This window comes from Mesorhizobium sp. LSJC280B00 (assembly GCF_000502835.1).
Classification (GTDB): Bacteria; Pseudomonadota; Alphaproteobacteria; order Rhizobiales; family Rhizobiaceae; genus Mesorhizobium.
In genome coordinates this window covers 1-57671 of the sequence record NZ_AYVL01000021.1, presented here as the reverse complement: position 1 = coordinate 57671, position 57671 = coordinate 1, and the positions used below count along the sequence as shown (strand labels likewise).

At 61.5% G+C, this 57671-nt stretch carries 53 protein-coding genes and 2 pseudogenes (1 of these 55 running past the window's edge); 23 read left to right on the top strand and 32 right to left on the bottom strand.

The window, feature by feature from the left end; translation table 11 throughout:
- Window positions 1-842, top strand: partial view of a pyrroloquinoline quinone biosynthesis protein PqqE gene (pqqE, locus tag X773_RS64210; RefSeq protein WP_023678819.1) — the 3' portion only. Its footprint begins 280 nt before the window's first position; only the last 842 of its 1122 coding nucleotides appear in the window; the start codon falls outside the window, past its left edge; its stop codon occupies window positions 840-842.
- Window positions 843-862: 20 nt separating this feature from the next.
- Here pqqE and fghA read toward each other — a convergent pair whose 3' ends face one another.
- The 6 genes from fghA to X773_RS64175 all read right to left on the bottom strand — a co-directional run bounded on the left by fghA (window position 863) and on the right by X773_RS64175 (window position 7574).
- A complete protein-coding gene (gene fghA, locus X773_RS64205) occupies window positions 863-1714 on the bottom strand; it encodes an S-formylglutathione hydrolase (protein WP_023678818.1) in 852 nt (283 codons plus the stop codon).
- Window positions 1715-2134: 420 nt separating this feature from the next.
- The gene (locus tag X773_RS64195; RefSeq protein WP_023678816.1) at window positions 2135-2353 is read right to left on the bottom strand and encodes a hypothetical protein; all 219 of its coding nucleotides are present in this window, start codon (window positions 2351-2353) and stop codon (window positions 2135-2137) included.
- Between the two features lie 286 nt (window positions 2354-2639).
- Window positions 2640-4094 carry an aldehyde dehydrogenase family protein gene (locus X773_RS64190; RefSeq protein WP_023678815.1) on the bottom strand — a complete coding sequence of 485 codons (1455 nt, stop codon included), beginning with the start codon at window positions 4092-4094 and terminating at the stop codon, window positions 2640-2642.
- Entirely contained in the window at window positions 4091-5365 is a 1275-nt protein-coding gene (locus tag X773_RS64185; protein ID WP_023678814.1) for an FAD-binding oxidoreductase, read from the bottom strand. Before X773_RS64185 ends, X773_RS64190 begins: the two co-directional genes overlap by 4 nt.
- A 56-nt stretch (window positions 5366-5421) precedes the next feature.
- Window positions 5422-6600, bottom strand: coding sequence for an alanine racemase (locus X773_RS64180; protein ID WP_051406192.1), 1179 nt, complete (start codon window positions 6598-6600; stop codon window positions 5422-5424).
- A gap of 11 nt (window positions 6601-6611) precedes the next feature.
- Window positions 6612-7574, bottom strand: a complete 963-nt coding sequence (locus X773_RS64175) for a GNAT family N-acetyltransferase (protein WP_245274769.1) — start codon at window positions 7572-7574, stop codon at window positions 6612-6614.
- A 129-nt stretch (window positions 7575-7703) separates the two neighbouring features.
- On the opposite strand from X773_RS64175, the gene X773_RS64170 reads away from it, so the two are divergent.
- Complete coding sequence (locus X773_RS64170; protein WP_023678811.1) at window positions 7704-8642, top strand: ornithine cyclodeaminase family protein; 939 nt, start codon at window positions 7704-7706, stop codon at window positions 8640-8642.
- A gap of 146 nt (window positions 8643-8788) precedes the next feature.
- Here the strand turns inward: X773_RS64170 and X773_RS64165 are convergent, their stop codons facing one another.
- From X773_RS64165 to X773_RS64140, 6 genes are all read right to left on the bottom strand, one after another.
- Window positions 8789-10099, bottom strand: coding sequence for an FAD-binding oxidoreductase (locus X773_RS64165; RefSeq protein WP_023678810.1), 1311 nt, complete (start codon window positions 10097-10099; stop codon window positions 8789-8791).
- 50 nt (window positions 10100-10149) lie between these two features.
- Window positions 10150-11028 carry an ABC transporter permease gene (locus tag X773_RS64160; protein ID WP_023678809.1) on the bottom strand — a complete coding sequence of 293 codons (879 nt, stop codon included), beginning with the start codon at window positions 11026-11028 and terminating at the stop codon, window positions 10150-10152.
- A gap of 32 nt (window positions 11029-11060) precedes the next feature.
- Window positions 11061-12011 carry an ABC transporter permease gene (locus tag X773_RS64155; protein WP_023678808.1) on the bottom strand — a complete coding sequence of 317 codons (951 nt, stop codon included), beginning with the start codon at window positions 12009-12011 and terminating at the stop codon, window positions 11061-11063.
- An 84-nt stretch (window positions 12012-12095) separates the two neighbouring features.
- A complete protein-coding gene (locus tag X773_RS64150; RefSeq protein WP_023678807.1) occupies window positions 12096-13766 on the bottom strand; it encodes a peptide ABC transporter substrate-binding protein in 1671 nt (556 codons plus the stop codon).
- 23 nt (window positions 13767-13789) lie between these two features.
- Window positions 13790-15454, bottom strand: a complete 1665-nt coding sequence (locus X773_RS64145) for an ABC transporter ATP-binding protein (RefSeq protein WP_023678806.1) — start codon at window positions 15452-15454, stop codon at window positions 13790-13792.
- 432 nt (window positions 15455-15886) lie between these two features.
- Window positions 15887-16072 (bottom strand): hypothetical protein, encoded by a 186-nt coding sequence (locus X773_RS64140; RefSeq protein ID WP_023678805.1) that lies wholly within the window; start codon window positions 16070-16072, stop codon window positions 15887-15889.
- Window positions 16073-16228: 156 nt separating this feature from the next.
- Here X773_RS64140 and X773_RS64135 point away from each other — a divergent pair, with 156 nt between their 5' ends.
- The 5 genes from X773_RS64135 (at window position 16229) to X773_RS77505 (ending at window position 20351) form a co-directional block, all read left to right on the top strand.
- Window positions 16229-17554, top strand: coding sequence for an FAD-binding oxidoreductase (locus X773_RS64135; protein ID WP_023678804.1), 1326 nt, complete (start codon window positions 16229-16231; stop codon window positions 17552-17554).
- Between the two features lie 84 nt (window positions 17555-17638).
- The gene (locus tag X773_RS64130) at window positions 17639-18712 is read left to right on the top strand and encodes a tartrate dehydrogenase (RefSeq protein WP_023678803.1); all 1074 of its coding nucleotides are present in this window, start codon (window positions 17639-17641) and stop codon (window positions 18710-18712) included.
- Window positions 18713-18722: 10 nt separating this feature from the next.
- Complete coding sequence (locus X773_RS64125; RefSeq protein WP_023678802.1) at window positions 18723-19199, top strand: Lrp/AsnC family transcriptional regulator; 477 nt, start codon at window positions 18723-18725, stop codon at window positions 19197-19199.
- A 311-nt stretch (window positions 19200-19510) separates the two neighbouring features.
- Entirely contained in the window at window positions 19511-19831 is a 321-nt protein-coding gene (locus tag X773_RS64120) for a nucleotidyltransferase domain-containing protein (RefSeq protein WP_023678801.1), read from the top strand.
- Window positions 19818-20351: a hypothetical protein gene (locus tag X773_RS77505; RefSeq protein WP_023678800.1), complete on the top strand. Its 534-nt coding sequence runs from the start codon at window positions 19818-19820 to the stop codon at window positions 20349-20351. Before X773_RS64120 ends, X773_RS77505 begins: the two co-directional genes overlap by 14 nt.
- A gap of 680 nt (window positions 20352-21031) precedes the next feature.
- Here X773_RS77505 and X773_RS64115 read toward each other — a convergent pair.
- Complete coding sequence (locus tag X773_RS64115) at window positions 21032-22408, bottom strand: aspartate aminotransferase family protein (RefSeq protein WP_023678799.1); 1377 nt, start codon at window positions 22406-22408, stop codon at window positions 21032-21034.
- 427 nt (window positions 22409-22835) lie between these two features.
- On the opposite strand from X773_RS64115, the gene X773_RS64110 reads away from it, so the two are divergent.
- From X773_RS64110 to X773_RS64100, 3 genes are all read left to right on the top strand, one after another.
- Entirely contained in the window at window positions 22836-23525 is a 690-nt protein-coding gene (locus tag X773_RS64110) for a haloacid dehalogenase type II (RefSeq protein ID WP_023678797.1), read from the top strand.
- 211 nt (window positions 23526-23736) lie between these two features.
- Window positions 23737-23919, top strand: a complete 183-nt coding sequence (locus X773_RS64105) for a hypothetical protein (RefSeq protein WP_023678796.1) — start codon at window positions 23737-23739, stop codon at window positions 23917-23919.
- A 34-nt stretch (window positions 23920-23953) separates the two neighbouring features.
- Complete coding sequence (locus X773_RS64100; RefSeq protein WP_198023613.1) at window positions 23954-24952, top strand: LuxR family transcriptional regulator; 999 nt, start codon at window positions 23954-23956, stop codon at window positions 24950-24952.
- Between the two features lie 254 nt (window positions 24953-25206).
- On the opposite strand, the pseudogene X773_RS64095 reads toward X773_RS64100, so the two are convergent.
- The 5 genes and pseudogenes from X773_RS64095 to argE form a co-directional block, all read right to left on the bottom strand.
- Window positions 25207-26677, bottom strand: a pseudogene (locus tag X773_RS64095) (NAD-dependent succinate-semialdehyde dehydrogenase).
- A 27-nt stretch (window positions 26678-26704) separates the two neighbouring features.
- Window positions 26705-27748, bottom strand: a complete 1044-nt coding sequence (locus X773_RS64090) for a tartrate dehydrogenase (protein ID WP_023678794.1) — start codon at window positions 27746-27748, stop codon at window positions 26705-26707.
- Between the two features lie 171 nt (window positions 27749-27919).
- Window positions 27920-28276, bottom strand: coding sequence for a cupin domain-containing protein (locus X773_RS64085; RefSeq protein ID WP_023678793.1), 357 nt, complete (start codon window positions 28274-28276; stop codon window positions 27920-27922).
- A 14-nt stretch (window positions 28277-28290) separates the two neighbouring features.
- On the bottom strand, window positions 28291-29214 hold the full coding sequence (locus X773_RS64080) for a glyoxylate/hydroxypyruvate reductase A (protein WP_023678792.1): 924 nt from the start codon (window positions 29212-29214) through the stop codon (window positions 28291-28293).
- A 16-nt stretch (window positions 29215-29230) separates the two neighbouring features.
- Window positions 29231-30355 (bottom strand): acetylornithine deacetylase, encoded by a 1125-nt coding sequence (gene argE / locus X773_RS64075; RefSeq protein ID WP_023678791.1) that lies wholly within the window; start codon window positions 30353-30355, stop codon window positions 29231-29233.
- Between the two features lie 242 nt (window positions 30356-30597).
- Here argE and X773_RS64070 point away from each other — a divergent pair, with 242 nt between their 5' ends.
- Window positions 30598-31476: a GNAT family N-acetyltransferase gene (locus X773_RS64070; RefSeq protein ID WP_023678790.1), complete on the top strand. Its 879-nt coding sequence runs from the start codon at window positions 30598-30600 to the stop codon at window positions 31474-31476.
- Between the two features lie 88 nt (window positions 31477-31564).
- Here X773_RS64070 and X773_RS64065 read toward each other — a convergent pair whose 3' ends face one another.
- The 3 genes from X773_RS64065 to X773_RS64055 are packed head-to-tail and all read right to left on the bottom strand — an operon-like array spanning window position 31565 to window position 34571.
- Window positions 31565-32404 (bottom strand): ABC transporter ATP-binding protein, encoded by an 840-nt coding sequence (locus X773_RS64065; RefSeq protein WP_023678789.1) that lies wholly within the window; start codon window positions 32402-32404, stop codon window positions 31565-31567.
- A complete protein-coding gene (locus X773_RS64060; protein WP_023678788.1) occupies window positions 32398-33426 on the bottom strand; it encodes an iron ABC transporter permease in 1029 nt (342 codons plus the stop codon). The genes X773_RS64065 and X773_RS64060 overlap by 7 nt, the downstream gene beginning before the upstream one ends.
- A 35-nt stretch (window positions 33427-33461) precedes the next feature.
- A complete protein-coding gene (locus X773_RS64055; RefSeq protein WP_051406191.1) occupies window positions 33462-34571 on the bottom strand; it encodes an ABC transporter substrate-binding protein in 1110 nt (369 codons plus the stop codon).
- Between the two features lie 143 nt (window positions 34572-34714).
- On the opposite strand from X773_RS64055, the gene X773_RS64050 reads away from it, so the two are divergent.
- The gene (locus tag X773_RS64050) at window positions 34715-35506 is read left to right on the top strand and encodes a class I SAM-dependent methyltransferase (protein ID WP_023678786.1); all 792 of its coding nucleotides are present in this window, start codon (window positions 34715-34717) and stop codon (window positions 35504-35506) included.
- Window positions 35507-35665: 159 nt separating this feature from the next.
- On the opposite strand, the gene X773_RS64045 is transcribed toward X773_RS64050, so the two are convergent.
- A complete protein-coding gene (locus X773_RS64045; protein WP_023678785.1) occupies window positions 35666-36064 on the bottom strand; it encodes a type II toxin-antitoxin system VapC family toxin in 399 nt (132 codons plus the stop codon).
- On the bottom strand, window positions 36061-36327 hold the full coding sequence (locus X773_RS64040) for an AbrB/MazE/SpoVT family DNA-binding domain-containing protein (RefSeq protein WP_023678784.1): 267 nt from the start codon (window positions 36325-36327) through the stop codon (window positions 36061-36063). The genes X773_RS64045 and X773_RS64040 overlap by 4 nt, the downstream gene beginning before the upstream one ends.
- Window positions 36328-36761: 434 nt before the next feature.
- Between X773_RS64040 and X773_RS64035 the strand changes: the two genes are divergently transcribed.
- The 10 genes from X773_RS64035 (at window position 36762) to X773_RS63990 (ending at window position 49261) form a co-directional block, all read left to right on the top strand.
- Entirely contained in the window at window positions 36762-37601 is an 840-nt protein-coding gene (locus X773_RS64035; protein WP_023678783.1) for a hypothetical protein, read from the top strand.
- A gap of 657 nt (window positions 37602-38258) precedes the next feature.
- Window positions 38259-39305, top strand: coding sequence for an NAD(P)-dependent alcohol dehydrogenase (locus tag X773_RS64030; RefSeq protein WP_023678781.1), 1047 nt, complete (start codon window positions 38259-38261; stop codon window positions 39303-39305).
- 342 nt (window positions 39306-39647) lie between these two features.
- Window positions 39648-40559: a sugar ABC transporter permease gene (locus X773_RS64025; RefSeq protein WP_023678780.1), complete on the top strand. Its 912-nt coding sequence runs from the start codon at window positions 39648-39650 to the stop codon at window positions 40557-40559.
- A complete protein-coding gene (locus tag X773_RS64020; protein ID WP_031212286.1) occupies window positions 40559-41458 on the top strand; it encodes a carbohydrate ABC transporter permease in 900 nt (299 codons plus the stop codon). The genes X773_RS64025 and X773_RS64020 overlap by 1 nt, the downstream gene beginning before the upstream one ends.
- A 46-nt stretch (window positions 41459-41504) precedes the next feature.
- Window positions 41505-43034, top strand: a complete 1530-nt coding sequence (locus X773_RS64015) for an extracellular solute-binding protein (RefSeq protein ID WP_023678778.1) — start codon at window positions 41505-41507, stop codon at window positions 43032-43034.
- A gap of 64 nt (window positions 43035-43098) precedes the next feature.
- Complete coding sequence (locus X773_RS64010; RefSeq protein ID WP_023678777.1) at window positions 43099-44628, top strand: FGGY-family carbohydrate kinase; 1530 nt, start codon at window positions 43099-43101, stop codon at window positions 44626-44628.
- Window positions 44621-45946, top strand: a complete 1326-nt coding sequence (locus X773_RS64005) for an iron-containing alcohol dehydrogenase (protein ID WP_023678776.1) — start codon at window positions 44621-44623, stop codon at window positions 45944-45946. Before X773_RS64010 ends, X773_RS64005 begins: the two co-directional genes overlap by 8 nt.
- Before the next feature lie 77 nt (window positions 45947-46023).
- Entirely contained in the window at window positions 46024-47106 is a 1083-nt protein-coding gene (gene ugpC / locus X773_RS64000) for a sn-glycerol-3-phosphate ABC transporter ATP-binding protein UgpC (RefSeq protein ID WP_023678775.1), read from the top strand.
- A complete protein-coding gene (locus X773_RS63995; RefSeq protein ID WP_023678774.1) occupies window positions 47107-48165 on the top strand; it encodes a hypothetical protein in 1059 nt (352 codons plus the stop codon).
- Between the two features lie 97 nt (window positions 48166-48262).
- The gene (locus tag X773_RS63990; RefSeq protein WP_198023607.1) at window positions 48263-49261 is read left to right on the top strand and encodes a sugar-binding transcriptional regulator; all 999 of its coding nucleotides are present in this window, start codon (window positions 48263-48265) and stop codon (window positions 49259-49261) included.
- Between the two features lie 52 nt (window positions 49262-49313).
- Here X773_RS63990 and X773_RS63985 read toward each other — a convergent pair whose 3' ends face one another.
- From X773_RS63985 to X773_RS77500, 6 genes are all read right to left on the bottom strand, one after another.
- Window positions 49314-50045, bottom strand: coding sequence for an ATP-binding cassette domain-containing protein (locus X773_RS63985; RefSeq protein ID WP_023678772.1), 732 nt, complete (start codon window positions 50043-50045; stop codon window positions 49314-49316).
- A 2-nt stretch (window positions 50046-50047) separates the two neighbouring features.
- Window positions 50048-51028, bottom strand: coding sequence for an ABC transporter permease (locus X773_RS63980; protein WP_023678771.1), 981 nt, complete (start codon window positions 51026-51028; stop codon window positions 50048-50050).
- 197 nt (window positions 51029-51225) lie between these two features.
- Window positions 51226-52209 carry a sugar ABC transporter substrate-binding protein gene (locus X773_RS63975; RefSeq protein WP_023678770.1) on the bottom strand — a complete coding sequence of 328 codons (984 nt, stop codon included), beginning with the start codon at window positions 52207-52209 and terminating at the stop codon, window positions 51226-51228.
- 39 nt (window positions 52210-52248) lie between these two features.
- Window positions 52249-53454: a mandelate racemase/muconate lactonizing enzyme family protein gene (locus X773_RS63970; protein WP_023678769.1), complete on the bottom strand. Its 1206-nt coding sequence runs from the start codon at window positions 53452-53454 to the stop codon at window positions 52249-52251.
- Between the two features lie 14 nt (window positions 53455-53468).
- Window positions 53469-54188, bottom strand: a complete 720-nt coding sequence (locus X773_RS63965) for a FadR/GntR family transcriptional regulator (RefSeq protein ID WP_023678768.1) — start codon at window positions 54186-54188, stop codon at window positions 53469-53471.
- A gap of 57 nt (window positions 54189-54245) precedes the next feature.
- Entirely contained in the window at window positions 54246-54593 is a 348-nt protein-coding gene (locus tag X773_RS77500; protein WP_198023615.1) for a hypothetical protein, read from the bottom strand.
- On the opposite strand from X773_RS77500, the gene X773_RS63955 reads away from it, so the two are divergent.
- Window positions 54532-55521 (top strand): Tim44 domain-containing protein, encoded by a 990-nt coding sequence (locus X773_RS63955; protein ID WP_023678766.1) that lies wholly within the window; start codon window positions 54532-54534, stop codon window positions 55519-55521. The genes X773_RS77500 and X773_RS63955 overlap by 62 nt on opposite strands.
- 285 nt (window positions 55522-55806) lie before the next feature.
- On the opposite strand, the gene X773_RS63950 is transcribed toward X773_RS63955, so the two are convergent.
- The 3 genes and pseudogenes from X773_RS63950 to X773_RS78340 form a co-directional block, all read right to left on the bottom strand.
- Window positions 55807-56922, bottom strand: a complete 1116-nt coding sequence (locus tag X773_RS63950) for a Fic family protein (protein WP_023678765.1) — start codon at window positions 56920-56922, stop codon at window positions 55807-55809.
- A 107-nt stretch (window positions 56923-57029) separates the two neighbouring features.
- On the bottom strand, window positions 57030-57167 hold the full coding sequence (locus tag X773_RS77495) for a hypothetical protein (protein WP_198023606.1): 138 nt from the start codon (window positions 57165-57167) through the stop codon (window positions 57030-57032).
- Window positions 57168-57191: 24 nt separating this feature from the next.
- Window positions 57192-57487: pseudogene (locus tag X773_RS78340) on the bottom strand (MarR family transcriptional regulator); the annotation flags it as partial.
- Window positions 57488-57671 lie beyond the last annotated feature (184 nt).

Sequence of the window (57671 nt, the reverse complement as noted above, 5' to 3'; positions counted from 1 at the left end):
GCATTGCGGATGGCCGCATCGAGGCATTTGCCCAAGCCGGGCTGGACCATCTGCAACTGAGCTTTCAAGGCGCACGGCCGGCGACCACCGAGCGCATCGGCAATCACAGGGGCAGCCACGAAAAGAAGCTGGAAACGGCACGCCGCACTCGCGCGGCCGGCTTGCCGCTTACCATCAACGCGCCGATCCATCGCCACAATATCGAGGAGGTACCGGAATTCATCGATCTGGCCCTTTCGCTGGGTGCGGAGCGTCTCGAGATCGCCAACGTACAGTACGCCGGCTGGGCGCTGACCAATCGCGATCAACTGATGCCCGAGCGTGCTGCCGTCGACCGCCAGGCGGAGATCGTCGCGGCGGCGCGCGAACGGCTCACCGGCATCATGAACATCGATTTCGTCACGCCGGATTATTTCGCCATCTATCCCAAGCCGTGCATGGGCGGCTGGGCGCGCGACGCCTTCATGGTGACGCCGGACGGCACCGTACTGCCATGCCATGCCGCCCAGACCATCCCGTCGCTCGGCTTCGAGCGTTTTGGAACACGCAGCCTGGCCGCGATCTGGACCGATTCCCCGGCATTTAATGCCTTTCGAGGCACGGACTGGATGCAGGAGCCCTGCCGCAACTGTGAGCGGCGCGAGATCGACTGGGGCGGCTGTCGCTGCCAGGCGATGGCAATCGCCGGCGATGCCGCCGCGACGGACCCGGCTTGCGCGAAATCGCCGATTCATGCGCGCATGGCAATGCTGATCGACGAGGCCCAGCGCGCTGCGACGGTTCCTTCGAAGGACGAACCATTCGTCTACCGGCGCATCGGCGTCGTCACCGAGCCCGCCTGACTGCCGACTATTCCTACGGCCTACCCTCGTGAAAGCCGTTCGGCATGCCACGTCATATGGTCATGCATGAATGTCGAAATGAAAAAATAGGAGTGATCGTATTCGTCCTGCATGCGCAATTTCAACGGAATGCCTGCCTTGGAGCAGGCGTCTTCGAGCAGCCAAGGCCTGAGGCCCTCCTGGAGGAAACCGTCTGACGTTCCCTGATCGACCAGGAATTCCGGGAAACGGTGTCCATCCTCGATGAGCGAAGTGGCATCGTAGCGCCGCCACGAGGCCTCATCCAGGCCGAGATATTTTTCGAAAGCCGGCTTCGACCAGCCGGCTGTGCTTGGCTGCACGATCGGCGCAAAGGCCGAGCAACTTCTGAAACGCGCGGGATTGTTCAGTGCGATCGTCAGCGCGCCATGCCCGCCCATCGAATGGCCGAAGATCGACTGGCGCGCCATATCGGCGGGAAATTCGCGCCCGATCACGGCTGGCAGCTCCTCGACGATATAGGAATACATGCGATAGTTCTTGGCATACGGCTCTTGCGTCGCGTCGAGGTAGAAACCGGCGCCGCTGCCGAACTGCCAATTGTCCTTTTCATCCGGAATGTCGGCACCACGCGGGCTGGTGTCGGGACAGACAACGATCACGCCAAGTTCGGCGGCAATACGTCTGTATTCGCCTTTTTCCATTACATTCGCATGGGTGCAGCTGAGTCCGGAGAGGTACCACACCACGGGGCAACGGCTTTCCCGTGCCTGCGGAGGCACGAAAATGGCAAACGTCATTTCGCACGAGCAGCTCGTCGAAAGATGAGAGTAAACATGCTGGGCGCCGCCATGCGACTTGGCAGTCGAGACGAGTTTCGGGTGCTCTGCCATATATTCTTCTCCACCAATTTTAACCGCCGACCGTAGGCTCTACGACATCACGGGTGATCGCGGCAACCTTGGTGGGCCGGCTGGCGCGCGTAGCTCTTGATCGGAGCCGGGATGGCCTGCCTCGCCGACCGTCTTGGCGCAGCAAGGCGCGAGAGGCCACTCGCTGGCGCAGCGTTGCCCAGCAAGCCATACGGGCCAGGCTGGGCGATTGTTGGCGATGCTGGCTATAACAAGGACGCAGTCACTGCGCAGGCATCGGCGATGCTTCCGGGACGCCGAACTCTGCGCAAATGCACTTGCCATGGCTTTCAGTGGCGACAGCCGCTTCGACGCGGCTATGGCGGACGAGCACGCACGCGTCATCGCGTGGGCTCGCAGCAAGCGCGCCAGGGTACCGAGCAAGAACTTGTGAGCCGACGGCTATTCCCGACCGTCGAAAGCCACGGACAGGCCCAGGGCAGTTGCTGCCTCGACGATCGCCTCGGTAAGCTCTTCGTCGGATGCGACCAGATAAGGGGCGGCTTGCCGTGCTGCGTTTAATGTCGCTGTGATCGAGATGGTGTCACCACGATCCTCCCTATTGAGGACTGCGGCGATTGCTTGCTCTACTACCGGACTGACCCTTTTCACCTTACTCATCCACCCTCCCCATACGCGGCCCAGGGCGATGGTAATCTATCCACGGTTGTGTTCAATTCGATTTACGAAACGTACAGACTCGACCGGCTGGACCGCTACGGCCGGACATCTCTAATTTCGACGGCATTCTAGATCGACCAAGCCTCGCTACCGGGCCTCGACCAGGTTTCTCAGCAGATCGCCCGCCCTGCGGAGCCATGGCAAATTGTCAGGTTCGTATGTGAGCGCAGTCCAGGAGCTCGGCGCGGCCCACGGGCGCGCGCTCTGCGCTTGGCGAAGATGTCGCCTAGAAATAGCCGAGGATGGATTTTACCTCGAGATACTCCAACATGCCCTCGATCCCATATTCGCGTCCGTTTCCGGACTGCTTGAAACCGCCAAACGGGGCGTGCGGATCCCAGGTCGGGTAGTTGAGATGCACCTGACCGGAGCGGATCCGCGAGGCCACGTCCCTGACGGCGTCCACATCCTGGCCCTGCACATGGGCCCCCAGACCGTAGACCGTGTCGTTGGCGATGGTGACGGCCTCCTCGATTGTGTCGTAGGGGATGATGCAGAGAACTGGCCCGAAGACCTCTTCCTGGGCAATGCGCATGGTCGTGCGCACGTCGGAAAAGATGGTCGGCCTCACATAGAACCCGACGTTCAGATCGTGCGCACGACCCGGTCCGCCGGCGAGGAGCCGGGCGCCCTCAGAAATGCCGACGCCGATCATGGTTTGGATGCGGTCGAACTGGGCACGGTTTGCGATTGCACCATGAGTTGTGGTTTCCGAAAGAGGATCGCCAATGACGATCTGGGCTGCGGCCCTTTTGGCGATTGCCTCGATCTCGGAGAGCAGCGCGCGTGGCGCGATCATGCGCGTCGGGGCGCTGCATGACTGGCCGAGATTGCGGAAGGCGGCGGCTACGCCCAGAGAAACGGCACGATCGAGATCTGCGTCTGGCAGGATCACGTTCGGCGACTTGCCGCCCAGCTCCTGCGCGACACGCTTGACCGTGGTCGCCGCCGCCTGGGCCACCGCAATGCCCGCGCGGGTGGACCCGGTAATGGAGATCATGTCGACATCCGGATGGGAGGCGAGACCCATACCCACGCCTGGACCATCACCTTGCAAGACGTTGAAAACCCCAGCAGGGAAGCCGGCTTCCTCGATTGCCTCGGCGAATAGCAGGGCGTCCAAGGGAGAAAGCTCACTCGGCTTCAGCACGATCGTGCAGCCTGCAGCGAGCGCCGGCGAAACCTTGGCGGTGATCTGGTAAAGTGGCCAGTTCCACGGAGTGATCAAGGCGCAGACACCGATCGGTTCGTGGGTGACGGCGGTTTGCCCCCGTTGCTTGACGAAGCGAAAGTCTGTCAGCACATCGCGAGCGACCTTAACATGCGTGATCGCCAGCGGCACGTGGGCGCTGCGCGCATAGCCGATCGCCGCGCCCATTTCTATGCTCAGGCATTGAGCCAGCAGTTCGCCGCGCGCCTCGAGCAGCGCTTGCAGGCGATCGAGCAGACCCGCGCGGTCTTCTGGCGTGGTCCGACTCCAGGTGGCGAATGCCCGGCGAGCCGCTGCAACGGCCGCGTCAACGTCCTCGCCATTTCCAAGCGGAAACTGGCTCACAACCTCTTCTGTGGCGGGATTGACGACGACGCCCGTCGCGGTGCCGCTCGGCTCAACCCATTGACCGTCGATGAAGAACTTGTCCAGGTGGCCGTTGCGGGCCAGGCGTTCGAGGGGCGTCATCACCCTACAAGGTCCTTCATGCGGTAATAGGCGCCGAGAATCGGCAGGAACCAGGGGCGCCCGAAATAACCGGGGATCGCTGGCCAGTCGAAATCCTTCCAGGGATTGAGCTCGGGGTGCCCGTCCATGACGTCGGCCATGATGGTGCCCATCAACGTCGACATTTGGGTCCCGTGTCCGCTATAGCCCATCGAGTAATAGATGCCATCGCGCTCTCCGGCGCGCGGCAGGCGATCGCGGGTCATATCGACCATGCCGCCCCAGCAGTAGTCGATGCGGGTGCCGGCCAGTTCCGGAAAGACCTCGACCATCGCCGCCTTGAGTATCCGGCCGCTTTTTTCGTCGGATTGAGGGTTGGACACGGCAAAGCGCGCCCTCCCGCCGAACAAAAGGCGATTGTCCGGCGTGAGCCGCCAGTAGACAACGAGATTGCGCGTGTCGACGACCATGCGCCCAGTCGGCATGAGACGCCTAAGGTGGTCGGGCGACAGCGGCTCGGTCACGATCAGAAATGCGCCGACCGGGATCATGCGCCGGCGGATCCAGCCGAGCGGGCCAACCTGGGAAATGCCGCTTGCCAACAGGACCTGCCGCGCGACGATCTTGCCCTTTGGCGTCGTTACCTCATGCCCGCCTGAAACCTTGCGCATCGCCATGACGGGCGAGCGTTCATGGACCTCTGCGCCACGCCGGGCAGCGGCGGTCGCGAGGCCCCGGACGAACCGGCCGACATGCATGCCCGCGCTCTTGGGAAAGAGCAGCCCGCCATGGTAGCGGTTGGTGCCGACTTCGGTTCGCAGGTCCTCGCGCGCGATCATCCTGGTGTCGGGATCGACATTGGCAGCCAGTAGTTCCTGGCTGCGCGCCAGCATGTCGTAGTGCTCGGGCTTGGCGGCAAGCTTGAGCTTGCCGACGCGGGAGAAGCTGCAGTCGATCTTCTCTTCCTGCACCAGCCGCTCGACCATATCGACGCCGGCGTCAAAAGCCTTGTAGAGCGCATTTGCGGCCGGCTTGCCGTGCTTGCCAGCCATGATTGCATAGTTCTGGGCAAAGCCGTTGTTGCACATGCCGCCATTGCGGCCGGACGCGGCATTGCCGATCGTTTCGGCCTCCAAAAGGGCAACCCGGGCGCCCTTTTTGGCAAGGGCCAGCGCTGCGGAGGAGCCCGTCAAGCCGCCGCCCACAATCGCCACGTCGTAGTGGCCTTCGAGCGGTTTGGACGACCCTTCATTGAACGGCTGAGACGTATCCAGCCAGTAAGAGGTAAACTTCATTTTCTTGACCACCAGTGTTGATTTGAGTGGGGCGACATCCGAGCGTAGTCGCGCGCCTACCAGCCGCGCATCCGCTCCCAACGCGCTTCAATCTTGGGGCTGTCCCCGTTGACGACGCTGTAGAAATCATGCTGGGCGGCCATCGCACACGCATGGTTGGGCAGAATCCGGACCCGAGTCCCGAGCGGCAACTCGGGCATGGACTTTCCAGAGCCGGCACGAATGGCGAGGATACCGTGTTCCTGGCTGGCCTGGGCCACGATCACATCTTCAAGCACCCGCCCCTTTTCGTCGCAGACCACGCCGTAACCCTGGTCGATCTGCTGGTTTGCGGTTCCCCGGTCGCGCGAAAGCGCCATCCATCCAGCGTCGACCAGCACCCATCCCTTTTCCGGCTTGGACCCGATCACCGTGGCCACTACGGAAATCGCGATGTCGTCGAGTTCGCACACCCCAACGCCGTGCTGGACCAGGTCGAAGAACATGTAGACCCCGGCGCGCAGCTCCGTGACCCGCTCAAGATTGCTGGCGAAATGCGCTGTCGGCGTTGAGCCGACGCTGACGATCGGGCAGGCATGGCCATGGGCGCGCAGGATTTCAGCGGCGCGCACCGTGGCTGAACGCTCGTTCTCGCCTGCCTTGACCAGCGCATCGGGCGTGTTCAAGCCATAGGATTCGCCTGCATGGGCGAGAACGCCGACGAGTTTGGCACTGGCCGCGACGACACTGCCGGCCACGTCGAGCAACTTCGGGTCGTCCGGCCTCAAGCCACCGCGATGGTCATCGCAGTCCAGTTCGATGAAAACAGATGGGGTCATACCGGTGGCTTCGCGGACACTGGCCAGGGCATCGGCCTGCCCGACCGAATCGAGCAACAGCTTCACATCAGCGCCGGTGCGGCGACAAAGCTCCATGGCCCGCTTGGCCGAGGCCGGCGAGATGCCGACCGCGTAGGTCATGTCTCGAAAGCCATGGCCCGCGAAATACTCCGCCTCGGCGATGGTCGAGACCGTGATCGGACCGCGTTCGCGATGGAACGCGTATCGGGCGACATCGATGCTCTTGGCCGTCTTCATATGCGGGCGCAGCACCACGCCAAGCTTCCTGGCGCGCTCAGCCAGACCCTTGATGTTGTGCTCGAGCCGGCCACGGTCGAGAAGCAGCGTCGGGGTGACCAAGGCGTCGATCGTCCTAGCCGTCTCGCTCGCCGCCAGGCTTGCCGCCATCTTATTCATAGTCTCGTTTCCTAAGTGAACGACTGGTTTGCCAACGCATACATATGGGCTGGCCCCTCGGCGACGGGTCGTTGTCCTTTGACCATGGCGGTCGCACTGCCGGACCGCTGCAGGCCAAGGCTCGCAAGCCAGTCGCCCAATCCATCCTCGGCATAGACGTCGATGCGAACGAATTGATTGTGAAGCTTCGAAAGCTGGGCCAGGATCAGAAGCCGCGCGTCGTGGTCGCTCTCGGCTGCACAAGGGCCGACGACATAGCCGCGGCCAAACCTCCTCGCGACAGCGTAGCCTGCAATCCGTCCCCTGCGCTCAATGACCAATGCGTTGCCCACATCGGCGAGCGCAGCCACCATCGGCAGCCGGGGCATGCCCGTGGCCCGTTCGTCGAAGACCTGGATTGCCGCGAGGTCAGAGGCTGTCGCTTGACGGATGTCGCCGCGGGTACTCCGCGTCACGGCGACAGCCAGCGAGCCCTGGTGCTGAAGCACCGTGCCCCAGGCAGTGAAGCCGCGTCGCTTGTAGAGCGCCAGCCCCTCTTCGGTTGAGTTGAGCAGCAGGTTGCGACCGTGTGTCGCCTCAAGCAATCCATCAAAGAGCCGGGCGCCGTTGCCACCGCCTTGCGCGGAGCCAGTAACTATGATCATTCCGACCGAGGCATAGGACTGTCCGTAATTCCAGGACATGGCCGTGCCAATCACCTGTCCTGCCCGCTCAACGACCAGGCCATTGCCGACCATCAGGGCAAATTCCCAATCCTCCTGACGGTAGGGCCAGGCCATCTCCTGCGACAGCTTCAGTGCGCCCGGCAAATGGCGGGTTTCCAATTTCATCAGCTCGATCGGGGCGCTGACGAAATCTCTGTCATGCTCAAAGGCCATAAGGTGCAACGCTGTCAGTTGATCCAGAGTCGGATTGAAGTCGGATCTTAGGGTCGCGCCCGGCGGACAGATTTCGCTGCTGTTTTGCCCCTTCAAATCAGCGGTATTATTCGTTTTATGCAGTTCCTCGGCATGTCAAATCGTGCAAATCGGGCGAGGAATACCTGGCACCTTGAATCGCCGCTTCGTGGTTGCCCGATCGGCGATGCCCAGGAGGAATTTTGGATGATCTACATCAGCGAAGAGGAGTCAGCCGCCCTCGTCACGCATGAACTTGCTTTCGAGGCGGCGCGCGAGGCTCTCGTGGCGGCAGCATCGCGGCAGAGCTGGGTCTTTCCGGCTGTTCTCGGGCGCACACAGGAGGTGACCAATACCTTCTCAATCAAATCCGGTTCGTCGGGCGAGCTGACCGGCGTGAAAATTGGCTCCTTCTGGTCGGGCAACCCGGCACGTGGCCTTCCCCGCCATAACTCGACCATCGTGCTGCTCGATCAGCATACAGGTCGGCTCGGCGCCGTAGTCGAGGCCGGGAAGGTCAACGCCTACAGGACGGCCGCCGCCGACGCGATTGCGGCCGATCTTCTTGCGCGCAAGCAAGCCAAGGTTCTGGCGATCTTCGGGGCCGGCAACCAGGCGAGCTTCGAAGTGATGGCGCTGGCACGCATCCGCCCAATCGAAACCGTGCTGGTCGTGGCCCGGCCTTCGCCGCGGCGCGACGCTTTTGTCGATCAGATCGGCGAAAGGGGACTGAAGGCGCGCGCTGCCTTGCCGGAAGAAGCCGTGCGCACGGCCGATATCGTGGTGACGGCGACACCCGCACGCGAACCGCTGTTCGATGCCGCTTGGGTGGGACCCGGAACCCATATCGTCAGCATCAGGTCGGATGCTACGGGTAAACGCGAATTGCCGAGCGAATTGTTTCCCAAGGCACGTCTGTTTTGTGATCTGCTTTCCCAGTCCGTCCAGATCGGCGAGTTCCAATACGTGCGCGACGAGATCGACGCCGGCGTGCTTGTGGTAACACAAATCGGCGACGTTATTGAAAGGCGTGCGCTCGGACGCCGCTTCGACAATGAGATCACGGTCTTCGACAGTTCCGGCGTCTCCCTGCAGGACCTCTACATGGCCGACGCGCTGATCCGCGCAAAGGCGTCCCACCGCTGATCAGTTTCGCACCAGGCCCCAGTCCCGACGGATTTTTCGACACTCTCCGGCAACAAGGTGATCCCGCGCGATCCTGCAGTCGTGTCAGCGGCGGGCGCGCCAAAGGGTTGCCCGCATGAACCACGGATCGCCCCCGATGTCGGCGACTAGCGTCTGTCGCGCCAGAAGGCGAGACGGTCCTGCAACCGATAGCCCTGGATAATCGCCGGCATGAACCACGGATTGCCACAATAGAGCGGGACGGCCGAAGGCGGTCGAAAGTCGAACGCAGTGCGCGACTGCTCGCCATGCCCCATCAACTTGTGGGCCGCACGCATGCCAATCCATGGCGCCCAGACCACGCCCGAACCGCAGAAGCCAGTTGCATAGACCACGCCGTCCTTCTCGAAAATGCGGGGCAGCATGTCTCGGTTCATCGCCACATTGCCGAACCAGCAATGCGAAAGGCGCACGTTCTCCAACTCCGGGAAAAGGTTCACCAGGCCCTTGCGAAGGAGAAGTTTCGGCGCCGCCGGATCGCCGACGCGGGAACTGTCACGGCCGCCCAGCAGGATACGTTTCCCGTCTGGCGAGGGACGATAATAGAAACCGAGTTGCCGGTTCTCGGTGATCGTCATCAGCTTCGGCATCAGTCGCGCCATGACATCGGGCGCAAGTTCTTCGGTGACGATGATCCGGCTGCGGACAGGAACCAGGCGGCGGCGCAGGAAGGGAGCGGCGCCGTCGGTATAGCCGTTGGTACAGACCAGAACCTGCCGTGCATCCACCGTCCCTGCCGAAGTCGCGACGCGGAACCCCGAACCGTCCCTCTCGATCGACTTGACCACTGTATGCGAATGGACCGTCAACCCGGATGCGAGCGCCACCCGCAGGAGCTCAGCATGGAATTTTGCGGGGTGCAGCCCGCCAATGTCCATCCGAACAGTCCCGCCGCGGTAGAAGTCGGTGCCGATATAATTTCGCTGCTCGGCATGCGGAACCGCGTAGGACTCGATCCCCAGTTTCTTCGCCAGCGTCTCGGCGCCCCGCGCCATCTTCTCATATTGTTCATATCCGAAAGCGCCTTTGAACTGGCCAACCAGTCGGAAGTCGCAGTCGAGCCCTTCGGTCTTGATGAAGTCGTAGAGGAATTCGCGTGCGACCTTGCCCTCGGCCTCGATCGCCATGGCCTTCTCTTCACCGAAGCGCCGGGTGATCGTGGCATGGTCCGGCCGGATGGTCCCGCTCGTAATCCCGCCGTTGCGGGTGGAAGCACCCTCGCCCGGATTCATCGCATCAAAGGCTGCGACCGAGCGTCCTTCGCGCGCCAGCGCAAGCCCGGCCGAAAGCCCGGCATAACCGGCGCCGACAATTGCCACGTCAAGGTTCTTTGCGACCGGCTGCCGCGGCAGCGGCATGACGGGCGCTGCTTCCCACCAGTAGGGTGTGTTCTTGTCGGCGATATGAGGCTCTTGCACGTGGCTGACTTCTCGCTGCATTGCAGGGGTAATCTACGGTCGGTGAAACTTCAGATGTGGTCGTCTCGGACGTCGAGCGCATCACGCAGCCCGTCACCGATGAAATTGAAACTGGTTACCGCGATGGTGATTGCAGCTCCGGGAATGATTGCCAGCCAAGGTGCGCTGCCCAGATATTGCTGGGCGCCATTGAGCATGTTGCCCCAGCTGGGCAGTGGCGGCTGGATCCCGTAGCCGAGGAAACTGATGTAGGCTTCCATGAGAATGGCGCGCGCGACCGTCAAGGTGGAAGCGACGATAATCGGCCCCATGGCGTTGGGCAGTATCTCGCGGAACATGATGTGGGTGCCGCTCAATCCCAGCATTCGCCCGGCTAGGACGAACTCGCGTTCGCGTAACGAGCGGACTTCCGCTTCGACTATGCGGGCAACCTCCATCCAACTGGTGAGAGCGATAATGACGGTGATCATCACAGGACTGGGCTTCAGTGCGGCAGCCAGCGCCAGCAGCAGAAAGATCGATGGGAATGACAGGAATCCATCGACCGTGCGCATCAGCGTGGCCCCGACCCAGCCGCCGCGGTAGCCGGCAATTACGCCGACCAGGGTACCGATGAGTGTCGACAAAACCATGGCAAAGAAACCGACCAGCAGCGAGATTCGTCCCGCCATCAAAAGCCTTGCCGCCACGTCGCGGCCAAGCGGATCGGTACCTAGAAAGTGGTAGCCCGTCAGCGGAGGGGCAAAGCGGGCCCGCAGATCGATATACAGTGAGTCATAAGGCAGGAGATGGGGGCCGAGGACGCAAGCGAGGCTCAGGAAGATGATCATCGCCAACCCGAGCAGCGCCAAGCGATGACGCATGAAACGACGTGCCGCGCGGTTGTTTCTCCATCGGCTTGGAGCTGCATTTGCGGTGAAAGCGGTCATATCGGCTGTCTCCTGTCGGGGAAGTTGCGCGCTCAAGCCAGACGAATGCGCGGATCGACAATAGCGACGACAATGTCGGCGATCAGGTTTCCAAGCAGAACGAGGATGGCGGAGAACATCAGCAGCCCCATCACAACCGGATAGTCGCTGTAACCAAGGCTATCGAGGAACAACCGTCCCATTCCTGGCCAGGTAAAGACGGTTTCGGTCACGAGCGCGCCAGTGAGGACACTGGGAAGCTGCATCCCGGCCAAGGTAATCATCGGCAAAAGTGCGTTGCCGACGACATGCTTCATCAGAATCCGGCGTTCACTCAACCCCTTGGCCCGAGCCGTCTTGACGAAGTCCTGACTAATGGCGTCGAGAGTGGCCGTCCGCATGTAGCGGCTCCAGATCGCGACATGGACCAGCGACAGCACGATACTTGGCAGGATCAGATGGTGGAGGTAGCCCAGGATCGAGGCGTCGCCGATCTCGGACATATTACCCGCAGGCAGCCAACCCAACTTCAGGGAAAAGACGTAGATGCCGACGAGTCCGAACCAGAAGGTGGGGACCGACAACGCAACCATGGCCCCGACAGTTGCAAGATAATCGAACAGCGAGTAGCGGCGCGTGGCGCCTCGGATTCCAATCCAGGCGCCAATGGAGATCGCAATTGCGGTTGAGGACCCCATCAGCAGCAGCGTGGCAAAGAGATGGCTGCCGATCACCTCCAATACCGGCGCTCCGTCGCGGAAGGAGTGACCCCAGTCGCCCCGCACCAGCCGCCATGCCCAGTCCAGATATTGGATCCATATGGGTCGATCGAGGCCCAGCAGCCCCTTGAGACGCTCGATATCCTGCTGGGTCATTCCGGGATCGAGCCCGAATTGCGCCAGCGGGCCGCCGGGAAGGAGGTTCAGAATGCCGAAGCCGATGATCGAAACGATCACAAGCAGCACCAGGCTCTGCGAGAGGCGATTGAGCAGGAAGCCGCGCATTCGAGTCCCTCCATTGTGGGTTGATGATTTTAGTCTGTTGCCGCCGCCGCGGCGGAATCGGCGGGGCGGCGGCAACTGCGTGGATTAGGCCTTCCACTGCCAGGCTGCGGCATCCCACGACGCGGTGCGGGTGTTGGCGTTGGGCTCGAAGCCGTCCAACCCTTTCTTGCGCCCGAGGACGATTGTGTACGCGAACAGCGGCAGGAAGGGCAGATCATGGCGCACCACTTCCTGCACGCGATTATAGATCCCGCGTCGTTCTTCCGGATCGAAGCTGCGAGCGCCCTTTTCGAGCAGGGCATCGACCTCAGGGTTGGAATATTGCCCGGTGTTCGAACCGTGTCCGCCCTGAGCGGCGATTGCCTTCGTATGGAGCCGGTTTGTGGCGTCGGGGTCCGCGGCAATCAGATAGGTGACGCCCACCATGGCGGTGTCGAATTGCGATTTCAGCCAGAACTCGCCCCACATGACTGCAGCCGGCAAATTCGAGATCGTCATCTCGACGCCGATCTCGGCAAACGTCTGCTGCAGGAACTGCTGCGTCTGCTCGCGGAGGTTGTTGCCAGAAGTTGTCGAGTTCGAGAAGGACAGTCGCACCCCATCCTTGGCGCGGATTCCATCCGGCCCCGGCACCCAGCCGGCCTCATCAAGGATTTGGCGCGCCCGGTCCAGATTGAACTCCTGAACCGGCAGGTTCGGGTCGTAGTAGTAGGACTCCTTCGGCATGAAGGTCTCGGTGAGAGTGCCCACGCCGTAATAGATCGTGTCGACGATCGCTTTCCTATCCAAGGCGGCGTAGAGCGCCTGGCGCACTGCCAACTCCTTGAACTGCGGGCGGCCCAAATTGAGGTAGATCGACTCCAGGGATGACCCGGTCTCAAGTGTCACCACGCGGTCTGCTAGTTCGCGGGCTTCAGTATAATGGTCGGCGGTGATGTACGACTGATCGACCAGGTCCACGTCGCCGCTCTTGAATTGCGTGTAGAGCACCGTCATGTCGGGGATGTATTTGAAGATGAGCTGCTCGACATAGGGGCCTTCGCCCGCGTACTCAGGATTGGCGACGAGCTCGATGTGATCACCTGCGACGCGCTGGCTCCATTTGAATGCGCCGGTGCCGACCGGCGCCTGGTTGAAGGCGGCTGTATTCGGATCGGCCTCTTTCTCCAGAATGTGCTTGGGCACGATGAACGTTTCGGCCAAGAACGAAAGATAGGGCGCAAAAGCCTCCTTCATCCGCCATGTGATCTCGGTGGGCGAAACCACTGTGATGTCCTGCACGAGCGAATGGCCGCTCGTGCGCCAAGCGCGAAACTTCGGGTTCGTGATGAGTTCAAGGGTGAATTTCACGTCCTCGGCCGTGAAGGGCTCACCGTCGTGCCAGCGGGCATTGTCACGCAACCGGATGCGCCAGTTGAGACCGTCCTCCGAAATGCCGCCGTTCTTTTGGCTTGGCACCTCGGCTGCGAGGTTTGGATGTAGGCCACCTTGGGGATCCATGCGGACCAGCGCGTCGAAAACCGAGAAATGGACCGCGTCATCGACTTCGATATGCGCCATCAGCGGATTGAACACGGTCGGCTCTTGGGAGAGGCCGACGATGACGCGACCGGCCGGGCCTGCAGGAGGGGTCTTGGCGAAGGCGGGCTTGCCCAACAGATTGGGCGCGATGAGGCCTGCAGCCCCACCTATCGCCATCAGTCGCAGCGCTTCGCGCCTCGAGTAGTTGGACGTAGTCGATGAATTTTTGGTCATGGTAGTTCCTCTCTCGTTATTTCTTATGCGTTTGCTGCTACTGGACGGGCATTGCCCGGCCGCTCTCCTGGAATTGCCGCTACCAGTTGGCGCGTGTAGGCTGCTTGCGGGTTCAGGAATATTTGCGAGGGCGGTCCGCGCTCGACGATCCGGCCCTTCTGCATCACCGCGATTTCGTCGCAGATCTGGCTGGCGACGCGCAGGTCGTGCGTGATGAAGACCATCGACACGCCCGTCTCGCGCTGGATCTGGTCCAGAAGCTGCAGGATCTGCGCCTGGATCGACACGTCGAGTGCGGAGACCGCCTCGTCGGCAATCAACAGCTTCGGCTTGAACATCAGCGCACGAGCGATGCCGATGCGCTGGCGTTGCCCACCCGAGAACTCGTGCGGGTAGCGGCCAAAAGCGCCGGCATCGAGACCGACATGGGCCAGAAGTGCACGCGCTTCATCGCGCGCTTGAGCATAAGGCATCCCGTGCGCCACCGGACCTACCGTCATGATGTGGCCGACCGTCGAGCGTGGATTCAGAGAAGCGAAGGGATCCTGGAAGATCATCTGGATCCGCGGTCGAAGTGGGCGGAACTTCGCTTCGGAAAGCTTGGCTATGTCACAGCCCTCGAACAAGATCCCGCCGCCGTCACTGTCCAGCAGCTTGATCAGCAGCCGGCCCAGCGAGGATTTCCCCGAACCGCTCTCGCCTACGACCCCCAGCGTGCGGCCGGGCGCCAGTTCGAACGACACCTCGTTGACCGCTGTCACAACTCGTTGCGCGCCGAACAGCGCGCTGCCGCCGCGATAGGTCTTCACCAGACCCTCAACCTTCAGGATCGGCTCCTTGCTGGCAGCCTCCGGACGAGGGCGATCTTCGCCGGTCAAATGCGGTACGGCTGCAATCAGGCGCTGGGTATAAGGGTGCTTGGGCGACTTCAGCACCTGTTCGGCGCTGCCCTGTTCGACGACATTGCCCTTTTCCATCACCACGACGCTGTCGGCGATCTCGGCCACCACGCCGAAATCGTGGGTGATGAACATCACGCTCATGCCCTTGCGCCGCTGAATGTCGCGGATCAGTTGCAGGATCTGAGCCTGGGTGGTGACGTCGAGCGCGGTGGTTGGTTCATCCGCAATCAGCACCGTCGGCTCGAGCGCCAAGGCCATGGCGATCATGACGCGCTGCCGCTGCCCGCCCGAAAGCCGGAAAGGGTACTGGTGATACATGAGTTCGGGATCTGGCAGGCCTACTTCAGTGAGCAGCTCGATAGCGCGGTTTCGACAGATTTGTGGCGTGCCGAAGCCATGCGCGGCCATGACCTCGTCAATCTGCGCGCCCACCGTCATCAGGGGATTGAGCGCCGAGAGCGGGTCCTGAAAGATCATCGACACGACCCGTCCACGCAGGTTGCGCAGTTTGTCGGGCGACATGCCGATGATGTTCATCCCCTCCAGCTGGATGACACCCGATGAGAGGCGGATCACCTTGGGCAGTAGCCCCATGATCGCGTTCGCCGTGACCGACTTACCCGATCCGGACTCGCCTATGATGCAGAGTATCTGGCCGCGTTTCAGATCGAAGGAAATGTCCTTGACAGCATGGGTCCGTTCCATGCCTTGCGGCAAATTCACCGTGAGGTCGCGCACCGAAAGCGCCACATCGTGGGGGGCTACAGCCTGGATGCTTGCGACCATCGAGATCACCTCCCCTTTCAACCGAGCGCGTCCACCCTGTTGCGGACCGCTTCATCGCCCTTTGAGCAGAAGCGCATCACCGTAGCGGCCGTAGTCTGGCCTTCTCGGCGCTTCGCGCGCTGAGGCTGCGAGAGACGGGTTCTGCTCATCCTGGCGGCTCCCTTATGAAATCCGGTCCGTGTACCGGACTCTGTTCCCTTTTTTCTTGGAGAACTCTCCGAAGGGGCAAGCCTTGCCTATCGAATGTCCTCTGGAGCCTGCCTGCCATAAGGAAGGGTTGCTCCGCTCTTCCAGCCAGTTTGACTGTTCTGTTTCCGCAGAGTCTTCGAAACTTGGCCCTCGCGCGGCAGGAACTTCTGAAAAGAACATCCAGTTCGGCATTTCACTCTGTTCCCGTTTCGACACGGAAACCGGGATCAGGCACCATATCCTTCACCCGGCAATACGCGCCCATGAGGAATAGGACCACGGCTTTCCGGTGTACATCGGCACCATTGCCAGGCTGCCGCCGAGCGGATTGGTGACCGTGCGGCCCATCGCAATGTCGGCAAAGGCGCTGCCGATCAAGGTCGACAACTGCGCCGTGTGCCGCCCATACCGCAGATGACGCGACTGCATGAAGTGTACTCCTGCTTGGCTCGCAGCGAGCTTTTCGCGCAATAATTGCCTGTCCTGGGGGCTGCTAAACGCAGGAAATTCCGTCCAGGCACAAACTCCGCAGCCTGCATTTGCGGGCGGCAGGTTAGGATGCTTCAAATTACCGGAGTTCCATCCATGCCCGCGCCGCTCATGCACATCGACTGCAGCCCTTCCCTCCCTCGCGAGGCGGACGTCGTCGTCATCGGCGGCGGCGTGGTGGGCGTGTTCAGCGCATACTATCTGGCGCGCCGCGGCCTCAAGGTCGCCCTGGTCGAGAAGGGGCGCATCGCGGCCGAGCAGTCCAGCCGCAACTGGGGCTGGTGCCGCCAGCAGAACCGCGATGCGCGTGAGCTGCCGATGGCGACCAAGAGCCTCGACCTCTGGGAGAAGGTGGCACAGGAGACTGGCGAGGATACTGGATTTCGCCGCTGCGGGCTCCTCTATCTCTCACAAGACGAAAATGAGCTGGCAGGCTGGGCGAAGTGGCGCGATTTTGCGAGAACGGTCGGGATCACCACGCACATGCTGAGCGCGGAAGAAGCCACCGAACGGGGCAAAGCGACGGGCCGCAAATGGAAAGGTGGCGTGTTCTCGCCAACTGACGGAACGGCGGACCCTTCCAAGGCAGTGCCGGTTGCGGCGCGCGGCATCACGGCGGCGGGCGGCACCGTACATCAGCATTGCGCGGCGCGCGGGCTGGAATTGAGCGCCGGCCGGGTGAGCGCTGTGGTGACCGAAGCGGGCACCATCCATACAAAGACTGTTGTCATGGCCGGGGGCGCGTGGGCTTCTTCCTTCTGCAACCAGCTTGGTGTGCGTTTCCCGCAAGCTGCCGTGCGTTCGTCCATTCTGGCCGTGGCACCCGGCGCAAACAGCCTGCCGGATGCCCTGCATACCACGCGCGTCTCTCTGACGCGGCGCAGCAACGGTGGATACGCGCTGGCGATCAGCGGGCGGGCGCGTGTCGATCCAACGCTGCAGCAGTTCAGGTTCAGCCGCGAGTTTGTACCTATGTTCGCCCGCCGCTGGCGCAATCTCGCCCCGGGCGCCTTCGAGGGCTGGCGTCAAGGCCATGAAAGCCTGCGCAAATGGGCCCTCGACGACATCACGCCAATGGAACGGAACCGCATTCTCGACCCGAAGCCCGACATGGGACAGATTCGGCTGACATATCGAAGAGCCTGCGAATTGATCCCCGAACTCCAACGCGTCGCGATCTCCGATGTATGGGCGGGTTATATCGACAGTACACCCGATGGCATTCCCGCAGTCGGCGAAGTGGAGGGGATTCCGGGCTTCATCCTGGCGGCGGGATTCAGCGGTCACGGCTTCGGGATCGGCCCCGGCGCGGGGCATATGATCGCCGACATCATTACAGGCAGCGAGCCTATCGTCGATCCGCGTCACTATAGGCCCGAGCGCCTGAAGACTGCTGCGTGGGGCAAGGTCGCTGAATTCTGAGAAGACCGTCTTGCCAACATACAATCGATCGCACACGAGATTGAGGTCACGAGGCGGCCAGCACCAAAAAACAGGGAAGTGATGATGCGCGAATATGAGATTGCCGCCATTCCTGCCGACGGGATCGGCCCAGAGGTGATTGCCGCAGGTGTCCAGGCGCTTGAGGCGCTGCAGCAGCGCTGCGGCGACTTCAAGCTCCGCGTCCAGCACTTCGACTGGGGCTCAGACTATTACAAGGCCCATGGTCGAATGATGCCCGAAGATGGGGTGGCGCAACTGAAGCGCTTCGACGCCATCTTCTTTGGCGCGGTCGGCGCCCCCGATCTGCCTGACGAAATCACGCTCTGGGGCCTCCGGCTGCCGATCTGCCAAGGCTTTGATCAGTACGCCAACGTGCGGCCGACCAGGATATTGCCCGGGATTGTTTCGCCGCTGGCGGGCGTTGGCCCTGGCGATCTGGATTGGGTGATCGTGCGGGAGAATTCCGAGGGCGAGTATTCGGGCCACGGCGGCCGCGCCCATCGCGGACTCCCCGAGGAAGTCGGAACCGAGGTCGCGATCTTCACGCGCGTCGGCGTCACCCGCATCATGCGCTATGCATTCCGGCTGGCGCAGTCACGGCCGCGAAAGCTCCTGACAGTTGTTACGAAATCCAACGCGCAGCGTCACGGCATGGTAATGTGGGACGAAATCGCAGCCGAGGTGGCGCAGGAATTCCCGGACGTCGCGTGGGACAAGATGCTAGTCGATGCTATGACAGTGCGTATGACGTTGAAACCTCGGAGCCTCGATACGATCGTCGCCACCAATCTTCACGCCGACATATTGTCGGACCTTGCAGGCGCGCTCGCGGGCAGTCTCGGCGTTGCACCGACCGCCAACATTGATCCCGAGCGGCGCTATCCCTCGATGTTCGAGCCAATTCACGGCTCGGCATTCGACATCGCCGGCAAAGGTATTGCCAACCCGGTCGCCACCTTCTGGACCGCTGCCCAGATGCTCGAACATCTGGGCGAGAGCGCAGCGGCCGTGCGGTTGATGAGCGCTGTGGAAGCGGTGACGAGTGAAGGCGTGCTGACGCCGGACGTAGGAGGGACAGCGACCACGCAGGAGGTGACGGACGCCGTCTGTCGGGCGATCCGCGGTTCGAACGTCTGACAGGTTTCCAATGAAACTCGACAGGATCGACATCAAGATTTTATCCCAACTGCAAAAGAACGGGCGGGTCACGAATGTCGAGCTTGCCGACCTGGTCAACCTTTCGCCGAGCCCTTGCCTGATGCGGGTGAAGAAGCTTCAGGCGGAAGGCTTCATCACCGGCTATTCCGCCCAGATCGATGTGTCCAAGCTCGGACAGACTCTAACGATCTTCACCGAAGTCACGCTCAAGCACCATCAACAGAACGACTTCGCGAGATTTCTCACCGCAATTCAGAAAGTCGATTCTGTCATCGAATGCCATCTGGTTTCAGGCGGCTACGACTATCTTGTGAAGTTTGTCACAGCGGGCATCAGCGAGTACCAGACGATCATGGAGCGCATGATCGAATTGGATATCGGAATCGACAAATATTTCAGCTTCGTCGTGCTGAAGTCACCGATCGTGAAATCCCATTTGCCTCTCGACATCATTTTCGACAAATGAGAAAGCTGCTCCGGCTCGGTCCTCAAGCGGCGGCGCTCGTGCCAAGCTCCATCTTGTTGCGCGCGCGGCATTTGTCGAATGAGGGTGTCACGATTCGGCGGAGGCCGTCATTGCCACTCGCCTGAACGGCGCTTACCCTAAAACTTCGACTGCATCTGGACATTTCCAGCGAACGCCTGTTTTCGCCTTGTCCTCGTCAAATGGCTTGAATATATCATACAATGATATATAGGCAGGTAGCACGCACAGCTTGCGGAGTTGCGACAATCGCGCCTCGGGTCACAGTTGGACCAAAGGCAACAGGCGAAAAGATGAACAAGATCAACACTTTGATCCACCGAAGAGCTGACGATCGCCGGAAGACCGCGCAAGCCTGTGTATCGCGTATTCTCCGGAACGCCAAAGCCCGCGGCGTCGATATCTCTGTTGTCGGATCCCTCGCGAAAAACCGCTTCCGCGTCCACTCGGACGTAGATCTGCTGGTGCACGGACGCACTGATCCCGCGCGCCGGGCCATGGTAGAGCGCTTGGTCGCAGACCAGCTTCGGGGAACGAACATTGCTTATGACCTGATCTTTGCCTCAGACGTTTCGTCCGAACGAGTGCAGGAACTGCTTAATGACAGCGTTTAAGCATCCGGCATTCGCAAAACTGTCGCCAAAAATCGACCGTGCTGCGAAGGAACTGCAGCAAATCGAGGAATATCTGGCGGCTCATCGGAGTGAGCTGTCACGCGGAGAATGGGGCGCGGTCGCAGCAGTTTCGCTGGGAGTCCACAATGTCTACAACGGCATCGAGGACATCCTGCTCAGCCTCTCCAACGACATAGACGGCCTCGTTCCCCAAGGGCCTACGATGCACCAGGACGTGCTCGATCAGATGTCGGCGGAAATTGCAGGCATCCGGCCGGCTGTGCTCGACCCCGAGCTTTATCAGTCCTTGAGTGAGCTAAAGGGATTCCGTTACCTGGTGAGGCATCGGTACGGTTTTGACCTGAAAACAGACAAGGTGCAGGAAAGCCTCGACAGGGTAAAAGAGGCATTTCCGTCTTTCGTCGAGGCCATTGTTTACTTGGAAAGCACCCTTACTGAGGAAAACACGCACGACAGTGATGGCGAGGGCTCAGGCGGCGGGGCATCTGGTGGTCCCTGAACCAATGGCTCAGTCGTGCGCGCCGGAAGAGGTTCTGCGGGCGTTGACCCCTGAGAATTGTCGGCTGGTCGCGCTGATCCATCGGTATCGACCGCAAAGCATCACGGAACTGTGCAGGTTGGCGGCGCGTCCGCAGCCGAACGTATCCCGCTCCTTGGCGGCCCTTGAGCGGGCGGGAATTGTCTCAATGGCGGGCTCCAGGCCGAAGAGACCCGAACTCGCCGTGCAACGAGTCACGATCGACCTCGCTGAGCTTCAGAATGGCCGATGCGAGGTCGACGATTCGTGGAGACAAATCGCCGGACCATCATCTTTGCCGCGCGATGGGTGACAGCGGCAAAAGTCGATCAGTGGGATGCGAAACCGCCGCTGACCAGGTTTGGCAAGTATTGGACGTGAAGCCTCGGTGACGCCGAGCCGATCGCCAAGCTAGTCCCAAAAGGAGGGCCGGAGATTTTAGCGGTTTTCATTTGGCCCAGGAAGATATCACGACAGGCGCGTCCTGCCTGTAAGCGGGTTTCGCCGGAAATCTTGGGCCGGGCCACATGGCGTTGAATGTCGTTCTCGGAGCCGTTCGTATAGCGGAGAAAGAAGCGTCTGGGCTGATACTTAGGCCGGGAAACATGCGAAAGACCCGGACGGCGTGAGTTTAGCCCTGGTCGATGCAATGCGCCCGCTGATCAGCCCTTCATCGCTGCCCGCACATCCTTATCTTCGAGGGTTTGGTCCAGCGTCATCCGCGTGCGGTCGAGGATTCCATCAATATCGTCCTCGGTGCAGCAGAGCGGCGGCGCAAAGCCGAGGATGCCGCTGTTGAAGGCGCGGATGACAAGGCCGTTCGCCCACGCGCGCTCGAAGATGCGGCGCCCCGGATCGGCCGCCGCCGGCAGCGGCGTTTTGCGCTCCTTGTCGGTGACCAACTCGATTGCTGCCAGCATACCGCGACCGCGGATGTCGCCAGCCAGCGGGTGGTCGGCGAGCGAGCGAAGGCCTTGCATCAGGCGCTTCCCGGCCTTGCGCCCATTCTCGAGCAAGCCATCTTCATAGAGACGCAGGCATTCGAGCCCAACTGCCGCGCTCACGGGATGGGCGGAATAAGTATAGCCATGGCCGACGGCCGCTTTGCCGGCTCCGTCCGCGATCGTATTGTACACGTGGTCCGACATAAAAACGGCGCCCATCGGCACGTACCCCGAGGTCAGTCCCTTCGCTGTGGTCATGAAATCCGGCACGACCTCGTCTTCCTCACACGCGAAGAGCGGGCCGGTACGGCCAAAGGCAGTGATAACTTCATCGACAACGAACAGAATGTCGTGTTCCTTGCATACCGCGTGCAGAGCCTTCAGCCAACCTGTCGGTGGAACGAGGACACCGCCCGAACCCTGGATGGGTTCGGCGTAGAAAGCTGCAACCCGGCCCGCGCCGAGTTCCGCGATTTTGGCCCGCAGGGCCGCGACCGATGCATCGACGATCGACTGCGGGTCAGAACCGACCGGATTGCGATAGGCGTAGTGCGAGGGAATCTTGTGCTGCCAGTCGTAAGGCACGCCGAAACCCGCATGGAAGGCCGGGATCGCTGTCAGACCTGACCCTGCCGTCGAGGATCCATGGTAGCCATACTCGACCGAGATGAACTGGTCTTTTTGCGGCGTACCCTTGGCATGGTAGTAATAGCGAATAAAGCGGATCGTACTGTCGACTGCGTCGGAGCCGCCAAGCGTGAAATAGACATGGTTCAAATCGCCGGGCGCCAGTTCGGCAAGCCTGGCGGCAAGGCGAATGGCAGGCTCGCATCCCAGCCCGAAATACCCCGTCGCATAGGGAAGCTCTCTTAGCTGCTTTGCGGCCGCCTCAACGACGCTTTCCTGGCCGTATCCGATGTTGACACACCATAGACCGGCGAATCCGTCCAGCAGGGTTTTCCCGCTTGCATCGGTCAAGGTTGCGCCTTTGGCGGATTTGAGCACCCGCACGCCCGTGTCCTCGTGGCTCCGATAGCATGAAAACGGGTGAACCAGATGTGCGCGATCGAGTTCGATCAGTGAGTTTGCCAGCATTTCTTCCTCCGATTCAGCGCAGTGCCTGACTGGCGAGAGCATAAGTCCGGTGTGGTGTGGTTTCGTCCTTCAGCTCGTTTTCCAGCGTGATCTGTTGCGCGGTCATGTTCATTCGGGCCTGAATTGTCCTAGGCCGAAGATAGGCTGCCGCGGGCAGCAGTTCCTCCCGACCAGAACCTGAGCGATAGGCGTTTTGACTTTCCTTTGCCGCCGGCACCGCATCTTATGCGGACGCACGGCTGAGAGATCACGCGCCCGCCGAAGCCCGAAACGAACTCAGGCGCAACTCTCTGCCAAAGCTCTCACCCAATACAAAACAATCTGCTTCAGGCCGCATCGAATGCGGCGACTAGTCTTCTCCCGTTCTCATTATGATCCTTGCTGTTAAAGGCACGCAGTGCCGACAGGATTGGAAGGATCGACGCCCATGACCCAGTTCAGACCGAAATACATCACCTTTGACTGCTACGGTACACTGACCAACTTCGACATGGCCGGCGCGGCGAGACGCGTCTACGGTGCGCAGCTCTCCCCAGCTGGGATGGCGCAGTTCATCAAGGATTTCTCGGCCTATCGCCTCGATGAGGTTCTTGGCGCCTGGAAGCCGTACAGCGAGGTCGTGCACAATTCCGTGGAACGTGCCTGCAAGCGCAACGGCGTCGCATTCCGGCCCGAGGATGCCGAGCGCATCTATGCGGAAGTGCCGACATGGGGTCCGCATCCGGATGTCCCGGCGGGCCTGGCCAAGGTCGCCAAGGAAATCCCGCTGGTGATCCTGTCGAATTCCATGAAGAGCCTAATCATGTCGAACGTGGAGAAACTCGGCGCACCGTTCCACATGGTCATCACGGCGGAGGAGACCGGCGCCTACAAGCCTTTAATGAAGGGCTTCGAATATATGTTCGAGAAGCTCGGCTGCGGCCCGGAGGACATTACGCACGTGTCGTCCTCATTTCGCTATGATCTCATGACCGCCTATGATCTCGGTATCAAGAGCAAGGTCTGGGTGAACCGCGGCCACGAGCCTGCGAACCCCTTCTACGAATATACCGAAATCAAGGATATCGGCGGTCTGGCCGGCGCCGTCGGACTGGAGCCCGTTCGGGAATTCGCCTGAACGTCTGTTGCTGGCGCCAAAAGCGGACCTTGGCCATCGGAAGCGCCCTCAAGCAATAGCGCCATGGTCATCCGGTGAGCTGGCAACGCCTGTTGCCATTGCGTTTGTGCCTCCCTCCACACCGGGGCTCTGTAGTCCGCGCGCATGACAAAGCGGCACGCTCGGCCGTGCCAGGGTGCCAGCGATGTAAGCGCCAGCACCGGAGGCAGTCATGGACATTTACAGTCTCGTCGCAGCGAACCTTCATTCAGGGGCCAGTCCCGCGCTGAAGGATGCCAAGTCTGAAAACCGCTACTACTCGGATCAGGTCGCCTTGCCGCGATTGGGCCTCGGGCTGCTCGGGTCAATCGCCGTCTGCGCCTTGCTGATCCTTGTAGGCATGCCTCCGAGCTGAGGCAGGTGACATGCCGCGAGAGATTGGCCGTGATATGCTGCCACGCGACGTTGCCGGAGAGCGGGTGATGGACAATAGCGAGGCTGATAAGGCCGCAGTCGTGGCGGTGATCCGCGCCGAGACCGAAGCCTGGCTGCAGCGGGATTTCGAGGCATTGGCGAGCCACTGGGTGCAGTCGCCGCAGACCCGGCGAATGGAGGCCTTTGCCTCACTCGGCGTTCGAGTCGACGAAGGCTGGGACGCTATCGCCGCCCGCCTCAAGAAGATCGTGGAGCGGTTCCCCGACAAGCACGCCTTCGAAGAGCGCGTGCGCTGGGAGAAGGTCAACATCGTCGTCGACGGAAACGTGGCCTGGATGACTTTCGACCAGATCGGCAGTGATACGGGCGAAGACCGCAAACGTCAGCTCCGGATTCTCCACCGGATCGGCGGCGACTGGAAGATCGGTTGCATGGTGATGATGGAGAGCAGCGTCGAGGAAGCGAATAGCCCGCTGATCGAGGTCGACGCAGACGCCCGAATACTTTGGACGAACCGGCTCGCACGCGAGCGGATAGCGGGCCACCCGGGCCTGGTCAACGCCGCCGGTCGCTTGCGTGCCCGGCGACACGAGCGTGATCTGGGACTTCGCGACGCGGTGCGCCTGGCGTTCCGCGAATTGCAGAGCCAGAGACCCCTGAACATATCGCCGAAACAGGCCTGGGCAGTGGCGCTTGGTGAGGACGCGGCGGGAGTGCCGCTGCATTGCTGGGTTCTGCTTGAGGACGGCAAGATACTGGTGTCATTCGACGATGCCGCGACGGTCGCGCGCCGGATCACTGGAGCGCAGGAAGTCTACGGACTCTCGCCGGCCCAGGTCAGGCTTGCCCGCCTGATTCTCGATGGTCACGATCTAGCGGCCGCCGCCGATCTGCTCGCAGTCAGCGTCAACACCCTGCGGACCCAGCTGCAGCGGATCTTCGACAAGACCGGAGTGCGCAGCCAGGCCGCATTGGTTCGTTCACTGCTTAGCGCTGAGGCGCCGAACAAGTAGCACCGCCCCGCCCCAATGCCCTGCTCATGCCGCTCGCCCCCAAGGCGGGTGAAGGGAAGTGAACCCTCGTCGTAAGCGTGAGAACTTGAGTGCACTGCCGGCATGAGTCTGCTTTGGGCGGAGTCGCGCCAGAGCGAGGCGCTCCCAAACCTTAATAGCCACTGGTCGCAACAGGAAAGGGGCGGTTTTCACCGCCCCTTTCCTGTCGTTCCAACGTTTTAGGCTGCAAGTGTTTCCACCTGCATGCAATATAATTAATTAAGCCCGCCAACATGAAGCGCCTTGACCTCGAGATATTCTTCGATGCCGAGTTGCGATCCTTCGCGCCCCACTCCCGACTGCTTGACACCGCCGAAAGGCGCAACCTCGGTCGAGATCATGCCTGTGTTGAGCCCGACCATACCGAACTCCAGCGCCTCGGCAACACGCCATGAGCGCTTGAGGTTGTCGGTGTAGAAGTACGCGGCAAGGCCGAACGGCGTACCGTTCGCAATGGCGATGGCCTCTTCCTCCGTCTCGAAGCGAAAAAGCGGCGCCACCGGACCGAACGTCTCTTNCTTCCGATGCCAGGAGCATCCCGGTAGTAGCTTCTCCCAGCACGACGGGCCGTGCATATTGCTTACCCTCCGGCATCGTCTCGCTTTGGGCGATAATCTGCGCACCTTTCGCCCGTGCATCCGCGATGTGACGCTCGATCTTGTCGATCGCGGCCGCGTTGATCATCGGGCCGATCTCAGTGCCCTCGTCGGTCCCTGCGCCAACCTTCATCCGCGTGACGCGCCGGCTCAGCTTTTCGGCGAAAGCGTCGTAAACGCCTTCCTGCACAAGAATCCGGTTCGCGCAGACGCAGGTTTGACCGCCATTGCGGAACTTGGATGCGATCACCCCTTCAACTGCCTTATCCAGATCGGCGTCGTCAAAGACGATAAAGGGTGCGTTGCCGCCAAGCTCCAGGCTCAGCCGCTTGATACTATCGGCCGCACCACGCATGAGCAGCGCACCGACGCGGGTCGAACCGGTGAACGAGATCTTGCGCACCGTCTCATTGGCCATCAGTTCGTTGCCGATTTCGACGGGCATGCCCGTCACAATGTTGATCACGCCTGCAGGGATACCTGCCCGTTCCGCCAGAACGCCGAGCGCCAGCGCCGAGAATGGCGTAAATTCCGACGGCTTGATGACAACCGTACAACCTGCGGCCAGCGCCGGTGCTACTTTGCGTGCGATCATCGCGTTGGGGAAATTCCACGGCGTGATGATGGCGCAGACGCCGACGGGTTCTTTCAGCACCAGAATGCGGCGATCGGCCGTGGGTGACGGAATGGTCGAGCCACCGATCCGGCGCGCCTCCTCAGCAAACCATTTCACAAAAGATGCGCCGTAGCGGAGTTCCGCCAACGCCTCGGCAAGCGGCTTGCCCTGTTCCAGCGTCAGCAGGAGCGCGAGATCCTGTTCGTGCTGACGGATGAGGTCGTGCCAGCGCTCCAGAAATCCTGCACGCTCGGCATGGGTCCTTTTCCTCCAGCCTTTGAAGGCGTCGGCCGCGGCGCCGATTGCCGCTCTCGTCTCGTTCTCCCCCATTGCGGGAACGGTGCCGAGAACACTTTGGCTGGCAGGGTCAATGACATCGACCACGCCCTTCGTTTCGCCATCCCGCCAGACACCGCCAATCAGCGCCTGCTGGCGGAAAAGGTCGGAATCGTTGAACATGCCAATCTTCGTCATCGCATTCATGGTCTTTCCTCTGCTCTTTCAGCTCAATCCTGCCAGCACGGTCTGCATGATTGTTTCAGTCCTGTCCTTGCCCGCGATCGTGCCAATCCCCCGCGCGGTTGCGGACTCGATTGCCGACATCACTTCGGCCACAGCCTGCCCCTCGCCCAGATGCTCGAGCATCATCGCACCGGACCAGATCGCGGCGATCGGATTGGCGACACCGAGATGCGCGATGTCGGGCGCCGAACCGTGGACCGGCTCGAACATGGAAGGCGCGCTGCGATCGGGATTGATATTGGCGGAGGCGGCGTAACCCAGTCCGCCCTGAATGGCCGCTCCAATATCCGTGAGGATGTCGCCGAAAAGGTTCGATGCGACGATTACGTCGAGGCTTTCCGGCGCCAGGACCATGCGGGCGGCAATGGCGTCGATGTGGTAGTGCGAGACCTCCACATCGGCATAGTCTTTTGCCAACTCGCGCGTGACCTCATCCCAGAAAACCATGGTGTGTTTCTGCGCGTTGGATTTGGTGACAGATGCGAGCTTCCTGCGACGCACCCGCGCCTGTTCGAAACCGAAACGGATGATCCGTTCGACACCCGTACGCGTGAAGATCGCAGTCTCAACCGCGACCTCATCGGCCGTGCCGGAATGAACGCGCCCACCGGCGCCGGAATATTCGCCTTCCGTATTCTCGCGGATGCACAGGATATCGAAGCCATCGGAGCGGAGCGGCCCCTGAACGCCCGGCAACAGCCGGTGCGGTCGTATGTTGGCGTATTGCGTGAACCCTTTCCGGATCGGCAGGAGCAGTCCGTGAAGCGATACCGAGTCGGGCACTTCCGCGGACCAGCCCACAGCGCCGAGATAGATCGCATCGAATTTTCGGAGTGTCTCGATGCCGTCTGACGGCATCATTGCACCGGTCTCCAGGTAGTAGGCGCACGACCATGGGAATCTTGTGTCATCAAGGGCGAAACCGCCCCGCTTTGCCGCCGCCTGCAGCACCTGCCATGCCGCCTGCGTCACGTCCTTGCCGATGCCGTCGCCGGGGATGAGCGCTATCTTGTAGGTCTTCATTGATGGAGGTCCTCATTCGCACTAGCGTCACCGGAACAGTAGTCCACCGCCGGCCGCATTTTCCGTCGAGGTTGAGCCCTCCGACGGCGTCGAATCGCGTCAGGCGGAACCTGGAAAGCCGATTGTTCTGGAGCCGCCGGGCGCTATTCGGCGGGACCTTGAGCACTGGACTCAGTCATAAACGCAGACGTAGATCTTGCGCACGGTCTCGATAGTGCGCCAGACGCCAACGAAACCGGGCTTCATCACGAAACTGTCGCCGGCGCGGTAGGTCTTGGTCTCACCGCCCTTCTCCTCGATTTCGACGAGACCCGAAACGATGTGGCAGAACTCGTAGATCGTGCCCTTGATCGAATGCGTCTCGCCGGGCGTCGCCTCCCAGACACCGGTGAGCACCTTTTCGCCCTTCGAGGCATCCTGCGCCCAGGTCTTGAAGGATGGATTGCCGGAAATGAGCCGCTCCGGAGCCGGTAGTGCCTCCTTCGGCGCAAAGTCTGGAACTGTGTCGATCGTGATCAGAAGTGACATGTGATGTTTCCTGGTTAGTAGCCGAGTGCCCGATCGACGAGGCCGATCAGTTCTTCTCCGGCGCGGTGGCGCCGGATGTTGTCCACGACGGATTGTGCCGCCGTATGCGGTTGCGTCACCGAGGCGATGTGAGGCGTTATCATCACCTTCGGATGCGACCACAGCGGATGGTCTTCCGGGAGCGGTTCTGGATCAGTGACATCAAGCATCGCCGCAGATAGGTGACCGGTGTCGAGCGCGTTGATCAGCGCGGCCTGGTCCAGTTGCGGACCCCTGCCGACATGCAGCAGCTGCGCCCCGACGGGCAGCAAGTCGAAGAACTCTGCATCGAGCACACCGTGTGTTTGTTCCGTGAGCGGGAGCAGGCAGACGAGAATATCCGTTTGCTTCAGAAAGCCCGCGAGTTGGTCCGTGCCGTGAAAACAGGCAACGTCCTCGATCCGCTTTTCGCTGCGGCTCCAGCCGGCAAGCGGAAACTGGAAGGGCTTCAAGCGCTCGATAGCCGCCTGGGCCAGCATGCCAAGGCCGAGGAAGCCAACCCGGCGTTCGGCCGCCTGTCGAGCGGCAATCGGTTGCCAGAGGCATCTTTTCTGCTGCTCGAGATAGGCGGGCATCTCCCGGTGGAGCGCCAACACGCCGAGCGCGACGTATTCCTGCATCATGCGTATGATGCCGTTCTCGACCATGCGCACAAGCTTCACATGGCTTGGCACCACGTCCTGCTTGAACTGGTCGACGCCCGCTCCGATGGAAAACAGCACTTCCAGATTGCGGTAGCGCGAGATCTCGTCCGGCACCGTCCAGGTGATGAGATAGCGCACCTTCTCCGGCTCCATCTCGTCCCCGGAATGGACGAATTCCAGATCCGGGAGCTGGCGCGCAAAGATCTCGCGGAAGACCGCAGCACGCGCCGCATCGGAATTGAAAAGAAACGCCATGGTGACCGCCCTTCCTTCAGGCCGCAAGACGCGCGCCGAGCCCCTCGATCATCTTCCGGCAAGCGGCGAGTTCACCAATCTCGATATATTCGTCGGGACGATGGGCACGGCCGATGTCGCCGGGTCCGCAAACGACCGCATCGATGCCGGCCTGCTGATAAAGTCCGGCCTCCGTGCCGTAACTCACGGCTGTCAGCGGCTCCTGCCCCGTCAGCTCCGTCAGAACGGCCGCTAGCGCGCTCCCGTTAGCGGGCGCAAGGGCGGGATAGGTGCTCAACTCATGCCACGCCACATCGAAGCCGCTGTCTCGCAGAGCGAAAAGCCGGGTCTTGACCGGCTCAAGCAGGGAGGCTGGAGAAACGCCGGGCACGGCGCGCGCCTCGATATCGGCTGTGCAGTGGCCAGGGATGATGTTGACCGCCTGTCCACCGGCGATGACGCCCACCTGCAAGGAAGAATACGGGGGCTCGAAATTTTGATCGAGCGGCCCGTCGGCGAGGGATCGGCCGTAGGCCACGGCGTGCGCGATGACGCCGGCCATGGCGTGCACGGCGTTGAGTCCGAGATCGGGGCGTGAGGAATGGCCGGATCGCCCGATCACCTCGAGCCGCGCGGCGGCCTTCCCCTTGTGCGCGCGCACAGGCTGCATCCTGCTCGGCTCGCCGACAATCGCGCCAAGCGGCCTCTCGCATAAGCTCGGCAACGCGGCTAGGAGATGCGGCACACCACGGCACCCCGCCTCTTCGTCATATGAGAATGCGAGATGAACGGGCTGCCGCAGGTTCATCGCCGCAAGTCCTGGGAGCGCCGCCAATGCGCAGGCGAGGAAGCCCTTCATGTCGGAGGTGCCGCGGCCGTAAAGCCTGCCGCCCTCGCGGCGCAGAACGAACGGGTCCGAGCTCCATTCCGGCTCGCCGGCCGGGACGACATCCATATGCCCGGAGATGATGTAGCCCCGACCTTGGCGCGGGCCGATCGTGAGGAAAAGGTTGGACCGGTCGCCCTCGGGACCGGGGAGAACCGTCACCTCGGCTCCGGCTGCCTGACAATAGTCGCGGATCCAATCGACGATCGCGCCGTTTGGCGTGCCCACAACAGAGGGAAATGCAACCAGGGTCGCGAGGATTTCTTCCACGTTCATGGCGGTCCGCTCTGCTTGCACACTATCACCGGGTGCAACCAGCCTATCCGCAGGCAGCAGTGTTCCCTGCCGAATTGCGTCGTGCTTTGGCCGAAGATTGCGAAAAAGCACCTCGAACCAGCGAAACCTGCTGGCTTTCCCGTATAATGCTGCGGCAAAAGAGGCATGTCGCGACATGACGATCGATGACAGGATCAACACCGCGTGCCTTGCGCATTGGTTGAAGGAGCGGATCGATTGAGATGCAGAGATCAGTACGCCTGAAATCCTTCGAACTGGTCGCGCGGGACATTGATGATGTCGACGTCAAGCTACTGCACGCGCTGTCGATCTCAGTCCGCTGGCCTCACCGGCCGAAGGATTGGGACTTTCTGCGCCGTGCCGGACGCGGCATTGTTGCCGTTGATGGTATTGGACGCGTTTTCGGGAGCGCGATGTGGTTTCCCCACGGGGACGACTTTGCCACCATTGGCCTGGTGATCACAACACCACGCACACAAGCGCAAGGAGGCGGCCGATGGCTCATGGACCTAGTCCTTGAGCAGTGCGGCGATCGCAATTTGGCGCTCAACGCGACCCATGCTGCCTACCCCCTCTACGTTTCACTCGGCTTCACGACCGAGGCGATCGTATACCAGCGCCAGGGGGAGGTCCCACAAACACTCCCGGCTATGCCTTCCTTGAACGGTGAATTGCAGGCGCTGTCGAGCGACAGACTTAAGGACATCACGCCGCTGGATACGCGCGCGTTAGGGATAAACCGCGAGAGGCTGCTCGCGTTGCTCGCAGCGGATGCCTCAATCTGCACTTTGAGCCGCGGCGGCGAAATCGTCGGCTATTCCATGTGTCGCGAGTTCGGACGTGGTCACGTGATCGGCCCCATAGTCGCGCGCAGCGATCTCGACGCGGTCCACCTCACAGCCGTGCATCTGAAGGAACTGGCAGGACGATTCGCCCGCGTCGACACCCGCGAGAAGGATGGCGTGTTTGCCGCGTTTCTCCAGCAGTGCGGCCTCGGCATTGCCGAGACCGTTACGACCATGTCCAAAGGGCGCCGCTTCCTGAACCGCCAAGACAATGGGCCTTGGGTCTATGGATTGGCCGGCCACGCCTTGAGCTGAATGCAAGCATACTGTCGCCTTCAACCAGCGGTCAGAGAATCGGGTCTGTCAGTGCGCGCGTCGATCAACCGGCATAATGCGGTTGCCGTCACGCGGCCGGAACGGCTGCCGCTTCGATTCTGCTCCTAATCCCGGATTCGGTTTCCGCTGCCGACATAATGGCCGTCCGACGCCCATTCGCCACGCCATCCACGATGACATGGCCGATGCCGCGCGAGCACGGCTCGATGCGGGCGTTTAGGTGATAAATGTCCCGCAGCAGATCGGATGTGATGACGTCCGGCGATGACCCGCATGCGACCAGCCGGCCGTCCGCGATGACCATTGTCTGATCGCTGAAGCGCAGGGCGTGATTGAGGTCGTGCAGGGCGATCAGCACGACCATGCCTCGCGCCTGAGCAAGTTGCCGCATGAGACCGAGCACCTCCACCTGCCGCGATAGATCCAGTGCTGATGTCGGTTCGTCCATCAGCAGGATCTCCGGCTCGCGCACCAGCGTTTGTGCCAGGCTGGCCAGTTGCCGCTGGCCGCCGGAAAGCTCGCCAATGTTGCGGAAAGCGATGTCGGCGATGCCTAGCGCCGCCAGCGTCTCGTCGATGCGAGCCAGATCATCGTCGCCCACAGACCAGCCCATACCCTGCTTGCGGGCGAGCAACACTGACTCATAGACGGTGAGCACCGCGTTGGCGGACGTTTCCTGTGGCATGTAGCAGATGCCGCTCTTCCCGCGAATGGCCCCCTCGACATGCATTGCTCCCGGTCCGTCCAGGAGGCCGGCGATGCGCCTGAAGAGCGTCGACTTCCCGGCGGCATTCGGACCGATCACGGCCACGATGTCTCCGCCCTCGAACGCAGGCGTCGTAACATCGCGAAGCCGGAGGCTCGTGCCGTAGCGCGCGCCGAGCGCCTCGAGCCGGATCGTCACCATGAGCGCCTCGTGCTGGACAGGATGAGCGAGATGAAGAACGGGATGCCGATCAGCGAGGTGACGATGCCGATCGGGAAGACCGTCCCAGGGATAAGCGACTTGCTGACGACCGAGCTAGCCGACAGGATGAGCGCGCCCGCAAGGGCCGAGGCGGGCAGGAAGAAGCGTTGGTCCTCGCCGATGACCATGCGCGCGATGTGCGGGCCCACGAGGCCGATGAAACCTATGGTGCCGACGAAGGCGACGGGAATGGCGGCGAGGAGGCTCACCAGGATGAGCGTCTCGAGCCGCAGGCGACCGACCTTGACGCCGAAGCTGGCCGCCTTGTCCTCACCGAGCCTCAACGCCGTCAACGCCCAAACGCGCCGGGCGAAAATGGGTAAGACTGCGTGAAGAATGAATGTGGTGACTGCAAGCTTGGGCCAGGTGGCCTTGGTGAGGCTGCCCATTGTCCAGAAAACGACCGCCGCCAGCGCTTCCGCCGACGCGAAAAACTGGACGAGCGCGAGCAGCGCGTTGAAGGTGAAAACCAGCGCGATGCCAAGCAGCACGATGGTCTCCGCGCTGACGCCGCGCTTTACGCTCAGCACGTGAATGAGGAAGGCCGCAACCATCGCCATCACGAAGGCGTTGATCGGCACAACATACTCGACTGCGGTGGGGAGAAGCCTCACCCCAAAGGCAAGTGCAAGCGCGGCGCCGAAGCTCGCGGCGGCGGATATGCCGAGCGTGAAGGGGCTGGCCAGCGGGTTGTTGAGGATGGTCTGCATCTGCGCGCCGGCCACGGCGAGCGCCGCCCCGACGACAATGGCCATCAGGGCCACCGGCATGCGGATGTCCCAGAGCACCACGCGCACCTGCTGCGGCACCGTGTCGGGAAACACAAGCGCCCCCACGACCTCGCCAAGTCCGTAGCGGGCGGGACCGACCGCAAGGTCGACGCACAGGCTGAAGAGCAGGGCAGCGCCGAGGCCGGCAAGGATCAACTGCCGCCGCCAGACGAGAGCGCGGCCCTCGTCCATCGGCGCTGTCGAGCGCGGTGTTGACGGCCGTCGATTTAATCGACATCGGTCAGCGAGACCCAGTGGCCTGGCCGGTATGCGACGGGCAGGAATTTCTCGTGCAACTCCCTGAAGGTCGCCTCGGGATCGAGATCGGCGAAAAGATCCGGATGCAGCCACTTCGCCATCTGCTGGATGGCCACGAACTGATACGGGCTGTTGTAGAACTGATGCCAGATGGCATGCACCGCGCCGTCCTCGACGGCCTTCACGCCGGTCAGCGCCGGCCGCTCGGTCAGCGCCTTCAGCTTGCGCAGCGCCTCTGCCTGATCACGGCCGGGCCCGACGCCGACCCAGGCACCGCCCGGCACATAGGCTTCCCACCATCCGCCGGTGACGATGATCTGATCCGGGTCGGATGCGATGATCTGTTCGGGATTGAGCGTGCCGAACGTGCCGGGGATGATATCCTTGGCGATGTTGTCGCCGCCTGCCATCTCGACGAATTTGCCGAAATTGTCGTCGCCGAAGCTCATGCAGCAGTCAACGGAATAGCCGCCGGCGCGTTCGATGAAGACCTTGGGCCTTTCCGGCTTGGCCTTCTCGATGACAGCGGTAACGCGCGCGATCTCGGCGGCGCGCCAGGTGATGAATTCCTCGGCGCGCTCCTCCTTGCCGAACAGCTTGCCAAAGAGGCGCATGCTGGGTTCGGTGTTGGAGAAGGGGCGCTCGCGGAAATCGACATAGACCAACGGAATGCCGGCAGCCGCGAGCTTCTCGATATACTTGCCGTCTTCCGTAGCCTGCTTCGACTCGATATTCATCAGGATGACGTCGGGCTTGAGCGACACCGCCTGCTCGACGTCGAAAGTACCGTCCTTGAAGCCTCCAAAAGTCGGGATCTCCGCCATCCTGGGGAATTTTTCCAGATAGGCGGCGTAGTTGTCCGGATCCGCTTGGCTGAAATCCTCGCGCCAGCCAGCGATGCGCTTGAACGGATCCTCGGTGTCGAGTGCCGCGACGAGATAGACCTGCCGGCCCTCACCCAGGATTACCTTCTCGACGGGGACGTTCACCTCGACCTGGCGGCCCGTGATGTCAGTCACTGCAACCATTTCGGCCCTGGCGGCCAGCGTCATCGACAGGGCGACGATAACGGCCGACATCGTCCCTGCTGGGATCTTTCCAAAATTCATCGCGCCCTCTCTTGAAATGGATTAGCCAGAGGTGGCTTATAAAAGATGACTTCAATTCTCAAGAAATATCTTTTAGAGCCATTCCAGACTGGTACGACGACAAGGGGGCTGGAATGGCGGGCGAGCCCAATTATTCGCTGCGGGACGAGATACGCGACTATTGGTCGACGCGCGCCGGAACATTCGATCTTTCGGTGGGGCATGAAATCTTCTCACAGCGGGAACGCCTGGCTTGGCACAGGCTGATGCTCAAGCACTTGGGGCGCGGGGATGGGCGTCGCGCGCTCGACCTCGCGTGCGGCACCGGGGTCGTATCTCATCTTATGCACGACCTGGGTTATGCGGTGACCGGGCTCGATTGGTCAGAGACCATGCTTGCTCGCGCGCGTGCAAAGGCGACGCAGAGGGAAAGCGGCATCCGGTTTCTGATCGGCGACGCCGAGCGCACCCTTGAAAACGGAGAAAGCTATGACGTCCTCGTCACTCGTCATCTCGTCTGGACGTTGGTCGATCCGCGAGCGGCATTCGCCGAATGGTTCTCGCTGCTCAAGCCTGGCGGACGGCTGCTGATCATTGATGGTGATTTCGTCAGTAAGACCTGGGTAACCTCTCTGCGACAAGTCCTGGAAAGGGCCGTTGGCCGGACAGTCGAGCCGGTCCACGGACTGGATCAGGTGATGGCGGACCGCCATCGCAGCATCCTGTCGCGGCTGCACTTTTCGCACGGCGCCAAAGCGGACGAGGTCTGCGCGCTTCTCGTGGAGGCTGGCTTTGAGATGCCAGTGGTCGACACCCGGCTCGGCGCGATTCATCGCGCCCAGGCACGGCACATGAACTTCCTCAGGGCGCTGGAACGCTCGACGCAGCATCGCTACGCGATCTGCGCGACCAAGTCGGCCTCGTAGTTGGGAAATTTCTAACGATTTCCACAACCATCTATCGGCGATTGTCGGCTCTCACCGCGCCATTCTTGATCTGACAGCCGTACCGCAGACAGAATCCGATTGCTCGCAGCGGCCTCTAAAGACGCGACAGCACAGGGCGAGAGACCACCGCGGAAAGACTTAGAAAAGAAGCTGTACGGATTGTCCCTGCGCCGAGAGCAGTTTGACGGCCTTCCGGTCAAACGAGACGAAAGTCTCCCCGCCAAGCCAGCCGCCGTCAAAAGCGATCACGCCGTCCGCGAAATCGCCGCCGGCATCGAGGACTGACAGCCCTGCCTCAACTGCCGGCCGGTTGACGACAACATTCGCGGTGTTCAGCAACGCCCGGATCGCCGCGGCAATATTTTCGCGCTCTGTCTGGTACTGCCGGGCCAGAACCCAGGCGAACTCGCACAAGGCCTGCAAGCTCACGGCCACGATGTCCGCTTTGGCCAGCAGGTCGACGGCAATGGCCGCCTGCCCCTCATCATCGGCGACATAGGCGCGCAGCAGCACATTCGTGTCGGCCGTAACCCTCATTCCTTGCCGGACCCGGCCGCAGCGCCCGCTTCCGCTATCGCCTCGTTGAGCTCCTCGATGCTGAGCACCCGGCCGTTCGTCTTGCCTCTGAGGAAGCCGTGGAGGTCCCGGAACGACCCCTTCGCCCGTGCAGCCCTCAATTCCGCCCGACCGTCGGGCAGCAGATCAAGCTCGATCTTCTCGCCCGGTTTGATGCCCAGATGTTGCAGCACGTCCTTGCGGAACGTCACCTGTCCCCTTGTCGTCACTGTCAACGTTGTCATATTAAAAATTTCCTGTTCATCGCGATAAGATAATGCAAATCTGCATTATTATCAATGCTGATGGTCGGGGCCGAGCTTGGCGTCCATGCGGCGACTGAATCGCCGGGCACGGGCGATGGCTATGGAGATTTCGATTTTCGGCTGGTGTCGGGAATGGCGCGACCGCCGCCGGGAAGCGAGGGAAGGCAGCGTCAAGTTCGAGCCAGAGATTAAGTAGAACGAAGCCATCGCCGCATAGGCGTCTGCCTGCGTGGGTATGGACGGATTCACTCATGCGCAATATGAATTATGAATGGAGATAAGCCTGCCGTGGCGCTCACATTTTCGCCGTGTCGCTGAGGCAGGTGACGCTCGTTCAATGACGCTGCGCAGGGCGGGTTGGCCTTCTGGTCTAACGCCGCCCGCAGAAGTGTCGATATCAGGGGATCTGGTCAATGACCGACAACAAGCCAGACGTTACCAAGGATTGGCAAGCGACGCAGGGCCAGAAGTCCTCCGCCACGCGTCTTCGCCTTTTCGCCGCACTCTCGTGGATCGTCGCCATTGGCGGCGAGATCTACGGAATTATGCTGCTTCGCCAGAACAAGTTCGACCAGGGACACCTGCCGCTGGTCATCGGGCTTCTGGTCGGCATCGCGATTTTCGCAATCGCCGGCAACTTGCTATGGAAGGCGGCCAACAGGCACGATCCGGCTCGTGCATCCGACGCGGCCAGGTTCTTCTTCCAAAACCAGCTCGGCGCAATCATCACGCTGATTGCCTTCCTCCCGCTGGTTTTCCTGATCCTCACGGACAAAAACATGGATCCGCGGACCAAGAAGGTTGCCGGCGGCGTCGGCGCTGCGCTGGCGGTGCTCGCGACGGTCATGGGGATCAGTTTCAAACCCCCGTCGGTCGAACAGTACACCCAGGATATGAACGCATGCGCAGCGCAGATCAAGTCGGGGCAGCCCACCACCGCCTGTTCGCCCGATGTCGCTGCTCAGGCGCAGGCGATCGCGACGGACACCGCCGCCGTGGCGGCGGCGACGCGGGACGCGAGCCACCCTGCCGGTCAGGATGTCGTCTACTGGATCGCGCCCGAAAACGGAGCCGCGAAGTCCACCGAGCCGCATGTTTTCCACCTCTGCGCAGGTGTGAGCCCGCTGAAGGACAAGACTGTGAATAGTGGCTCCGTGACGGAGGCCTACGCACAGAACGCCGTCCGCATCACGAAGCAGATCGATATGGAACAGAAGCAGTGCGGGTTCACCGCCACAACCAGCACCAACTGAACCCGTCTGCACTCGATCGGGTCCAGCCGTTGGTCTTGTCGAGAAGGATGGCGCGTAAGCGCAGGCTCAGTATTGACTCGCCGAAGCAACGCCAAATGCCGGGATCGCCCGGCTGGCCAATATTGTCCAACTGCAAACTTGTCCGCGGCGGCAATGACCTGGCGTCTTACGCACGGCAGCTTCCGGCCTGAGCGCTTCGAATGGAGAATGACGTTAATGAAGCGCATTGCCGCCCGGCAGCATTATGGGCCGGAAGCGAACCGGGAACTTCTGGCGCCCAAAAAACGATAGCGGACATTTCACCTGGTGGGCCGCATCGACCAGAAGCGGATTGGGCAAGCGTTCCATGGCATGTAGCGTCGGGTGTCGCGCACCTGCTGGACCCCTGTTGATGACTGACCGATGCTGGCTTGGAGGGTGGGGAGTGGGGAGTCTCGGGGCGAACGACTATTTCATTCCGCCGAGGGCATTCGGCAGCGGCAAGGCCGGCCTTCAAAGTCCTTTGGCCGGGAAGTTGGTACGGATAGTCGGAATCAGGCAACACCCCTGTTTTCCGAGCTGGATTTTGAAGCCGTGAATGAGCGGCTATGATGAACGCGCCGAGTGCAAGTAAGGTCACGAAGGCCCCTACAATCAGCTTTAGAGGAGACTACGTCGATGACGAACGTGCGCGCCCTTGTCCTCGAACGCCAACACGAACTCAAGCTGCGTGACATCGATCTGCCACAGACCGTCGGCCCGGGCGAAGTTCGCATCAAGATCCATACGGTGGGCATCTGCGGCTCCGACGTGCACTACTATACGCATGGCCGCATCGGCCCGTTCGTGGTCGAAGCGCCGATGGTCTTGGGCCATGAAGCCGCCGGCACCGTCGTCGAAACGGGGGAAGGCGTCGAGCATCTGAAGGTCGGCGACCGCGTCTGCATGGAGCCTGGTATCCCCGATCCCAATTCGCGGGCGAGCCGGCTCGGCCTCTACAACATCGATCCAGCGGTCAGGTTCTGGGCAACGCCGCCGATCCACGGCGTGCTGACGCCCCATGTCGTCCACCCCGCCAACTACACTTTCAAACTGCCCGACAATGTCAGCTTCGCCGAAGGCGCCATGGTGGAGCCCTTCGCTGTCGGAATGCAGGCGGCTGCCAAAGCAAAGATCGCGCCGGGCGACACGGCGGTGGTTATTGGCGCAGGGCCGATCGGCACGATGGTGGCGATCGCGGCGCTCGCCGGCGGCTGCGCCCGCGCCGTTGTTGCAGATCTCGCCCAACCCAAGCTCGACATCGCCGGCGGCTATCAAGGCGTGATCCCGGTCAACGTCCGCGACAAGAACCTGGCGGCGGAGGTAAAGCGCCTGACCGATGGCTGGGGCGCCGACGTGGTGTTTGAATGCTCGGGCTCGTCCAAGGCATGGGAGACCCTGCTCGATCTGCCGCGGCCCGGTGGCGCGGTAGTGGTGGTCGGCCTGCCGGTGGCGCCGATCGCATTCGATGTCGCCACCGCCTCGACCAAGGAAGTCCGCATCGAGACTGTGTTCCGATATGCCCACCAATATGAGCGGGCAATCGCGCTGATGGGGTCGGGCCGGGTCGACCTAAAGCCACTCATTTCGTCGACCTTCCCCTTCGAAGATTCCATCACCGCCTTTGACCGCGCAGTCGAAGCCCGGCCCGCGGACGTAAAGCTTCAGATCCTGTTGCCGGATTAAGGGGAGTTCCAAAAGCGCCCGGGTTGTCCTCCCGATCTCCTCGATGCTTTCGTGGCCTTCCGGGCTGCCAAAATTGGCGGCGGCCCTGAGCGCGTTTGAGGCTGGTGCACGGCATTTGCCGGCGGCGTTTCCTCCAAAAACAACTCCATACCCGGCAATCACGGCATCCTCTGGGACCACGAGCAAATCCCTTGAGCGCTGACGGAACCGACTTGACAATTCGGCGGCCGTCCGACACGTTCTTAACAAAAGGCACAACAAACTTACAAAAGTTCAAGTTGGCACAATCTGGCCGATAGGGAGAAGGCCGATGCGTCTCTGTGACCGAGCGGAGATTTGCGCGTGAGCACGGTGACCGTGACCCGCGAAACGCCCAGATGGGCCCTGCCCCGGTTCATGACGGCCGAGCATCCTTTCCCTTGGCTCGCGCCGATCACGGTGATGCTTCTCGTTTTCGGCATCTATCCCCTCGCCTATTCGGTTTGGCTGTCGTTTCACAAACGCAATGTCGTCTCCCGGCAGCTCGACTTCGCGGGGCTCCACCAATGGACGCGCGCCTTCTCGGATGCGCGTATGTGGCATTCGCTGGAAACCACGCTGATCTATACCTTCGTCGCGCTTGCGGTTCAGCTTGCGCTCGGCATCCTCATCGCGCTTCTGCTTGACACCGATCGCAAAGGTTACGGGGTGCTGCGGGCGCTGATGACACTGCCGCTGGTGGTGCCGCCGGCGGTGACCGGAATGATGTTCCTGCTGATGCAGGACGGTTCTTTCGGTGTCCTGTCGTTCTACCTCTATGCCCTCGACCTGATCTCGCCGGCACAGCCGATCCTGACGCAGCCCGGAACCGCATTAGCGGCGATCCTGCTGGCAGACATATGGCAGTGGACGCCGTTCATGGTGCTCATCATCCTGGCAGGGCTCAGGGCGCTGCCGAAGGAACCTTTCGAGGCCGCGGCGATCGACGGTGCCAACGGCATCCAGACGTTCTTGCGCCTCACATTGCCGATGCTGCGCAAGGTGATAGCGGTCGCGGTGCTGATCCGCGGCGTCGATCTCTTTCGCATCTACGACTACGTCTACATCATCACCGCCGGCGGGCCTGGCACGGCCACCGAGACGCTTTCATTCTACGCTGGCCGCATCTACTTCACCGGAGACTTTCCCTACGCCGCGACCCTGTCGCTGATCGTGCTCGTCGTCTTGATCGTCGTGTCGAACCTCTTCGTCAGGCTGTTCAAGGTGAGGTTCTGATGGAGTCGTCGCGCGCCCAAACGATCGCCCGTGACGTGCTCGCAGTCCTGGTGGTGGCGATCTTTATGTTCCCGATCGCGTGGTGGGCCCTGTCGTCCATCAAACCCTATTCGGCGATCTTCGACCGCAGCGGACCGGTCTACACCGGTTTCACGCCGACGCCGGACAATTACCGCGTGACGTTGCTTGGCGTTTCGCGCGTCGACATCGGCATGGAACAGGGCGGCGAGGCGGCCGGGGTCATCAAGGGTGGCGCCAGTTCCTACGATTCCCGTCAGTCGTTGCTCGACAGCGCCATTATAGCCGTCGGATCGACGGCGCTGACGCTGCTGCTGGCAACTCTGGCCGCCTATTGCCTGTCGCGAATGCAGTTCAGCGGCCAGCAGTCCTTCCTGTTCTGGATTCTCTCGCAGCGCTTCATGCCGCCAATCGCGATCGTCATTCCGATCGTTTTCATGTTCCGCGATCTCGGCTTGCGCGATACTTATACGGGGCTCATCCTCGTTCACAGTTTGATTAACCTGCCGCTGGCGGTTTTGCTTTTGAAGTCGTTCTTCGACGATGTTCCGCGCGAGGTTGATGAGGCGGCGCTGATTGACGGCGCGACGCGCTGGCAGACGTTTCGACGCGTCGTCCTTCCCATGGTCAAGGGCGGCATCGCTGCGACGGCCGTGCTGTGTTTCATCTTTTCGTGGACCGAGTTCCTGCTCTCACTGTTCCTGACAACGTCGATCCGCACTGTGCCGGTGAAGATCTCGACCTTTGTCACATCGACCGCGACCGAGTGGGGCTACATCACAGCGCTCGGCACATCCGCGATCATACCCAGCTTCATCTTTATCCTGCTGGTTCAACGACATCTGGTCCGCGGCCTCACCCTCGGATCGCTGAAGGAGTGAGGCGCAGACGAGAAGAACGACGACAAAACGCAATGGAGGAACGATCATGAGCTTCAGTGAACACGACAAGAAGACATTCGTCGCCGATACCTGCAATGACTTTACGGCGCGCCGAATAACCAAACGCGACTTCATGAGGAAGATGGCGCTCGCTGGTGTCGGCTTTTCCGCCTTCGGATCGGCCATGCTAGGTGGGGGCCGCACCAATCGGGGGATGCTGGGCCTCGGGGTTGAAGAAGCCCGCGCCCAGGACGCCGATATGCTGAAGTGGCTGGCCGACGTCGGCAAACCATATGCCGGCACCAAAATCCGCTACACCTCGGAAGCGACGCCGCCAACGATTGTTGCCAACCAGCTTGTCGCAGGTGAATTCACCAAGGCAACCGGCATTGAGGTGGAAGTCGAGATCGTGCCGCTGGAGCAGGTTCTCGCCAAGGCGACGCAAGACGTACAGGGCCAGCTTGGCACCTACGACGTCTACTATCTCGACCAGTCCTGGATGGCGACGTTTGCCCAGGATGTCGTCGATCCGCGCGAGTATTATGACCAGAACAAAGAACTGGCAATGCCCAACTTCGACTGGGACGATTTCTCCAAGCCGCTGGTCGACGGCATTGCCATGTACAACGGCAAACAGTGCGGAATTCCATTCGATATTCCGATCTTCATCCTGATGTACCGCAAGGATCTTTTCGACAAACACAACATTGCGCTGCCGACAGACCTCGACGCCTACCTCAAGGCCGTGCAGGCGCTCACAGAGGCAGAAAAAAGCAACGGCATCTTCGGCACCGCGTGCCAGGCGAAGTCCGGCCACTATTCGCTGGAATGCGACTGGACCTTCGCATTGTGGGGCCATGGCGGTTCTATCTTCAACAAGGACAAGAAGTTTGTCGGCAATGACGAGCGCGGCGTGGCCGGGCTCAAATTCTATCAGGAGCTGGTGAAGAACTCGCCGCCCTCCGCGACGACGTGGACCTGGGATGGCCAAGGACAGGCCCTGACACAGGGACAAGCCGCCATGGCAATCACCTGGGGCGAGGATTTCCCCGGCTTCGACGCCAACGATTCCAAGGTCAAAGGCCTGTTCGAGGCCCTGCCCGCGCCCAAGGAGGTTCCTGGCCGTCGCGCCGCTGCCGATTGCGGCTTCAACGAAATCCCGGCCGTCGGCCACCAGGGTGGCTCGACGATTTCGCTGTCGCAATATTCCAAGAACAAGGAAGCGGCATGGCTGTTCATGCAGTGGGTCTGCTCGAAGGATGTGATGGCGCGGGTGTCGACGCTCGGCGGCGGCGCGTCGCCGATGCGCAATTCCTCTTTTACAGATCCTCGGGTCAAGACGAAGGCCGTTGTTGGCCCCGGAACGACACGCCATTTCGACGCGATCAAATACACTATCGACAACCAGATGGGATCGGAGCCGGACATGCCGATCTGGGCGGACCTGTCGAACAACGACATTCCGGTTGAGCTCGGCAAATTGCTTACGGGCCAAGACTATGGCGGCGACGCCAAGGCATGCCTGGATGCCATTGCCGGCATTGTCGACGGCAAAGTCAAGGATGCCGGTCTTTAGCGGGTAATCGGTGATTTGGGCGAAGGCGGTTCGACCGCCCTCGCCCGTTGGCAACGTGGCGGCAATGGTTCCTGATCTCGTCATCGGCATTGATTCCTCGACCTCGGCAACCAAGGCGATCGCCTGGGACCGCAATGGTCTGGCCGTGGCCGAAGGTCGTGCACCGCTTGCAATGTCCAACCCGCGTTCGGGCTATTTCGAGCAGGATCCGGCCGAATGGTGGGCCTCGACGGTCACGGCGCTTCGTGGTGTCGCGGCAACAGTTTCGCCGGGACGCATTGCCGCCCTTGCGATTGCCAACCAACGCGAGAGCTTCGGCCTTTTCGACGAGCAGGGCCAGGCGGTCGGGCCCGCAACGCTCTGGCTCGATGAGCGCGCCCGTGGGAAAGCACGGCGCTTCGGCGAGAGTTTCGGCGCGGCACGCGTCCACGCAATATCCGGCAAGCCACTGGACGTTATTCCTTGCCTTTACCGCATGATCTGGTTCCGCGAGCAAGAGCCCGAGATTTTTGCCCGGGTGGAGCGAATGGCCGAAGTCCACGGCTATCTGGTCTTTCGCTTGAGCGGCCGGTGGGTGACGTCCACCGCATCCGCGGACCCGATGGGCATACTCGATATGCGAGCTATGGACTGGTCGAACGATATACTGGACGCAGCCGGCGTCGCCCGGCGCATGATGCCGGACCTGGCGCGGCCCGGCACCGTTCTGGGCCAACTGACTTCGGAAGCGGCCATGCTGACGGGCTTGCGGGAAGGCACGCCGATCGTCGCCGGCGGCGGCGACGGTCAATGCGCCGGCACGGGCGCGGGTGTGTTGCAGCCGCGATGCGCTTACATCAACCTCGGCACGGCGGTCGTCTCCGGCAGCTTCGGCACGGACTACGTCCACGACCAGGCCTTCCGCACCGAAACGGCGGTTGCCGATGATGGCTATATCTACGAGACGTGCCTTCGCGCCGGCACTTTTCTCGTCGACTGGATGGCGCGCGAAATGCTTGGCGTCGATCTGCATGGCGCAAATGATGCCCTGGAGACGCTCGAGGCCGAAGCCGCTGCCAGCCCGATCGGCGCAGGCGGCATAATGCTCCTGCCCTACTGGCAGGGCGTCATGGATCCGCACTGGGATAGTGCTGCCCGTGGTGTTATTGCCGGGCTCTCCGGCTCGAGCCGCCGCGGTGACATGTATCGCGCCGTACTGGAAGGCATAGCTCTGCATCAGGCCGCGACAAGTCAGCGGGCGGCTGCGGCTGCCGCCCAGACCATCGACCAGTTCATAGCGATCGGCGGAGGAGCGAAGTCCGACCTGTGGATGCAAATTCTGGCGGATGCACTCGATCGTCCCATAAAGCGTTCGACGACCGTCGAAGCCTCCTCGCTTGGCGCGGCGATGGCGGCGGCAAAGGGCGTGGGCTGGTTTTCCACCATCGCCGAAGCGTCACTCGCAATGGCCAGCGAGCCGGCCAAAACCTTCGAACCGGACACGAAACGGGCCGCGCTTTACGCCGAACTTCTTGCGATCCATGCCGATCTTTGGCCAACGCTTTCAGCCTGGAACCAGCGCCTCGCGGCCTTCATGGAGGCCGATCATGGCTGAAACGACCAACTGGAACGCGTTGATCGAGGACGTTGTCGCGGGACGCTGGACAGATCCCAAGACCGGCGCGGCCGCGGTCCTGCCGTTCCAGACGATCGAACTGCTGGAGACGACGGAGGGCCGCGAGTCGGATCTCGTTGCGCCCCTGGCGCTAGGCAGCCGCATCGCTGTTGTGTCGGATATCAACACCGTCGATGTGATGGGCAGGCGCGTCGCGAAGGCGCTGCGTACCATCGCCGACATCGATGAAATCGTGCTGCCTGACGGCCTCGACTGCGATGAGGCAATGATCCAGATGGTCAGGGAGAAGACGCGTCACGCCGACGGGGTCGTGGCCGTCGGGTCGGGCGTCCTCAATGACGGCTGCAAGCATGCAACCTTTCTCGACGAGCGGCCCTATGCCGTCTTCGGCACGGCAGCCTCGATGAATGGCTACGGCGCCTCGACAGCGTCGGTGACCTTGGCCTCCGGGCTCAAGATCTCGCTGCCCTCGCATGCTCCGCGGGGCATCTTCCTGGACCTTGGCGTGTCGGCCGCAGCGCCCGCCTGGCTCAGCGCCGCCGGGCTTGGCGACAGCCTCTGCCGCTCAACCGCCCAGATCGACTGGTGGGCTTCGCATCGGCTGTTCGACACTTACTATTCCGAGGTGCCCTACCTGCTGCAGGCGGGCGATGAGGAACCGATGCTGGCCCATGCGCCTGGCCTTGCCAGGCATGACATCACCGCCGTCGGGCATCTCCAGCGCGTCCTGACGCTGTGCTCGATGGGCGTGTGCTTTGCCGGCGTTTCCCATCCCGGGTCCATGGGAGAGCACCAGATTTCCCATTGGGTCGACATGTTCGCGGGAGAGCGTCATCCCGGCACCACGCATGGTCAGCAGGTTGGGGTTGCCTCGCTGGTCATGGCTCGTCTGCAAGCGCGGCTGCTGGACATGAAAGAGCCGCCGCAGGTGAAGCCGACCGCCATCAACGAAGCGGCGATGCTGGCCCGCTATGGCGCGCAGCTTGGACCACTTTGCATTGCCGAGACGAAGAAGACGGCACTCGACGCCAGCCAGACGGAAATCTTCAACCGCAGGCTTGCGGAAATCTGGCCGGCGCTGCGCCAGGAGGTTCGGCCGATGGCAATGCCGGTCGCCCGCATGGAAACGGCGCTCAAGGCTGCCGGGGGGCCGGTCACCGGCGCGGAACTAGGCCTGCCGCGAGCGCTTTGGCACGACGCCATTCGCTATTCGCGGGAAATCCGCGGTCGATGGTCCTTCATCAATCTGGCCGCCGATGCGGGACTCTTGGAAGAGTTTCTGGAGAGCGAATGGTGAGAGCGCATCCGATCGCCAATAGCTCGCATGGCGAAAATGCGATCCAACCGGCAAGGGCAATCGAAGGGTAGCAATTTATGGCGTCTGTCACCATCAGCAACATAAAGAAGGACTATGGCGCCCTCTCGATTATCGATGGACTCGATCTCTCGATCGAGGATGGCCAGTTCGTCGTTCTGTTGGGGCCGTCCGGCTGCGGCAAGTCCACGCTGTTGCGCATGATAGCCGGTCTCGAGCCCATCACGTCCGGTGAGATCGCCATAGGCGACAGGGTCGTCAACACGCTCCACCCCAAAGACCGCAACATCGCGATGGTCTTCCAGAACTACGCGCTTTACGCGCACATGACCGTCTTCGACAACATGGCCTTTTCCATGCAGTTGAAGAAACGCCCAACCGAAGAAATCAAACAGAAGGTCGGATGGGCGGCATCGATCCTCAATCTGACCCCCTATCTGGAACGGTACCCTCGCCAGCTTTCGGGCGGTCAGCGGCAGCGCGTCGCCATGGGCCGCGCCATCGTGCGGGACCCAACTGTGTTCCTGTTTGACGAACCACTGTCCAATCTCGATGCCAAGCTGCGGGTGCAGATGCGCACCGAAATCAAGGAACTCCACCAGCGGCTGAAGACCACCACCGTCTATGTCACGCATGACCAGATCGAGGCCATGACCATGGCCGATGTCATCGTCATCATGCGCGACGGCCATATCGAGCAGATCGGGCGCCCGCTCGATGTCTACGATCGCCCGGCAAACCTCTTCGTCGCCTCTTTCATCGGCTCGCCCGCAATGAACATGTTCCATGGCGAGGTGGCTTCCGAGCGCGACGCCTGGGTGGTGCGGACCGACGAGCTATCCCTCCCGCTCCCGCCAGGGGCTGCGGTCCGGCCCGGCCAAAAGGTGATCTATGGCATTCGGCCCGAACATCTTCGACCAGTGGCTGACGGGCGCGGCATCCCGGCGAGGATTACGGTTGTCGAGCCGACTGGCCCCGAAATCCACATCTTTGCCAGCATGGGCAACACCGCGATCTGCTCGGTGCTGCATGACCGCATGGAGCTCTCTCCAGGAGCTGTAATCCATTTGGAGCCGGCGCCTGAGCGAATCCACCTGTTCGACGAAGATAGCGGCGAGCGGCTGGACAAGGGAAGAAGTTGAATGGCGCGGATCATCATCCTCGGCGCCGGCGTCATGGGCTCTGCCATGACGCTTCCGGCCGCTCACGCGGCTAACCGCATCACTCTTGTCGGGACCCATCTCGATGAGGAGATCGTCGGCTCGGTGGCCAGCACAAGTCATCATCACCCACGCCTCAACATCACTCTGCCTGATGTGGTAACCGCCTGTTCCTGGACCGAATTCGGGGCGGCGATGAACGATGGACCCGATCTGCTTGTACTCGGCGTCTCGTCGGCCGGCATTCCTTGGGCGATCGACCGCATTGCAGAAAGCATCAAGTCGCCCGTACCGATACTGATGATTACGAAAGGACTTGCAGCAAGCGACGAAGGCGTGGAAATCCTGCCACATCTGCTTGCCCACGAGGTCGAGCAACGCACTGGCTTGTCTGTTCCGGTGATGGCCGTCGGCGGACCGTGCATTGCCGGCGAACTGGCCGCACAGCGCGACACCTCTGTGATCGTGGCCGGGCATGATCCCGACCAGGTGGCCGCGGCGTCCCGCATTCTGCGCGCGCCTTTTTATCATGCGCGATCGTCATCCGATCTCGTCGGCGTCGAGATCTGCGCTGCGTTCAAGAATTTCTACACACTCGCCGTTGGGGCTCCCGTCGGGCTGCTCGAGCGCGACGGCAAGGCGCCCAATGGCGCACTCATGCACAACCTAGCCTCGTCACTTTTCTCGCAGTCCCTCGCCGAAATGGCGATTCTGGTCGAAGCTCTGGGTGGAAAGGTCGAAACAGTGCTGGGGCTGGCCGGCTCCGGCGATCTTTATGTGACCTGCCAGGCGGGCCGTAACGGTCGCATGGGGCGCCTGCTCGGCCGCGGCCTGCCATATTCGGTGGCGAAGCGCGAACATATGAGTTCGGACACGGTCGAGGGCGCGCAACTGGCGCTGGACCTTGGTCCGACTTTGAAGAATATGATGGCCCGGGGTGTACTTCCCCACGATCGCCTGCCGCTGACGAGGGCCATCATCGACGCAATTTGCCATGATGCTCCGCTGGTTTTGTCCTTCGACCGCTATCATCGAGGCTAGCGGAGCCGGGAAACTCGATTGATGCCTCATATCGATGAGCACATGGCTCCGCCGAGCCGCTCTGGACCCGCTGCCGCGGAGTGGACAGGATGATCTGATGGAGAAACCCGCACGAAAGAAACGCGACGGCCGCCAAGCCGTAACGAGTTCCGTCACGTCCGATCGCGAGGAAGGGCTGCTCGTGCGCGCCGCCTGGCTTGCTTATGTCGGTGACCTCACCCAGGCGCAAATCGCCAAGTCTCTTGGCCTGACACGCCTTCGCGTCAACCGGATGCTGGCGCATGCCCGTCAGCGGGGGATCGTTCAGATTCGCATCAATTCCAAGGTGGCGAACTGCATCGAGCTGGAGAACCGGCTGCGGGACGCCTATGGCGTTTCCGACCCAATCGTGGTTCCGACACCGCCCGATCCTACCCTGGTGCCACAGGTCATCGCGGCCGCCGCCGGTGAAGCCCTGTCGCATAGAATCCGTGACGGGATATCGGTGGGCGTGGGATGGGGACGGACGCTCCAGCTTAGTCTGCGGTCAGTGACCGTACGCCCCGTCAGAGGGATGTCGGTCGTTTCCCTGCTCGGCGGGCTCACGCGTGGATCGGCGATCAACATCTATGAAATCGCCTCGCGGCTCGCGGCGCTTTTCGATGCGGAATGCTTCTACATCGCGGCACCGGTGTTCACGGATACGGAGGCCACGCGCGATCTGCTTATGCGCCAGTCCATTCTGGAAGACGCCTTCACCCATGCCCGCGACGTTGACGCCGCTTTCGTTTCTGTAGGCGCGGTGCACAAGGACGCCACCATCTTTCGGATCGGACTGGTAGGAGACGATGATCTCAGATCGCTGCGCGAAGCCGGAGCCGTCGGCGATATTTGCGGCCACTGGATCGGCGCCGACGGACAACTCGTCGATCACCCGCTAAACAGCCGTGTCATCGGCCTCGCCCCCGAACATCTGCGCGACGTCGACACTGTGATCCTGCCCTCCGGCGGCCTCGACAAGGTTCCGGTGCTGCGCGCCGTGTTGCGTCTGGGAGTCGTCGATGTGCTGATCACCGACGAGAAAACCGCTGAGGCGATCCTTGCGGAAAAGCCGTAGCGCAGACTGACCTCTACCAGCAGAGCGGCTCGCGAGTGATCGCTTCTTCGCGTCACAGAACCTCGTGGATTTCCTCGATCGAAGTCTCGCCGATCCGCTTGTCGAGAACGATCTCGCCGCGCGCCATCGCCACGACCCGGTCACAGCATTCGAAAACATGATGCATGTTGTGGCTGATGAAGACGCTGGTGATGTTCTGGGCCTTGAGGGCGCGAACGAAGCCGATCACCTTTCGCGTCTCCTTCACCGAGAGATGATTGGTCGGCTCGTCGAGGATCATGACTTTCGACTTGAAGTGCATGGCCCGGGCGATCGCGACGCCTTGGCGCTGGCCGCCCGACAGTTCGCCGACCAGCGCATCGGGCGACCTCAGATGCAGATCGACGTCGGCGATCGCCTTGACGCTTTCGTCACGCATGCGCTTCTGGTCCAGGATGCCGATGCCGAAAACCGAGCCCTTCACCGGCTCGCGTCCGATGAAAACATTGCGGGCGATGGTCATGGTCGGGACCATCGAATTGTACTGGTAGATCGTCTCGATGCCGCGATCCATGGCGTCGCGCGGGTTCGAGAAGCGGACCGGTTCACCGTCGATCCTGATCTCGCCGCCATCGGGCTTTTGGGTGCCTGACAGGATGTTGATCAGCGTCGATTTGCCGGCGCCGTTGTCGCCGACGAGGCCCAGCGCCTCGTCTGGATAAATGTCCAGAGTGACGTTCTTCAAGGCGTGGACGCCGGAATACCATTTCTGGAGTCCCTTGATCGCGATGATGGGTGCCGCCATGATCAGGTCTCCACCTTCATTGCCCTGCCCCGCTTTCGAAGCCAGGCGTTCACGACGACCGCGAAGATAGTCAGGAAGCCGATTGCCATCTTGAACCAGTTGGCGTCAACCTGGCTCAGCACCAGTCCGTTGTCGATGACGCGGATCAGGGCAGCCCCGATGATGCCGCCGAAGATGGTGCCGATGCCGCCAGCCAGCGAGGCGCCGCCGATGACGGCAGCTGATACGGCCTGCAACTCCAGCCCCTCGCCGATCGAGGGCAGCGGCGCGCCGAGCCGCATCACCTGAATGGTGCCGGCAAAGCCGGCGAGCACCGAACAGATCATGAAGCAGGCGACCTTCACCCGGGCCGTCGGGATGCCCATCGATTGCGCGGCGGGCAGAAAGCCGCCGGTGGCGCGCACCCAGTTGCCGAAATTCGTGCGCGACAGAAGCACCGTCGCCAGGATTGCCACGGCGACAAACCAGAAGAACGACATGCGAAAGAGGTCGCCCGGCCCCACATAGATCGTAAACAGCCATTTGGGCAGAGCGTTGGCTGGGATAACAGGAGGGAAGCCACCGGAGATTACCACCGTCAGCGAACGCGCGATGAACAGCATGCCAAGCGTGGTGATGAAGCTTGGTATCGCGAAACGAATCGTTATGAACCCGTTGAAGAAGCCAATCAGGGCGGCGATCGCGAGCCCGGCGGCAAAGGCCGGCGCGAACGGCACGCCTGCCGCCAGCATCACCGCCATGGTCATCGGGGTCAGCGCAAATACCGAGCCTACGGAAAGATCAAACTCGCCGCATATCATCAGCAGGGTCACGCCGATCGCGACCAGCCCCATTTCGGGCAGCAGCCCAAGCATTCCGCGCACGTTCTGTGTGTTCAGAAATACGCCGTTCGAGCGAATCTGAAAGACGAGGAGGAGGAGGAGCAGGAACACGACCGCCGCAAGCTCCGGCTTCTCCAGATAAATCTTCATCAAGCGCTTCATCATTCGCTCCGGCTTGGGATTGTTTGCGCTGGCTTGTCGCATCGGCAAGGGGATGGCGGCAGTCTGTCTTCTACCGCCTTTGACGGGGGAGATGCCGTTGGAGGATGGGACGGAGCCGACGCCCAAGGCCGTGCTGCCTGGGCCCTCGCCCTTGCCCTCTCCGCGTAAAGAACGAGGAGAGGACGCCGGCTTCGCGCCTACCGCACGCCTTGTGCGGCCAGTTCCTTGAGCTTTGGCACGTCTTCCTTGACGATGATGCCCTTGCCGGTGTCGATGTCTGCCGGCAGCAGACCGACGTTCTTGGCGAGATAGGCTTCCATCACCGGCATGAAGCCCTGCATGTAGGGCTGCTGGTCGACCTGGACCTGGATGTAACCCGCTTCCATCTGTTGCAGGACTTCCGAGACGATGTCGAAGCCGCCCATCAGCACCTTGCCCGGCTCGATGCCGCGATCGATCAGGACCTGGGCCACGTAGGCATGCCAAAGGCCGGTGTCGAAATACACCGTGGTGTCCGGGTGGGCAGACAGATAGGCGCCAACACGATCGGCGACGACGGCGCCATCTGTGCCGGTGTCGAGCCGTTCAATGACCACTTCGCGTCCGGCATTCGCGGCCTTGTATTCCTCAAGGAACTTCATGACGCCGGCAGCGCGCTGTTCCGACCAGTTCTGACCGGGCGCGGAGACGCCGACGAGCGCCCTGATCTTGCCTTCCTTGGGGAAGAACTCGGACATCTTCTTGCCGAGTTCGTAGCCGGCGGGAATGAAGCCCTGACCGATGAAAGCCTGGCGGGCATTGCCGGCTGCACCCTCGGTGTCGTCGACGTTGGACGCGATGACCGTGACGCCGGCAGCGCGGGCGTCGGCGATGATCTGGTCGAAGGCATTGTTGTCGACGATCGAGGTGATCAGCGCGTCCGGTTTTGCCGCGAGTGCCGCCTGCATGTTGGCCGATTGTTGCTCGATCGAGCCTTCGGTCTGCGTGAAGACCATCTGGCAATTGGCCTGGATCTTGGCGCAGGCGTCGTCAAACCCCTTCTTCACCGCCTGCCAGAACGGGTTCGACGCCGACGAATGATGCGTGAAGACGATGTTCATCGGCTCCTGTGCGCGTGAGCCGATTGCCGAGCCTCCAGCCAGTACTGCTCCCAAGGCTGCCGAGATAAGTAACTTCTTCATGGTTCTCCTCCTCCGTAGAAAGCTGCTTCAGGTTCATTTTCAGAGAGTAGATGCGTCAGTCACCCGTCGAAGCGCCGTGAAGGCGCGATCGATCTCCGGGTTCAGTTCCATGCCGAGGCCCGGTCCGGGAGGCACGGTGATCATGCCGTTCTTCACCTGCGGCAAAGCGGTCACAAGGTCGCGGTACCAGGTCTTGTAAAAGGCCCTGACACTCTCCTGGACAAGCGCGTTCGGCGCATTCAGCGACAGGTGGGTCGATGCGCCGAGCACCACTGGACCGGTGCAGTCGTGTGGCGCGACCGGCAGGTGCCATGCTTCAGCCATGGCAGCGATCTTGCGCGCCTCCGAGAGCCCGCCGCACCAGCTGATATCAAGCATGATGACACCGGCCGCTCCGGTTTCGAGAAGGTCGCGGAAGGCCCACCGGGAACCGAGCGTTTCCGAAGCCGATATCGGCGCCAGCGAAGCCTCGGCATAGCGTTTCAGGCTGGACAGGCTATCCATCCTGATCGGATCTTCGTGCCAGAAGGTCTTGTAGGGGGCAAGCTCGCGAGCGATCTGCATGGCCGGCAGCAGCTGCCACATTGAATGGAATTCAACCATGATGTCCATCTTGTCGCCGACCGCATTGCGGATTTTCTCGAATGGCGCCAGCGCGGAATTCAAGTCGGGCTGCGATATATACTGGCCGCGCGTTTTCTCGGCGGCCATGTCGAAGGGCCAGATCTTCATGGCCGTGATGCCTTCCTCCAATAACGAATGCGCCAGTTCGTCGGCGCGGTGAAGGAAGCCGTTCAGATCATCATAGGCGTCGCCGGGCTTATCGAGCCCGTAGTTGGCCGTCGTCTGCCCGGTGGCCTTCTTGATGTATTCGGTTCCGGCACAGGTGTTGTAGGTCCTGATCTCGTGCCTGGTGAACCCGCCGAGGAGTTGTGCGATCGGCTGACCCGTCGCCTTTCCGAACAGATCCCAAAGCGCGATATCGAAAGCGGAATTGCCCCTGACTTCCGCGCCCGTCGATCGGAAACCGAGATACCCGACGAGGTCGGCGGCAAGCAGGTCGATCTGCAAGGGGTCGCGCCCGATCACGCACGGCGCGACATATTCGTGCAGATAGGTCTCGACGGTTTCAGCCATGAAGAAGGTCTCGCCGAGTCCGACGAGGCCTTCGTTCGTGTGAACCAGGATCCAGAGAAGGTTCGGCCGCTCCTTGAGCCGCAGCGTTTCCAGTTTCGTGATCTTCATTGCGCCCCTGCTCCTCAGGCGATGCCGGCCGCCAGCAGGGCCTTGACGCTCTCGTCAAAGTGCCTTGCCATCAGGTCACGAGCGGACTGAGGATCACCGGTCTCGATTGCTTCGGCGAGGTCGATATGGATCTGGATCATCTCCAACTGCTTGGCATCCGAAGGGCGGCTCCGCCAGCCGATCGGCCAGGTCTGCCGCGATACGCGCTCGAACGCGCCGACGATGAGGCTGAAAACCGGATTCTTCGCAGCCTTGGCGATTTCGAGGTGAAAGGCGAGATCGTGCTCCATGACCTGTTCCGGCCGCTGGAAATTCTCGCGCATGGCGAGCGCGTGCGTCCTGATCCTTTCCACTTCGTCAGCTGTTCTGCGCAAGGCCGCCAGCATGGCGGTGCGGGTCTCAATCGTGCGGCGCACGTCGTAGATCTGCTGCACCGTGATCTGCTCGGTGTGGACGCCATGCTCGATCACCAGTGACATGGCGCCATAATCCAGCTCGGCGACGGTAGCCCGTCTGCCTACCCTCAGGTCGATAAGCCGCATGGCGGCGAGCGAGCTGAAGGCCTCGCGAACCACGGTACGCGAGACGCTCAATTGTCTCGAAAGCGCGGCCTCGCTGGGCAGCCGGTCGCCGGGCCCGAGTTCATGAGCGCGGATATGGCGCGTGATCTCGCCGATCGTATTGCTGACCAGGCTCGCTGCGTCGGAATGTTTTGCGGGTACGGCCGTGCTCACGCAATCTCCAGTTCAGGGCAAACCTGTATGGCAGGTTTTCTAGATGTGTTGTTAGTACTAAGCAAAGCTGTATGTCAACATCCAGTGGCCATCGTAGCCGGGAACTGGTGACCAGAGCTTGCATGACCGATGCTCTTGACGCGACGGAGGCCGGTCGGCCGGGAGCGGCGCCTGCGGGATCGAACAGGCGATCATCTCGCTTGGGTAGGCTGGATTTCTCGTCGTGAACACCGGCGGGCGGCCGACCATGCCGCCCGAAAATATCTCGGCGGGCGATTCACTGATATTTCGATCGACGCACCCCATATGAGCGGAAAGAGTATCACTTGAGGACTTGCCTGTGTTGATTTCGCGTTCGGGACGGTTTGCAGTTTTGTTTGCAGGGTTGTTCCTGGCATTTTCCATGGTCGCTGTGGATCACGCCGATGCGCGCCGTGGCGGCAGCTTCGGCAGTCGTGGCATGCGCACTTTCCAGCCGGTTCCGCCGACCAGAGTTGCGCCGCAACCGGCCGCACCGGTCGAGCGCTCGATGACGCCCAATGCGGCCACGAACAATGCGGCCCGTCAGCCGCAGGCATTCCAGCGCCCGGGCTTCTTCAACGGCCTCGGCGGATCGATGATGCGTGGGCTGCTTCTCGGCGGTTTGATCGGTGTTCTTCTGGGCCATGGGTTCGGCGGCTTGGCCGGCATGTTGGGTCTTTTGCTCCAAGTACTGCTGTTCGGCGGCGCGATCATGCTGGCGATCCGCTTTTTCCGCTCGCAATCGGCGTACAACCCAACGTCTGCTATGGCCGGTGCCTCGCGAGGTGCTGGCAGCTTTGGGCGAAGCGCAGCAGCCCGGCCCGAAACGAGCAACGCCCCAGCTTCCTCCATTCCAGGCATCGGGTCGGGATTTGGCGGAACGAGCCAAGCCAATATTTCCGATGAGATCACTCTCACCCAAACCGATCTGGACACGTTCCAGCACCGGCTGACGGAAGTTCAGGAAGCATTCGGGCGCGAGGATCATGCTGCCTTGCGCCGGTTGGTGACGCCCGAGATGGTGTCCTATCTGTCCGAGGAACTTGCCGATAATGCCAAAAAGGGCGTTAGGAATGACGTATCGGATGTCAGCCTGTTGGAGGCCGATATTGCGGAAAGCTGGCGCGAGGGTGATCGCGACTACGCGACGGCTGCTTTGCGCTATGAGTCTCGCGACGTGACCCGCGATCGCATCAGCGACAAGATTGTCGAGGGCCAGGCCGATCAGCCGACGGAGACAACCGAACTGTGGACCTTTACGCGGCAGAACGGCCGTGACTGGAAACTTGCCGCAATCCAGCAGCCGAGCTGATGTGCCGGCCTTGATGTCTGTCAAGAGTTTTGTTCAGGTTTCTCGCTAGCACTCGAAGGCCAGCCCGCCCCTTCCGCGCGCTTCTTTCCCCCAACGCGCGTTGAGGTAACATTATACCACCGGCTTCAAGCGGGACCGGACAATCAGCATCGCACAGCGCGCCTTTTTGCGTTTCCGGTCTCTTGTAACCCAATCGACGACCTCCTGCCGGGTTGCAGCCCGCCACCCCTCGATGCTCAGGCAGCAGGCTCTTTGACAGCCTGCCTCTTCTTTCTGTATTGTGGTTCACGTGCGGCCCTCAAGAATGTTCAACGCGTAACGTGTGTGTCGCCGTTCGCCGGTTCTTATCAGTGCACCGTTGGCAACGAGGTCCTGCAAATCTCTTGTTGCCGTCGCGCGCGATGCCTGGGTGATGGCGATGTAATTCTCGGCGCTGAGCCCCCCTTTGAACCCGTCGATGCCCGCGCGGAACATCCGGGCGATGACCTTTTCCTGGCGCTCGTTGAAGTGATCCCGGTAGCGTTCGTAAAACTTGCCTTTGGCGACGGAGAATTCGACACGGGCAAGCGTTACGCGCTGCGCTTCAAGGATCGTTTTAGCGAAGTAGAGCAGCCAATCTGTTACCGCGTTGCTCGTGTTGCTGGCCTCCAGATGGTCGTAGTAGGCCTTGCGGCCGCGCTCTATCGTGTAGGCCAACGCGATGAGGCTGGGCTCACCCAGGTTTTGCGCCAGCGCCTTTTCGCAGAGGGCGCGGCCTATGCGGCCGTTGCCATCTTCGAACGGGTGAATGCTCTCGAAATAAAGGTGCGCGATAGCGGCACGCGTCAACGCTGGGAGCGGCGTCTTGCCTTTGGGTGAGGTATCGTTGAACCAAGCGGCGAAGGCGTCCATTTCGGGTTTCACCCGCGCGGAGGGCGGCGCTTCGAAATGAACTTTGGGCTTATCCAGCCGATTGGAAACGATCTGCATGGCATCGGCATGCTGGCGGTAGTTGCCGATGGTCTCGATACGACGCTCACCCGACATCACCATCGTATGCCAAGCGTAAAGAGTGCGATGCGTCAGCGCATCGGCAAAATGCAAGTAGACATCGGCCATCATTTCAGCGATGCCCCGCTCGGCAGGCGGAATGCGCCTGGTCTCGCTGCTCAGACCAAGTTGCTGGCGCAGGGATGATTGCAGGCTTTCGCGGTCGAGGTACTCCCCCTCAATCGCGGATGTCTTCAAGGCCTCTTCGCTGATAAGATCGATACGGATCTGGTCGCGATCATCGGAACCGACATGACGAAAGACGCCTAGGAACTCGCCCGATCGCAACAGGAACTCGCTTTCCAGCGGTTCCAATGCCTTCTTATCGTAGGTAAAATGCGGCCAGTCCGCTTGCTCCCAATTCCATACCATGAGTTACAGGGCACCTTTCTATAACTCACGATAGCAACAATTGTGAGCTATAGCAATCTTCTCTATGCCTCAGAAGTCGCGGCTTTGCCCCCGGCGCGATCCAACGCCTAACCATCCAGATCAATCTCATCATGCTTGTAGGCCGCCGCATTGCGGGCCGCGCTCAATCGTTGCTCGAACGTTTCGGTTTTTTCCCAGCTCAATGAGCGGCTTAAGTTCTTCATACCCCGCACGTGCAGCGACACGCGACGTCGTGCGACGGGATGACAACGGCGTGTGACCAGGCCGCATGTTCCAGCCGCTTGAGCAACGGCGTCAGCGTCGCCGAATCCAGCCCAAGCGCTTCGCCAAGCTCGCCCACGTGCTTGGCGCTCGCTCCCATAGCGCGAGCATCGCCAGATATTGCGGGTAGGTCAGCCCCAGCGGATCGAGCAGCGGCCGGCAAAAGCCGGGTCATCAGCCCGCTTGCCGAATAGAGCGCAAAGCAGAGCTGCTGATCAAGCCGCAGGATCCCGCCGGAAGCCGCCGGAAGGTCCTCGGGTCCGGTTGTGAATGGCGCCTGCATCGCGAGTCATAGGCTGATAACCGTGGGAAGCGGTGATCCGTGCCATTCAACACGCCTCAAGGCCCCGATCAGCCACCCTCGCTTAAACCCAGGACAACTTTGTTGAGGCGATAGTGTGCTGAAGGTTCTGCAAAAAGTTTTGGAGAGAGAACGGCGCTTGCTCTGAGGGGCGAGCGGCCATGGC

Excerpts from the sequence above, each read along its gene's own strand:
- X773_RS64140 (WP_023678805.1), bottom strand. The coding sequence starts at position 16,072 with ATGCAGTCGCGTCATCTGCGGTATGGGCGGCACACGGCGCAGTTGTCG.
- X773_RS64170 (WP_023678811.1), top strand. The coding sequence starts at position 7,704 with ATGATCTACATCAGCGAAGAGGAGTCAGCCGCCCTCGTCACGCATGAA.
- X773_RS64110 (WP_023678797.1), top strand. The coding sequence starts at position 22,836 with ATGACCCAGTTCAGACCGAAATACATCACCTTTGACTGCTACGGTACA.
- X773_RS64085 (WP_023678793.1), bottom strand. The coding sequence starts at position 28,276 with ATGTCACTTCTGATCACGATCGACACAGTTCCAGACTTTGCGCCGAAG.
- X773_RS64195 (WP_023678816.1), bottom strand. The coding sequence starts at position 2,353 with ATGAGTAAGGTGAAAAGGGTCAGTCCGGTAGTAGAGCAAGCAATCGCC.
- X773_RS64115 (WP_023678799.1), bottom strand. The coding sequence starts at position 22,408 with ATGCTGGCAAACTCACTGATCGAACTCGATCGCGCACATCTGGTTCAC.
- X773_RS64145 (WP_023678806.1), bottom strand. The coding sequence starts at position 15,454 with ATGGTCGCAAGCATCCAGGCTGTAGCCCCCCACGATGTGGCGCTTTCG.
- X773_RS64010 (WP_023678777.1), top strand. The coding sequence starts at position 43,099 with ATGGTTCCTGATCTCGTCATCGGCATTGATTCCTCGACCTCGGCAACC.
- X773_RS64120 (WP_023678801.1), top strand. The coding sequence starts at position 19,511 with ATGAACAAGATCAACACTTTGATCCACCGAAGAGCTGACGATCGCCGG.
- X773_RS64100 (WP_198023613.1), top strand. The coding sequence starts at position 23,954 with ATGCTGCCACGCGACGTTGCCGGAGAGCGGGTGATGGACAATAGCGAG.
- X773_RS64050 (WP_023678786.1), top strand. The coding sequence starts at position 34,715 with ATGGCGGGCGAGCCCAATTATTCGCTGCGGGACGAGATACGCGACTAT.
- X773_RS64155 (WP_023678808.1), bottom strand. The coding sequence starts at position 12,011 with ATGCGCGGCTTCCTGCTCAATCGCCTCTCGCAGAGCCTGGTGCTGCTT.
- X773_RS63990 (WP_198023607.1), top strand. The coding sequence starts at position 48,263 with ATGGAGAAACCCGCACGAAAGAAACGCGACGGCCGCCAAGCCGTAACG.
- X773_RS64185 (WP_023678814.1), bottom strand. The coding sequence starts at position 5,365 with ATGAAGTTTACCTCTTACTGGCTGGATACGTCTCAGCCGTTCAATGAA.
- X773_RS63985 (WP_023678772.1), bottom strand. The coding sequence starts at position 50,045 with ATGGCGGCACCCATCATCGCGATCAAGGGACTCCAGAAATGGTATTCC.
- X773_RS64070 (WP_023678790.1), top strand. The coding sequence starts at position 30,598 with ATGCAGAGATCAGTACGCCTGAAATCCTTCGAACTGGTCGCGCGGGAC.
- X773_RS64035 (WP_023678783.1), top strand. The coding sequence starts at position 36,762 with ATGACCGACAACAAGCCAGACGTTACCAAGGATTGGCAAGCGACGCAG.
- X773_RS64030 (WP_023678781.1), top strand. The coding sequence starts at position 38,259 with ATGACGAACGTGCGCGCCCTTGTCCTCGAACGCCAACACGAACTCAAG.
- X773_RS64055 (WP_051406191.1), bottom strand. The coding sequence starts at position 34,571 with ATGTCGGCCGTTATCGTCGCCCTGTCGATGACGCTGGCCGCCAGGGCC.
- X773_RS64160 (WP_023678809.1), bottom strand. The coding sequence starts at position 11,028 with ATGACCGCTTTCACCGCAAATGCAGCTCCAAGCCGATGGAGAAACAAC.
- fghA (WP_023678818.1), bottom strand. The coding sequence starts at position 1,714 with ATGGCAGAGCACCCGAAACTCGTCTCGACTGCCAAGTCGCATGGCGGC.
- X773_RS63970 (WP_023678769.1), bottom strand. The coding sequence starts at position 53,454 with ATGAAGATCACGAAACTGGAAACGCTGCGGCTCAAGGAGCGGCCGAAC.
- X773_RS64090 (WP_023678794.1), bottom strand. The coding sequence starts at position 27,748 with ATGAAGACCTACAAGATAGCGCTCATCCCCGGCGACGGCATCGGCAAG.
- X773_RS64125 (WP_023678802.1), top strand. The coding sequence starts at position 18,723 with ATGAAACTCGACAGGATCGACATCAAGATTTTATCCCAACTGCAAAAG.
- X773_RS64065 (WP_023678789.1), bottom strand. The coding sequence starts at position 32,404 with ATGGTGACGATCCGGCTCGAGGCGCTCGGCGCGCGCTACGGCACGAGC.
- X773_RS64040 (WP_023678784.1), bottom strand. The coding sequence starts at position 36,327 with ATGACAACGTTGACAGTGACGACAAGGGGACAGGTGACGTTCCGCAAG.
- X773_RS64060 (WP_023678788.1), bottom strand. The coding sequence starts at position 33,426 with ATGGACGAGGGCCGCGCTCTCGTCTGGCGGCGGCAGTTGATCCTTGCC.
- X773_RS63950 (WP_023678765.1), bottom strand. The coding sequence starts at position 56,922 with ATGGTATGGAATTGGGAGCAAGCGGACTGGCCGCATTTTACCTACGAT.
- X773_RS77500 (WP_198023615.1), bottom strand. The coding sequence starts at position 54,593 with ATGGAAAATGCCAGGAACAACCCTGCAAACAAAACTGCAAACCGTCCC.
- X773_RS64045 (WP_023678785.1), bottom strand. The coding sequence starts at position 36,064 with ATGAGGGTTACGGCCGACACGAATGTGCTGCTGCGCGCCTATGTCGCC.
- X773_RS64015 (WP_023678778.1), top strand. The coding sequence starts at position 41,505 with ATGAGCTTCAGTGAACACGACAAGAAGACATTCGTCGCCGATACCTGC.
- ugpC (WP_023678775.1), top strand. The coding sequence starts at position 46,024 with ATGGCGTCTGTCACCATCAGCAACATAAAGAAGGACTATGGCGCCCTC.
- X773_RS63980 (WP_023678771.1), bottom strand. The coding sequence starts at position 51,028 with ATGAAGCGCTTGATGAAGATTTATCTGGAGAAGCCGGAGCTTGCGGCG.
- X773_RS64180 (WP_051406192.1), bottom strand. The coding sequence starts at position 6,600 with ATGAATAAGATGGCGGCAAGCCTGGCGGCGAGCGAGACGGCTAGGACG.
- X773_RS64080 (WP_023678792.1), bottom strand. The coding sequence starts at position 29,214 with ATGGCGTTTCTTTTCAATTCCGATGCGGCGCGTGCTGCGGTCTTCCGC.
- X773_RS64150 (WP_023678807.1), bottom strand. The coding sequence starts at position 13,766 with ATGACCAAAAATTCATCGACTACGTCCAACTACTCGAGGCGCGAAGCG.
- X773_RS64005 (WP_023678776.1), top strand. The coding sequence starts at position 44,621 with ATGGCTGAAACGACCAACTGGAACGCGTTGATCGAGGACGTTGTCGCG.
- X773_RS64105 (WP_023678796.1), top strand. The coding sequence starts at position 23,737 with ATGGACATTTACAGTCTCGTCGCAGCGAACCTTCATTCAGGGGCCAGT.
- X773_RS64130 (WP_023678803.1), top strand. The coding sequence starts at position 17,639 with ATGCGCGAATATGAGATTGCCGCCATTCCTGCCGACGGGATCGGCCCA.
- X773_RS63995 (WP_023678774.1), top strand. The coding sequence starts at position 47,107 with ATGGCGCGGATCATCATCCTCGGCGCCGGCGTCATGGGCTCTGCCATG.
- X773_RS64020 (WP_031212286.1), top strand. The coding sequence starts at position 40,559 with ATGGAGTCGTCGCGCGCCCAAACGATCGCCCGTGACGTGCTCGCAGTC.
- argE (WP_023678791.1), bottom strand. The coding sequence starts at position 30,355 with ATGAACGTGGAAGAAATCCTCGCGACCCTGGTTGCATTTCCCTCTGTT.
- X773_RS77505 (WP_023678800.1), top strand. The coding sequence starts at position 19,818 with ATGACAGCGTTTAAGCATCCGGCATTCGCAAAACTGTCGCCAAAAATC.
- X773_RS63975 (WP_023678770.1), bottom strand. The coding sequence starts at position 52,209 with ATGAAGAAGTTACTTATCTCGGCAGCCTTGGGAGCAGTACTGGCTGGA.
- X773_RS64135 (WP_023678804.1), top strand. The coding sequence starts at position 16,229 with ATGCCCGCGCCGCTCATGCACATCGACTGCAGCCCTTCCCTCCCTCGC.